Below are 57,671 nucleotides of genomic sequence, written 5' to 3'. Positions count from 1 at the left end.
TGATGAAGTAACAGAAGCTCAAGCTAACAGCGTGAAATTAAGCGATCAGTTAGTGAGCCTGAGCGATAAGCTTTTAGAAAAGGCGGTGGATAGGGGGCGCAATACCGATCACTTAAAAGATCTTAGCGATTTGCATGAAAAAATCAAACATTTGCGCTTGATTTTAGAGCCTAAGCCTAAGGATAAAGAAAATAACCCTAACTTAAAAGATCATCAAGGCTCTGAAACGATTGAAATCGGCGAAGCGGTTAAAAAGGCTTTAGGCGAGCCGGTATTCCCCCAAGACGCGCTAGACGCCGCTTTGCAAATTGACAAACAGCTGGATTCCTTCAAGCAAGACAATTTGATTGATGTTAAGCCCTTAAAAGATGTTTTAGCCCAGCTAGAAGCCGAATTGAGAAAAGCCATTAATTTCCAAAAACAATGGCTCAATTCTACCAAGCCTAATTGATAGGGTTTAAAAAAAGAACTTCACGCTAACCACAAGGTTGCTCCTGTCTTGTGTGTTCGCTTTAAAGGCTTTATTAAAAGGGCTAGTGAGATCATTAACCTTATAGCCAGTGTGCATGCTCACCGCATAGTATTGTAAATTCACATCAACGCTAGCAAAAGAACCCCATTTATAACCCAAGTGCAAGTTAATGGATCTTTCGCTCGCTCTAGTGGCATAAGTGTATCTGCCTAAAATACCCCATAAAAACCCTCTATACACGCCCCCACCAAAGACATATCCGCTAACAGAGTCTGCGGTAACAGCGTTACTAAAAACCAAACCATAAATGCTGTTACTTCTTATGTCAAAAGGGATCGGGTTACCATACCAGCCAATCCTTGCGTTAGCGTTGCCAAAATTTTGGTAATAACCAAAGCCAAAGTTAAACTCGTTGTAGTCAAAGCGTTGGTGGATTAAAAGCGATGCACCCCATTCGCCAATCTTAGAGTTACGCCAATACACATCGTATAAATCTTTAGCATAAACGGGGAAAATCACATTGATAAGGGTTTGAGATCGCAACCCTAAACCCCTAAATTTCGGGTTGCTATCAATATGGATTTTAATCCCGGGCGCTTCGTAAGTTTTAGGTGAAAAATAAAAAAAGGGCGTGGCTTGAACATGTTTGCTAGAAAAATAGAGTTGCACCGCATGGATGCCATCATTAATATCTTTTCTGTCGTCTTCAGTAACAATAGGAGAATACCAATCTCGTATCCATTGCCCCGCAGCTAAAGCCCTCCCAAAAGAGCTGAACCATTTTAACGCTATTTTAGAGTTGATTTTATAATCCAGTTCAAAACCCTGTGTATAACCGCTCATAAAATCCATGTTAGAAAGGTAACGCCCTAATTTGATGTGGAATTTATCGCCATAAGAATAAAACAAATAGGAATTATACAGCACATAATTACGGGTGTGAGCGTCAGATTCTATGCGGGAGTCTTTCCAAGGAGCGTCGCCTAAATACCCCCACCAACGCCCTATGAAGAAAAAAAGCTCTGAGCCATAGACTTGATGCGTGGCTTGGTCTATGAGCGTTTTGGTAGAATCGTAAGCGAGCGCTCCTAAAATCCCCCCAACGCCTATTTTTAAGCTGTGTTTTTCAATGTTTTTAGGGAGCAGATTGGAATCCACTTGAAGCTTGATCGTGGCGGTTACAAAAGTGGCTGTAGGGAAAATCCCTTCTTTGGAATTGAGTTTGGAATGGTTAAACCCCACCTTAGAAAAAGATTCCGCTACCCCACTAAACTTATAATCAAAAGCTAATAAAGGGCTTTGATTGTAAAGAATGGAAACAAACAATAGAGGTAATTTTTGAAATTTTAACACCGAATAACCTTTGTTTAATTTTCCCTCGTATCATAATCCAATTTTATTAAAAACCTATTAAAAATGAAAGTATTCAAATAATTATCTAAATATTATTCTTTTTTTGTCCCGCTTTCATTTTTTATCGGCTCAAAAGAATACCCTAAAGCCTGATAAATTTGATTGTGGTAACGGACTTGATTGTCTTCCAAACTCTCTTGAAAAGACTTTTTAAAATGCGGATCTAGCGTGTTTAAAAACACCTCTAGCCCAATTGCACTGGAATAATTCACCCAATCATGCCTTAAATCGCTCTCCAATAAGGAAGCGTATTCTATAAGCGTTTCATCGCTATTTTGTAAGGCATTGACAATGAATAAATTCTTTCTGTCTTTAGGCTGGGTGAGTAAGAGTAAAGAGGGGTTGAAATTGATTTGTGTGGAAAGGATTTTAAAGGGCTTGTATTCTAAAAGCCCTATTTGAGAAAGAATCAGGCCGCTTTTAGTGGTAGGGGTGTTTAAAATCAAAATAGAATTTTTAAAAAACGCATCATGTTTTCTAAAATTTTTTGAAAAACTCGTGGCTTGCTTGTAAGAAATATTTTCTTGGTGTTTGACTTCAATATTTAAAGACTCCGTGATTTGCCTCAAGCGTTCGCCTATCAGGCCATCATCATCGTATTCAATCACGGGCGAATTATGACCGATAAAAGAAATGAGCATGCCTAATTGCTCTTTATAGTCAATCCCCCCAAAATACAAGCGCTCGTTTAAAGAAGGCTCGGTATGATTTGCTAATTGCGTTTTATTTACCGTAGGCACATAAGTAGGGGTATTGATAGTCGTGTTTTGGAGCAAATTTTCCACGCCCTCTTTAGTCAATAAAGCGATGATAAAAGGGAATTTTTCTTTTTCAATTTCTTTATAAGTTTGCTCTAATTTTTCAGGGCTTTCTTCATCGCTGTCAAAGACTTGGATATTGAAATCGTTGTTTCTAGTGTTCAAATACGCTAAAAGGGTGTTCATCACCGAAATGGCATAACGCCCCACGACTTTTTTAGGCAGTAAAATCGCTAATTCAATCTTAGGCTCATAGCTTTCTTTAGCTGGGGTTTGAGAAGCGATGGATACGGGGTTGAGTTTGTTTAAGATGTCCTTGTAATAAGTTTTAAGGCTCTCATCTTGGTTGTTGTTATCGTATTGAGACACAAAAGAAAAGATTTGATTTTGCAGCATCAAGTCTTTCAAACATTCCAAAGAGCAAGGCTCTGTCTTAATGATTTGTTGGTACGCTGGAGGCAAAGGGGAAAACAGATAGCTTTTAGCGTTCAAGCTTATCGCGCAAAAAGTGGAGACAATCAGCGCAAAGCGTTTGAAAAATCTTTTTCTTAAGGCGTATGGCATTTTTTAATATCTTTTAAACTGAATTTCCTAAAATTTTATTATAGAATATTTAACCCTAAAAGGAGACTGATTTTACCCCTACAAAACTTGAGAGGATTTTTCTAAAACATGCGAGAGTAAACACGCTTGGACACTCAAACTCTATAAAGTCCCCATTACATGGATACAGAGCGAGAAACAAACCCCCCCAACTTTAATTCCTTCAACCATTAAAGGATTGCATCATTGAATGGTGCATGCTTTCATGTTTTTGATTATCCCCTAGCGCCAATTATAGATATAAGGCCTTAAGCTAATGCAATAATCTCTAGTGCTTAATATATCCTTACGCATATCCCCTAATTGCCCAGACAACACTTCTTGCACTTTTCTTAAATTGTTAATCTCAGTGTTTTGCGTGCTGATGATTTTTTTTAAATCCCTTATCTCTTCAATCAAATCCGCATTACTGATCGCTTTATTGGCTTGTTCTGGATCTGCGCTTAAAAAAGCCAACGCTACACACCAACTCACAACGATTTTTTTCATCACCACTCTCCTTTTTTATCCTCTCCCAACACTCAGTCATAGCCAAAAGGGATCACCCCTTTTAATGAAAACAAAACTAGAGCCTGAAATTCTCCATTAAGTTAAAGTTCATGTAGCGATAGATCTTGTCTTTTTGGCTCTCTAGCTTTTCGCTCACTAAATTCATGTATTCTTCTTTAGTGGGGATTCTCCCTAGTAAAGCGCACGCCGCCCCAAGCTCCGCGCTGCCTAAATACACTTTAGCCCCTCTGCCCATGCGATTATCAAAATTGCGCGTGGAAGTGGAAAAGACGACCGCATTATCCCTAACCCTCGCTTGATTGCCCATGCACAAGCTACAGCCTGGGACTTCAGTCCTTGCCCCGGCAGCCCCAAAAATCGCATAATAGCCCTCATTAATCAGCTCTTGTTCGTCCATTTTACTGGGTGGCACTACCCAAAGGCGTGCTTGACTGGGAGGAGCGTTTTTAACGATTTCACCAAAGGCTCTGAAATGCCCGATATTCGTCATGCAAGAGCCAATAAACACTTCATCAATAGCGTGGGGTCTTTTGCCGGTCGTATCCGCTAAAACTTCGCTCAAAGTAGCGACATCATCAGGGTCATTAGGGCAAGCCAAAATAGGCTCCGTGATTTCTGCCACATCAATTTCAATGACAGCGGCGTATTGGGCGTTACTATCTGGCTCTAACAATACCGGCTTATCCACCCAAGCTTGCATCGCATCTCTGCGCTTTTTCAAAGTCTCTTTGTCTTCATAACCGCTCGCAATCATCTCATCAATGAGCTTGATATTGGATTTCAAGTATTCAATCATCGGTTCTTTATTCAAACGCACCACGCAAGCGGCCGCACTCCTTTCTGCGCTCGCATCGCTTAATTCAAAAGCCTGCTCCATTTTAATATCAGGCAAGCCTTCAATTTCTAAAATACGCCCATTAAAGACATTGATTTTACCCTTTTTCTCCACCGTGAGTAACCCTTTTTTAATGGCATAATAAGGGATCGCATTCACTAAATCCCTTAAGGTGATCCCAGGATTCATTTCCCCTTTAAAACGCACCAACACGGATTCTGGCATGTTCAATGGCATCGTTCCTGTAACCGCTGCAAAAGCGACTAATCCACTCCCTGCCGGGAAACTAATGCCTAAAGGGAAACGAGTGTGGCTATCCCCCCCTGTGCCCAAAGTGTCAGGCAATCCCATGCGATTCAGCCATGTATGGATCACGCCATCGCCCGGATGCAACGCCACACCGCCTCTTTGAGTGATGAAGCCAGGCAAGGTTGCATGCAAACTCACATCGCTAGGTTTTGGGTAAGCGGCGGTATGGCAAAAACTCTGCAACACAAAAGGCGCATCAAATTTCAAACTCGCTAATTCTTTAACCTCATCTCTAGTCATTGCCCCTGTGGTGTCTTGACTGCCCACGGTGGTAACCTTTGGCTCACAATAAGCGCCAGGTAAGATCCCTTTTACCCCACAAGCATGGCCTACAATTTTTTGGGCTAAAGTGTAGCCTTTAGCGTCGCTTTTAGGAGCGGATGGTTTTTTGAACGCTTCAGATTCGCCTAGCCCTAAGAATTTACGCGCCTTATTAGTCAAACCCCTACCGATGATTAAAGGGATACGCCCAAAAGCCCTAACTTCATCTAACAAAGTTTCAGGCTCTAGTTTAAAGGTGCTAACCACCTTATCGTTTAGCGTGATTTCGCCTTTATAAGGATAGATTTTAATCAAATCGCCCTCTTTTAAATCCTTAACATCAGCCACAATAGGTAACGCCCCACTATCTTCACAAGTCGCAAAGAAAATCGGAGCGATCACCCCTCCAATCACAATGCCCCCACTCCTTTTATTAGGCACAAAAGGAATGTCCTTACCAAAATGCCACATGATAGAGTTTGTCGCGCTTTTTCTAGAGCTTCCTGTGCCAACCACATCGCCCACATACGCCACAAGAACGCCTTTAGTTTTAATGGCTTCAATGCGTTGTTCGTAATTTTCAATCCGGTTTTTTAGCATGGCTTTGGCGTGTAAAGGAATATCGCTTCGCGTGAAAGCATCGCTCGCTGGGCTTAAGTCATCGGTATTGGTTTCGCCATCAATCTTAAACACGCACGCTTCAATGCATTCATTCAAAGGCTCTTTATTCAAAAACCATTCGGCGTTCGCCCAAGACTCTAGCACTTCTTTAGCCAGAGCGTTAGTTTTGCTCATTGTAGCGATTTTATCAAACGATCCATAGACTAAAAGGGTGGTTTTTAAAGCTTTCGCGCTCTCTTTAGCGATGCTTTTGTCTTGGCTTTCTAAGCCCACAATCAAAGGCTCTACATTATACCCCCCAAGCATCGTGCCTAAAAGAGTGGTCGCTTCTAAAGCGCTAATGTGCGCGCATTCTAGTTTTTTTTGAGACAATTGGGCTAAAAATTCCGCTTTGACTTTCGCCCCCTCATCAACCCCAGGGCTTACCCTGTGAATGAGTAATTCTTTAGCGAAAGAGGCGTTTGTGGGATCTTTCATCAAAATCTCAACGACGGCTTGAACTTGTTTAGCGTTTAAAGGGAGTGGCGGAATACCCTCACTTTCTCTTTCTAAAACGCTTTTTTTGTAATCTTCTAAAAAATCTTTCATCATTTCTCCTTTATTAAATAGCATTATTTGCTAATGCCCTAGTCATTTGCCCCATGATAACAAAACTCTTTTTACTTTTAGTTAAGTTGTAAGAAACTTTAGCTACCATGCGATGCAAAAAAGGATTTTAAGTGCGTTTTGGTAAAATTGATTATTTAAACATGCTCCCTTTTGATGTGTTTATCAAATCCTACCCCACCCCTTGTTATTTCAAACAATTCTTACGGCTTAAAAAAACCTACCCCTCCAAACTTAATGAGAGTTTTTTATTCAGGCGCATTGATGCGGGGTTTATTTCTTCTATTGCTGGCTATTCATTCGCTCTTTGTTCTTATTCTTTAGGCATTGTTGCTTATAAGGAGGTTTTAAGCGTGCTGGTTGTGGATGCAAAAAACGCTTTTGATAAAGAAAGTGCTTCTTCAAACGCTCTCTCTAAAGTGTTAGGGTTAAAGGGCGAAGTTTTAATCGGCAATAAAGCGCTGCAATTTTACTATTCCAACCCTAAAAAAGATTTTATAGATTTAGCCGCTCTGTGGTATGAAAAAAAACGCTTGCCGTTTGTTTTTGGGCGTTTGTGTTATTATCAAAACAAGGATTTTTACAAGCGTTTGTCTTTAGCTTTCAAACACAAAAAAACAAAAATCCCTTACTACATCCTTAAAGAAGCCGCTTTAAAAACCAACTTGAAACGCCAAGACATTCTAAACTACTTGCAAAAAATTTACTACACTTTAGGCAAAAAAGAGCAATTAGGCCTTAAAGCGTTCTATCGTGAATTGTTATTCAAACGCATCCAAAAACCCAAGCGTTTTTAGCGATTCGCTGAGAATGTAGGCTTAAAATTTAGAAAGGGTGTTTTTAAGCAAGATTAGGTTACAATCAAAAGTTTTATTAATGGATTAAGAAGGGATCATGCAAGCAAAGATAAAAAACAAGCGGGTTTTGGTGAAATTTTCTGGGGAAGCGTTAGCTGGGGACAACCAGTTTGGGATTGACATCCATGTATTAGATCACATCGCTAAAGAGATCAGAAGTTTAGTGGAAAACGATATTGAAGTGGGTATTGTGATTGGTGGAGGCAATATCATTAGGGGGGTTAGCGCGGCTCAAGGGGGGATTATCAGGCGCACCAGTGGGGATTATATGGGCATGTTAGCCACCGTGATTAATGCGGTAGCCATGCAAGAAGCTTTAGAGCATATCGGCTTAGACACAAGGGTGCAGAGCGCGATTGAAATCAAAGAAATTTGTGAAAGTTACATTTACAGAAAAGCGATTAGGCATTTAGAAAAGGGTAGGGTGGTGATTTTTGGCGCAGGCACGGGAAACCCGTTTTTCACTACGGATACGGCTGCCACTTTAAGAGCGATTGAAATCGGATCGGATCTAATCATTAAAGCGACTAAAGTGGATGGCATTTATGACAAAGACCCTAACAAATTCAAAGACGCTAAAAAATTGGACACTTTAAGCTATAACGATGCATTGATAGGGGATATTGAAGTGATGGACGATACCGCTATTTCTTTAGCTAAAGACAATAAGCTCCCCATTGTGGTGTGTAACATGTTCAAAAAAGGGAATTTGTTGCAAGTGATTAAGCACCAACAAGGCGTGTTTTCTATGGTAAAATAAGCCCTTTAAAATTGGATAGAACTCAAAATAAAAGGATTAGTTTGAAAAAAGAGAGAACAGAGAGTTTAGTCGCTCAAGCCTTAAAAAATATTGGGAACGACCGCTACATGCTAGATAATTTAGTTTTCGCTCGTGTGAAGCAATTAAACGCCGGAGCCAAAACTTTAGTGAATATGGACCCTAAACGCCATAAATTAGTGGATATTGCCATTAGAGAAATCGCTGAAGGGAAAATTGATATAGACAGGATAGATGAACGAAATTGATAAATCCGTTGATATCGGATTCTTACGGATTCTGGATGTTATCAAAAAAGTTACGACCCCAAAGGGTGGCATTGAAATCTTAAGGACTTTAATTGATTTCACGCCCAAGATTGAAAACGCCCTAAATTTAGCGACCAAGAGCCATAAGGGGCAATACAGAAAAAGCGGCGAGCCTTATATCGTCCATCCTATTTGCGTGGCGAGCGTGGTGGCGTTTTGTGGGGGCGATGAAGCGATGGTGTGCGCTGCGCTTTTGCATGATGTGGTAGAAGACACGCCTTGTGAGATTGAAACGATTGAGCGAGAATTCGGGCAAGATGTGGCTAATTTAGTGGATGCGCTCACTAAAATCACTGAAATCAGGAAAGAAGAATTAGGCGTGAGCTCTCAAGATCCCAGAATGGTGGTTTCAGCGCTCACTTTTAGAAAGATCCTAATCAGTGCGATACAAGATCCAAGAGCCTTAGTGGTAAAAATTAGCGACAGGTTGCACAACATGCTCACCTTAGACGCCTTGCCTCATGACAAGCAAGTGCGTATTTCTAAAGAAACTCTAGCGGTGTATGCCCCCATAGCGAGCCGATTGGGCATGTCTTCAATCAAAAATGAATTAGAAGACAAAAGCTTTTATTATATTTATCCAGAAGAGTATAAAAATATCAAGGAATATTTGCACAAAAACAAGCAGTCTTTACTCTTAAAACTCAACGCTTTTGCGAGCAAGTTAGAAAAAAAGCTTTTTGACAGCGGGTTTAGCCATTCGGATTTTAAACTCGTTACAAGGGTGAAGCGCCCTTATTCTATCCATCTTAAGATGCAACGGAAAGGTGCGGTCAATATTGATGAAATTTTGGACTTGTTGGCCATTAGGATTTTATTGAAAAACCCGATTGATTGCTATAAAGTTTTAGGGATCATCCATTTGAATTTCAAGCCCATTGTTTCTCGTTTTAAAGATTACATCGCTTTGCCCAAAGAAAATGGCTATAAGACGATACACACGACGATTTTTGATGAATCTTCTGTTTATGAAGTGCAGATCCGCACCTTTGATATGCACATGGGGGCGGAGTATGGTAATTCAGCCCACTGGAAGTATAAAGCCGGGGGCGTGGATCATGAAGAACATCATGAGGGCATGCGGTGGTTGCAAAATTTTAAATACCATGACAGCGATCTAAAAAACGACCCTAAGGAATTTTACGAACTCGCTAAGAACGATTTGTATCGTGAAGATATTGTCGTTTTTTCGCCCCATGGGGACACTTACACTTTACCGGTGGGCGCGATCGCTTTAGATTTCGCTTACATGGTGCATAGCGATTTGGGCGATAAAGCCACGGACGCTTATATCAATAGTAAAAAAGCCTTACTCAATCAAGAATTAAGGAGTGGGGATGTGGTTAAAATCATTAAAGGCGATAAAGTAATACCTCGTTTCATTTGGATGGATCAGCTTAAAACTTCTAAGGCTAAAAATCATTTGCGCATCCAAAGAAGAAACCGCTTGAAAGAAATTGACACTAAGAGCATGATCAATATCTTAGCGACTTTTTTTGGGCGCTCTGTTTTTGAAGATGCGGATTTGAAAGATTATAAAAACTTTGAAGAAAAATTAACAGATTGTGGGGTGGAGACCACCTTAACAGAAGCGATGAAAAGCTTTGAAAATTTAGCCAAGCTCACTGAAGAGATTGAAAATAAGGTGTTTTCTTTAAAAGAAGACGCGATTTTAGAATACCAGGAGATGAGTTTATGGACTCGAGGTTTGAGGTATTTGGGTTTTAAAACCAATGTTTTGAATTTTTTAACCCCCAACCGGCAATGGCAGTGTAAGGAATTGGAGCATTTTAGCGTTTGTTCAAGTAACGCTTTAGAAATCAAACAGGTGTTGTTGAATGATTGTTGTTATCCTAAATACGGCGATGAAATCATTGCGATTGTAACGGATTTAAAAGATCCAAAGGCGGTTGCACACCATAAATTTTGCAAAAAAGCGATAGCGGAAGTGGATGCTAAAGCGCCTATGGTTTATATAGAATGGCACAAGCGGGATCGAACGATTTATAAAATGATGTTTTATTTAGGCGAAAAAAAGTCGGTTTTAGCGGGTTTATTGACTTTTTTAAACAGGAATGAATGCAATATTGTGGGCGTGTCTTATTTGGGCTATAAAGACAAATATTCTAGCCATTGCGAAGTGAGTTTTGAAATAGCCACGGATAAGGCGGATTGGATCAGAGCCTTAATCAATCGCAAATATCAGGATAGGATTGTAGAATTATCCAGTCTGGATGACGCTTATGAGTCATAATAAGCCCTAATTAAGGAATAAACATGGAACAAAAAGTCAGTATCGCCTTAAAAGAGATCAAAAGAGGCGCTAATGAAATCATTGGATTAGAATACATTGAAAAGTTGGTTAGAAAATATTATGAAACCAATGAACGCTTTATCGTTAAAGCCGGGTTTGATCCTACCGCTCCCGATTTGCATTTAGGGCATACGGTATTGATCCAAAAATTAGCTTTATTGCAGCAATATGGGGCTAGAGTTAAGTTTTTGATTGGGGATTTTACCGCTATGATAGGCGATCCCACAGGTAAAAATGAAACGAGGAAGCCCTTAAACCGGGAGCAAGTCTTAGAAAACGCTAAAACTTATGAAGAGCAAATCTATAAAATTTTAGATCAAAAACACACCGAAGTGTGCTTTAATTCCGCTTGGTTGGATACTTTAGGTGCAAAGGGCATGATAGAATTGTGCGCGAAGTTTTCAGTCGCTAGAATGCTAGAAAGGGACGATTTTGCTAAACGCTATAAAGAAAACCGCCCCATTAGCATCGTGGAATTTTTATACCCTTTATTGCAAGGCTATGATTCAGTAGCGATGGATGCGGATATTGAGCTTGGGGGCAACGATCAAAAGTTTAATTTGTTGGTGGGGCGTTTTTTGCAACGAGCTTATGGCTTGAATAAAGAGCAGTCTGTCATCACCATGCCTTTATTAGAGGGGCTTGATGGGGTGCAAAAAATGAGTAAAAGCTTGGGGAATTATGTGGGGATCACTGAAGAGCCTAATGCGATGTTTGGGAAGATCATGAGCGTGAGCGATGATCTCATGTGGCGCTACTACATTCTTTTGAGCGCTAAGACTTTAGAAGAAATTGAAGACTTAAAACATGGTATTTTAAACCAAACCCTGCACCCTAAAGCCGTTAAAGAGGATCTCGCTAGTGAAATCGTGGCTCGTTATTACGACAATGATCAAGCATTCAAGGCTAAAGAGCAATTTTCTAAAGTGTTTAGTGCAAACCTTTTGCCTGAAATTTTATCAGAGAGCGATTTTGATGAAGGGGTGGGGATTTTAGATGTTTTAAAACAGATTGGCTTTTGCCCATCCACTTCACAAGCCAGGCGCGATATTCAAGGGGGAGGGGTAAAGATTAATCAAGAAGTGGTAAAAGATGAGAGTTATCGTTTTGTTAAAGGAAATTATGTTATACAGCTTGGTAAGAAAAGATTTATGAAATTAAATATTAACTAATATTAAGGAAAGAGCTATGGTATCAACACTCAAACCGCTAAAAATCGGTAAGCACACCATAAAATTCCCTATCTTTCAAGGGGGCATGGGTGTGGGGATTAGCTGGGATGAACTAGCTGGAAATGTTGCCAAAGAAGGGGCTTTAGGAGTGATTTCAGCCGTAGGGACTGGTTATTATAAAAACATGCGTTTTGTAGAAAGGATTGTGGCTAAAAAACCCTTTGAAGCGTTGAATTTTTACTCCAAAAAAGCGTTGAATGAGATTTTTGCAAACGCTAGGAAGATTTGTGGGAACAACCCTTTGGGGGCGAATATTTTATACGCTATCAATGACTATGGCCGTGTTTTAAGGGATTCTTGTGAAGCGGGGGCGAACATTATTATTACAGGGGCTGGTTTGCCCACTAACATGCCTGAATTCGCTAAGGATTTTAGCGATGTGGCGCTCATCCCTATCATTTCTTCAGCGAAGGCTTTAAAAATCCTTTGTAAAAGATGGAGCGATCGCTATAAAAGAATCCCGGACGCATTCATTGTAGAGGGGCCTTTGAGTGGGGGGCATCAGGGCTTTAAATACGAAGATTGTTTCAAAGAAGAATTCCAATTAGAAAACTTAGTGCCTAAAGTCGTGGAAGCTTCTAAAGAATGGGGGAATATCCCTATCATCGCTGCGGGGGGGATTTGGGATAGGAAAGATATAGACACCATGTTAAGCCTTGGAGCGAGTGGGGTGCAAATGGCGACTCGTTTTTTAGGCACGAAAGAATGCGACGCTAAAGCGTATGCCGATCTTTTGCCCACGCTCAAAAAAGAAGATATTTTACTCATCAAATCGCCTGTAGGCTATCCGGCTAGGGCTATTAATACGGGGGTGATCAAACGCATTGAAGAGGGTAACGCGCCTAAAATCGCATGCGTGAGCAATTGTGTAGCGCCTTGTAACAGGGGTGAAGAGGCTAAAAAGGTGGGCTATTGTATCGCTGATGGTTTGGGGCGCAGTTATTTAGGGAACAGAGAAGAGGGGCTTTATTTTACCGGGGCTAATGGCTATAGAGTGGATAAGATTATCAGCGTGCATGAATTGATCAAAGAGCTTACAGAGGGTTAATTTGTAGTGCTTGTGAGGTTAGGGGTTGTTGCATGTCTTTTTTGGTTGCATTTTGCTTATGCTACAACCCTTAAAATTACTAACATTGTGCCTTTTGGATCTAGCAGCGTTAAAATGGTATTCAATCAAGAAATTAAAAAATTCAAAGAAGTTCCGCTCAAAAATTTTAAGAGTTATTTGGAATTAGAAGCGATTCTAACCATTCCTAAAAAGCATTACCAATTCTCCAAGCAATCTTTTATCACGATCGCACAATTCAGCCCTAAATTAGCACGAGTGGTTATCGGCTATGCTCCTAAAATGACTTATGAAGTCAAAATCCTTAAAGACAAGCTCTATGTTTCTATCGTGGAGAAAAAGCCCTTAATCAGGCATCAAATGACGCCCAAACCACCCAAACACCATGCACTCAAACACACAACGCCAAAACCCACCCCTAAGCCCATTAAAAAAGAGGCTAAAAAGTCTAAAGAGACCAAAGAAAAAACGCCAATTAAGCATGCACATTCAAAACATGTGCACTCTCCATTGAACGAAATGAGTGCTAAAAAAGAAATTCCTAAAAAAGAAGCGGAAAATGAGAGTAAGAACCCAATTTTTATAGCAGAAAAAAATGACGCTTTCATCAAAACCAAGCGCAAAAAACACAAAAAGATCGTTTTAGACGCTGGGCATGGGGGGAAAGATTGCGGGGCGATGAGCGCGAATTTGGTGTGTGAAAAGGACATTGTTTTAGAAGTGGTGAAGTTTTTACACAAAGAGCTTAAAAAAAGAGGCTATAGCGTTTTATTGACAAGGGATAAGGATATTTATATTGATTTAGTGGCTCGCACGGAATTAGCCAATAAAAAAAGCGCGGATTTATTCATCTCAGTGCATGCCAATTCCATCCCCAAGCGCTCCACTTCTAACGCTCATGGCATAGAGACTTATTTTTTATCCACCGCAAGGAGTGAAAGGGCTAGGAAAGTGGCTGAGCAAGAAAATAAAGACGATGTGAATTTGATGGATTATTTTTCTAAAAGTTTGCTTTTAAATTCATTGAACACGCAGCGATTGATTGTCTCTAACAAACTAGCGATTGATGTGCAATACGGCATGCTCCAAAGTGTCCGCAAAAATTACCCTGATGTGGTGGATGGGGGTGTTAGGGAGGGGCCTTTTTGGGTGTTAGCCGGGGCTTTAATGCCTTCAATTTTAATAGAAATTGGTTATAATTCCCATGCGATAGAATCTAAACGCATCCAAAGCAAACCGTATCAAAAGATCTTGGCTAAGGGCATTGCTGATGGCATTGATAGTTTCTTCAGCAAGAATGATTAGGCAATGAAATGATTAGGTTGTAGATGAATTTTTATCAAAAAATATACACGCATAAAGTCGTTTTTTCTTCATTGTTTTTTTTGTTGTTTCTGTTCAATGTGGAAACTTTGTTGTTTTCGCATTTTAGCGATGATTTTTCCCAATTGTTTTTTTTATTTGAAAACCATGTTTATGATTTCATTGTCAAATTAGATTACTTAGGGCTAATAGGCGTTTCTTTGATTTATTTGCTTGTGCTTATTCTAAAGCCTTTCACTCTCACGCGCCAAAAATGCGCTTGCGTAGGGATCTTATGCCTTTCTTTCTACGCTTGGAATTTTCCTGTTAAAAATTCTTCAATAGTGCTTTATCTTTTCTATTTTGCGCTGTTAGCGACTTTATTGTGGCGTTTTTTAGGGGCTAGCATGAAGCAATCTTTCTTGCCCTCTATGGATATTTGCATCGTGTGGGTTTTTGCTTCTTCTTTACAGAGTTTTAGATTTTTAAGCGTGTCTGATTGCGTGGATTTTTCCCTTTTTACACTCGCTCTTGTTTTATTGATACTGGTTTTAATCTATCACAAACGCCTTTTTGGGCTGTATGAATACGCTAACACGCTTATTTTGATCGTGGGGCTTAGCGTGGTGGTGCTGTGTTCTAGCATGTTCATTCAAACTAAAGAATATTATGGCATGCGGTTGGGTTTTTACTTTTTAGGCTTGTTGGGGTGGCTTTTAGAATACATCCATAACACTTTAAGGCGTTTGGAGCATAAGATTTAAAGGCTTGGCTCTCATTCAATAGGGATTGTTAAAGCTTTTTGATTGATGTCTTTGATTGAGTATCCTTGATTGAGTGTCTTTTTGGGGCTTAAAAGCGGTTTTACAAAAATCTTAAAGAGGTTTGATGATCTTTTGTTTTTGGCGTTCTTGCTCTAATTTAGCCACTTGAGCGAAGACAATCGCTACCGCTTCAAACAATTCTTCTGGTATGGTAGCGTTTAATTTCACATCTCTATAAAGCTCTCTAGCGAGCGTTTTATTTTCTATAATTTCTATATCATGCTCTCTAGCGATTCCCTTAATCCTAATGGCTAAATAATCCGTGCCTTTAGCCACCACCACAGGCACAGGGTGTTCTTCATCAAATTTGAGAGCGACGGCATAATGGGTAGGGTTAGTTACCACAACATTAGCTTTAGGGATTTCTTGCATCATTTTATTTGTGGCGTTTTTTACCATCATCTGGCGGATTTTGGCTTTGATTTCTGGGTTTCCTTCTTGCTGTTTGTATTCGTCCTTAACTTCTTGTTTAGTCATTTTTAAAGAGTTAGTGTATTGGCGGCGCTTGATCACTAAATCCACAAAAGCCAAGACAAAAAATAAAAACAAAAGCGAAGAAATGAGTAATAACGCCTTGCTTTTAAACCACAACAACTGGCCTTGTAAATTCAAAAGAGCCGCATGGTTTAATTCCCCTAAAAATAAGGAAAAGATGAAAAACCCCAGAAAAAAAGCTAAAAAAACTTTTAAAGTGATCAAACTCCCATCAAGGAGCTTTTTTAAAGAAAAAAGGTTTTTGACGCCATTGATAGGGTTGATTTTAGAAAATTTAGGCTCAATGACTTTAGGGGCAAAGAGCCAACCAAATTGCAAGACATTGGATAAAAACGCCACCACCATTAAAATGATTAAAAGGGGTAAAAGCAATAAAAAAGTGTCTTTAGCCAGCTGGTTAAACAGCTCTTGAACGCTTTCTTTACTAAAATCTAGGGAAAAATCTTTCAATACATGGCGATACATTTCGCTAAAGCCATCCACCCACCATATAAAAAAAATAAAAATACTCATCAGCCCAGCCAATAACCCTAAAACCCCCACCACTTCCATGCTCTTAGGCACATTGCCTTCTTCTCTGGCTTTTTGGATTTTTTTCGCGCTAGGGAGTTCGGTTTTTTCTTCTTCAGCCATTTGATCCCTCTTTTAAAATTTGAACGGCTAATTCATAGTCTTTTAGGGTGTTGAGGTTTAAAAACTCTTCTTCTTTATCAAAATGGATAGCGGTTGAAGAGGCATTTTTCACAAGATCGCTCAAGCGATAATTTTGCGTTTTAAGAGCGTAATTAAGGGCGTTAAGGGTGCTTTTGTGCCACAAAGAAATCAAATAATGCTCTTTTGTAGGGCTTTTAGCATAGACTACGCTAAAGTTTTTAATTTCACAAAGAACCTTGATGCTTTCAAAGGACACTAAAGGCGCATCTATGGCGATAAAAAAAATATAAGGGGTTTGCAGCGTTAAAAAAGCGTTATGAATGCCAAAAAGGGGTGAGAAAAGACCGCTCTCTCTTTCTAAAAGATAGGGAGCGTTTAACTCGTAAGATTTTTTCGCGCTGATAATGACTTGTTTGAAAAGTTTTAAAAGGCGCGAGTATTGGTATTCTAAAAGGCTAGAATACGATTTTAAAGGCATGAGAGCCTTATTGATTTGAACGCCATTAATGATGAAACGAGAGCTTTTGCCTCCAGCTAATAAAACGCAAGGAATGTTATCAATGATAGGGTTTTTCAAAAGATCTATCCATTTTGATGTTGTTAAGTCATTGTTTTATTATGTTACACTAAAAGCTTAAATAAAGGGCATAAGGGATAAAGGGAGTGTTAGTAGATAATTTTAATAGGGTTATTGATTATATTAGAGTTTCTGTAACCAAACAATGTAATTTCAGGTGTCAGTATTGCATGCCTGCTACGCCATTAAATTTTTTTGATGATGAAGAATTATTGCCTTTGGATAATGTTTTAGAATTTCTTAAAATCGCCATTGATGAGGGCGTTAAAAAAATTAGAATCACGGGTGGGGAGCCATTGTTACGCAAGGGTTTAGACGAGTTTATCGCTAAGCTACACGCTTACAATAAGGAAGTGGCGTTAGTTTTAAGCACTAATGGTTTTTTACTCAAAAAAATGGTTAAGGATTTAAAAAATGCCGGGTTATCACGGGTGAATGTTTCATTAGATTCTTTAAAAAGCGATAGGGTTTTAAAAATCTCTCAAAAAGACGCTCTTAAAAACACGCTAGAAGGGATTGAAGAGTCCTTGAAGGTGGGTTTAAAACTCAAATTAAACACGGTTGTGATGAAAGGCGTTAATGATGATGAAATCTTAGAGCTTTTAGAATACGCAAAAAACAGAAGCATACAAATCCGCTACATTGAATTTATGGAAAATACGCATGCTAAGGATTTGGTTAAAGGCTTGAAAGAGGAAGAAATTTTAGATTTGATCGCTCAAAAATATAAGATTATGGGCATGGAAAAACCTAAAAAAGGGTCTTCTAAAATCTACACGCTAGAAAATGGCTATCAATTTGGCATTATCGCTCCGCATAGCGATGATTTTTGCCAATCTTGCAATCGTATCCGCTTGGCTTCTGATGGCAAGATTTGCCCATGTTTATACTATCAAGACGCCATAGACGCTAAAGAAGCGATCATAAATAAAGATACAAAAATGATGAAAAGGCTTTTAAAGCAATCTATCATCAATAAACCAGAAAAAAACATGTGGAATGATAAAAACAGCAAAACTCCCACAAGGGCGTTTTACTACACAGGGGGGTAGGGGAAAATATTTATTATTTTAAATCTTTTTATAAAAATAAGGCGGTTTGTTTAGGATTTTTGGTTATAGTGGCTAGATCAAACAACAAGGAGGTCTTTATGGAAAAATTCCTAGCGTTTTTTATTCCCGGCTTTTTTAGTTTCCGGTCTTTCTGGGGGGGGGGGTTACTTATGAGCTTACCCTAAACCTTTTAAAATCCCCAAAATCTCTCGCTTTTTTTAAATCTCACCTATTAACACCGCTAAAGAGAGGGTAATTCATGTTAGAAAACATGCAAGATATTCCGTTACAAAGCTCTCATGAAGCAGGGATGCATGCTTTAGAGCTTGAATTCTTGAATTTTCTTGTTTCATTAAAGAGTATCTATGAATGTCAAAAAAAAAAGAAAAGACTACAAAGAAGCGTTCAAGTGCACCATTAAGACTACTTTAAAGAATGGGGTGCATAGTTATGGTATTGCATTTGGGGGCTCGTTGTTAGGGGATATGATACAAAATAACCCTAACAAATTCATCCAAAGCGTTGGTAATAGTTCAGTGCCTACGATGATTGTAGGGGGTAGTGTGGTAAATTGCAAGGTTTTAATTGATTATTTTCGTGGAAAGCGTAGAGAGATTGATAGGGTGGAGTGTTTGGAGAAACTTGGGAGAGAAAACATTACTTTTTTAAGCGGTATAGCTATGGGGAGCATTGGTCAATTAGCGATCCCCATTCCTGTGGTTGGGGCGTTGATTGGGGGCTTTGTGGGTGCAGCGTTGAGCGAAACTTGTTTTAACGCTTTTCTAAAGGCTCGTGAAGAGGCTAAATTGGCACGCCAAAGGCGTATTGAGATTGAAAAAGAATGCCGTGAGATCATCAAGCTGCTAGAGGCGTATCAAAATCAATTTAAGGAGGTGTTTAAGCAATATTTTCATGGGAATGTAAAATTCTTTAATGAGAATTTTAATAATCTTGAGAGGGCGCTTTATGCAGGCGATGCGGATTTGGCCATAGGAGTCAATGATAATATTCAAGAAAGACTAGGTCAAAAGCCCTTGTTTAATAATACCCAAGAATTTTGGGAATTAATTACCAGTAATAAAGACATAAGAATGTAAAGGAGAAAACATGGAAAAAAATGATAGATATGAAATTGTAACCAATGTGATAGAGTCATTGGAAAATGGTGGTTCTTTCAATCAAAGAGATCGTGAGAAATTCATGCAAGCCGCTAGAACGCTTGGGATTGAAGACAGCGTTATTGAATAAATGATTGATATTTATCAAACGCTTCATTTTGCTTATCTCCATGAAGATCTGATTGGTGCAAGCGATTTGCCAAGAGAACAAAAGAAAGCCGTGTTATCTGAGCTTCAAAAAAGCATTGATGAAAATCTAAAAGCTTTAGAAAATATCAAAAATAACATTTAAGGAGAAAACATGCCATTACCATTCATTTTAGGAGGATTAGCCCTAGCGGCAGCAGGATATGGGTTTAAAAAAAGTATTGATACTGCTGATGAAATTAATATAGTTATCAAAAAAGCCAACGATTTAAAAGAGGAAGCAAAAAGAAAAGTTGATAATGTGCAGTCTAGTCGCAATCAAGCTTTAGTGAGATTGGGTAAGAAAAAACTCCATGTCCAAAGTTATAGCATGTCAAGTTTTGTGAAAGAGTTCAATCAATTGAAAGGTCGTGAGTTTGTCGTCAAAGTTGCCGACATGCAAGATCTCTCAAATGCACAAAATTTATTTAGCCAACTTAATACCAATGGTATGACTGATGAGAGTATTATAGAGAAAATGCTTATAGGCTATGGTAGCTTAGGGGCTTCTAGTTTTACTGCTGGTGCTGTGTTGGGTGGAGGGCTCGCTGCGAGTGGTCTTGCAGGTATGGCAGTGCTTGGAGGGCTTGTTGCCGGGCCTACACTCGCTATTTTTGGGGCTATTAGCACTGATGAAATGGAAAAAAAGCGAGACGATGCCAAGGCTTATTACTCTCAAGTTGAAGTAGCTGTCAAAAAAGCGGATGTGGTGATTGATGATCTTAGATCCGTTGAGAAAATGGCAGATCTTTTCACCAGGCAGATCACAAAGTTTGACGCACTGTTTTTCTCGCTTTCTCAAGAGGCCATCGCCACGATGAAAAAGCATCACTACGATACCTCTCGTTACAATCAAAAAGAAAAAGATCAACTCAGCGTTACCGTTTCAACCCTTATGACTTTGAGCACTTTTTTGAAAGTGCCTATCATGGACGAACACCAAAAGCTCACTGAAAAAGCAAAAAACGCACTCATTCTCATGCGAGATCAGACGGATAGCTTAGAAAATGGGAATTATAGCTTGCGTGGTATCAGATTTAGGCAAGCACGGCTTGAAGATCTAAAAGACGATAAGACTTCTTAGGACTATAGAGCTTTAAAAGAGGAAAAAAGGGCGTGAAATAGAGGGTATAAAGAAGCGAACATGGAAGAATCAAAAAAGCAAGCAACTCCTAATCGTTTCCCTTGCACCTCTTGTGGGCTTTGCTGTAAAAATATCGCTGGGATTATTGAGCTTATTGGGTTTGATGTTGGCAATGGGGTGTGCAAGTTTTTGGATTTGGAAACGAATCTGTGCAAGATTTATGAATCACACCCGTTAATTTGCAGGGTTGATGAAGCGCACAAAAAGCTTTATTCTTATATCCCGCTGAAGGAATTTTATGCCAAAAATGCAGAGATTTGTAACGCCTTGCAAGAAGCAAACCATATGGATATAAGTTTTAGGGTTATTCTTGCGAAATAACATAGTTTTTAGAAATTTAGCTAACGATCGCTATGGCTCGCAAAAATGTCTGATTACAGTCAAAAAGAATGAGTTGGGTTATATTTTAAAATTAGTTAAAAATGAGAGAATAAAGCTAAATTAACCATTTTACCCCCCCAATTTTGAGCCAAAAATTAAGCGAATTACCCCTTATGAAAATGCTAAAAAGCGTTTTTTATAATCTAATAAAAGAGCTTGAAAAAAACAAGCGGTAGATTTTAAAAAAGCGGTCTTTTGGGGTTAGTGGGGTTAGGGGTTTTTAGTTTATTGTTCCACAAACACCGCATCAACCAAGTCTTCTATGAAGCGTTCTTCATCAAAAGTGATCAAATCGTCTTCTTTTTCGCCCATTCCTAAATAAAGAATGGGTAATTTCAACTCATACAGCACGCTTAAAATCGCCCCGCCTTTAGAAGTGCCATCAAGCTTAGTCATGATCACGCCGTCTAACGCCAGAGTCTCATGGAAAATCTTCGCTTGCGTTAGCCCAGAACTCCCTTGCGTGCCGTCTAAAATAAGGAATTTATAAAAGGGGGCGTCTTTTAAAACTTTAGAGCAGGTGCGCGCGATTTTAGAAAGCTCGTTTTTGAGATTGGTTTGGTTGTGCAACCTCCCGGCGGTGTCTATAAAAACTTCATCTATATTTTTAGCGATCGCGCTTTCTATGGTGTTATAAGCTAGAGAGCTTGGATCGCTCCCTTCTTTAGCGCTAATGACTTGAACGTTAAGCTTTTCGCCCCATAATTGGAGCTGTTTGACTGCGGCCGCTCTAAAGGTATCGCCGGCTCCAAGAAGCGTTTTTTTATGCTGTTTTAAAGAGAGTTTGGCTAATTTAGCGATCGTTGTGGTTTTACCCGCCCCATTAACCCCCACGATGAGATGCACTAAGGGTTTTGTGGTGATAGTTTTTAGGCGGGTTTTATCATAATAGCTTTCCCCACGCACAAAACGCAACAAAGCGACTTCTAATTGCTTGGGCGTAACTAAATCGCCTAAATGCTTTAACAAGCTCTCTATCAAATCGTATTGGATGTCAAAGCCAATCAAAATTTCTTCTAATTCCTCTTTAGGGATATTTTCACGCTTTTTTTCTTTCTCTTCGCCCTTAATCTTATTGACAATTTTTTTGAAAAAATTAAACATAATTTTTAATCCTTTAGGTTAGAAATATCAAATTGGAGCATTTCTATTGGCACGATCCCCTGATACATTTTGATCAATTGGTGCTTGTGGTATAAGAGCATGTTAAAAGAATGGTTTAAAGCGTCATACTTTAAATGATCAAAAAGAGCGGTATCTTTAGGGTTTAAAATCATCAAATCAGCTTGAGAATGCACGCTAAAATCTTTGATTGCATCGCTTGAATAGGGTTGATTGAGTAAAATAAGCACCCTCAAACGATCTTTAAAAGTTTTTTTTAAGATGTTAAAGGTGGGGGCGTAATCTTTTAAAAAATCATCTAAAGCGCTTAAAATTAATAGGGTAGGGGCGTTAGAATCCGGGCTGATGTTTAGGGAATCTAAATCGCCCATAATCGTGTATTCTTGGTTATTCAAATCCATAGCGGTGTAGGTTTTAGGGCTATCTTGTTGGGTGGTATTGTTTTGAGAATCTTGAGGTTTTTGGGAATTTTTACAAGCGCTAAAACCCAACAAAACGATAAAAACCAGCACGATAAAACGCAAAAAATAAGCCTTAATTCTCATTATAAACACATCCTTAAGAATAATAAAATGGTAACTAATAACCTAAAATTATACTATAATGTAAGTCTAAAATTTAAGGATTATAACCATTAAAACGATTTTTAGAGATTTTTGTAAAGAACGCTTGAAAAGGGCTAAACCAACCAAAGATAAAGCAGTCAGGGATAAATTGGCTTGCAAGCTTTTGTTTTGGAAACTCAAAGATTATCAAAATATTTTATTGTATAGCCCGTTAGGGCATGAGCTTGACATTAGGCCTTTGATTTTGAAGTTAAGACAAAAAAATAAGCGCGTGTGGTTGCCTAAAAGCATCAAAAAAGGCGCTAATTCTTCCAAAGAGGTTTTCAGTATCGCGCCCTTTAGGTTGCCCTTAAGGCGTTTGGGGTGGTTTGATGAGCCGAGTTTATCGCGCTGTTATAAGCGAGAATTAGATTGCATTGTCGTGCCGATTTTAGGAATGGATACAAGCTTTAGGCGCGTGGGTTTTGGGCTAGGCATGTATGATAGGAGTTTGTCCCAATTATTCAAAAAGCAACTAAAACGCCCCTTAATCGTGTTTGTGAGTAGGGAATTAGCGATCGCTAATGGTATTCTTACAGACGCCTATGACATTGAAGCAAATCTTTACATGAATGCTCGTATCGTTATGAAGAATGATAAAAGGAAACATTATGAGCAGCGGGTTAATTTACATTTCATTAGAAGTCTTGGTAGCGTGTTTGATTACCGCTCTAACCATGTATTATGTGATGAAAAAGATCTATTACGCTAGAGGGCAAGCCGTTTTAAAAAGCGCTTCAGCTAAAGCCAAATTGATGGAGTTTCAAGCGAAATCTTTTGTGGAAGCTGAAGAGATGCGCATGAAAAGCCAAGAATGCAAATTGCAACAGCAATATGAAAACAAAAATTTGCAACTCCAAACCCATTTTGACAAAAAAGAAGCGCATTTGAAGCATTTAGAAGCGCAGCACAAAGAATTTGTAAGAGATGAAAAACGCTATTTAGAAAAGGAAAAAAAAGAGCTTGAAAAAGAACGCCAAATTTTAGAACAAGAAAAAGAAAATTTTAAAAAACAGCGCGCTATTTACAAAGAAGCTCAAGCCAAAGCGCTAGACGCGATGCTCAATTACATGGCTTACACTAAAGATGAAATTAAAAACATGATTTTAGAGCAATTAGAAGAAGAATTAGAAGCCCAAAAAAGTGCGTTAATCAGGCGTTATGAAAAAGAAGCCAAAGAAGAGGGCAAGAAAAAATCGTATGCCATTTTAGCGGAAGCGACAGCCCGTTTTGCGGGTAATTACGCGACAGAGAATTTAACAACTCGTATCGCTTTGCCTTGCTCAGATTATATCGGTCGTGTGATAGGCAAAGACGGGAAAAACATTGAAGCGTTTAAAAAGATTAGTGGGGTGGATATAGAATTTAGCGAAGATAGTAGCGAATTGTGCTTGTCCAGTTTCAATCTTTATCGGCGTGAAGTGGCGAGCGAGACGATTAAAATTTTAATAGAAGACGGCCGTATCCAGCCTAATAGGATTGAAGAGGTTTATCACAGAGTCGCACGCAACATGGAAAAAGAACTGCTTTCTGAAGGGGAGAGCGTGGTGTTAGAATTAGAGCTTGGGGTTATGGAAGATGAGCTTAAAATTTTAATAGGCAAAATGCGTTACCGCTCCAGTTTTGGGCAAAACGCTTTACAGCATTCTAAAGAAGTCGCTCTTTTAGCCGGCTTGATTGCAGAACAGCTTGGGGGGGATAAAAAGCTCGCCAGAAGAGCCGGTATTTTGCATGATATTGGTAAAGCGCTCACCCAAGAGCTTGGGAGAGACCATGTGAATTTAGGCGTTGAGGTGTGCAAGCGCCATAAAGAAGACCCGGTTGTGATCAATGCGATTTATGCCCACCATGGGCATGAAGAGATTTTGAGCGTGGAGTGCGCGAGCGTGTGCGCGGCTGATGCGCTTTCAGCAGGGCGTCCTGGGGCTAGAAGAAAGAGCGATGAAGAATACGCTAAACGCATGCAAGCTTTAGAAGAGATCGCGCTAGAATTTGATGGGGTGGAAAAGGCGTATGCGATGGAGAGTGGGCGAGAATTAAGAGTGATTGTCAAATCCAACCAAGTTAGGGACAATCAAGTGCCTATTATTGCCAGAAAGATCGCTAAAAAGATAGAAGAGAGCGCTCAGTATGTGGGCGAAGTGGGCGTGCAAGTGGTGCGAGAAAATCGTTTCAAAACGACCGCTACGCTCAAGCAATGATTAAGCCTTTTTCCCGCACCTTTTCCATATGCCTTTAGAAAAAACTTTATAATAGATGAATGAGCGCAAAAAAGTTTCTGATGCGATCACTACAAAAATAAATTCCACTTTAAAATGATGAATTAAAAGCAAGTAAATGGGCATGATCCTTAACCCCCATAAGCTTAGGGTGTTAATGTATAGTGAGACTTTAGAAATGCCAGCCCCTCTAAAAACTCCATCTAGCACAAAATACCCGATTAAGGGGGCTTGAGAGAGGCCCACAGCGATCAAATAAGATCGCGCCACTTCCAAGACTTCTTCATCTTGAGAAAAAAGGCTCGCGAATTCTTTAGCGAATAAGACTAAAACAATCCCTAAAACCCCCATTAAACCCATAGAGATTTTTAAAATCAAATGCGCGTATTCTGTGGCGATTTTTGGCTTGTTCGCCCCTAAATTTTGCCCTGTTAAAACCATCGCTGCGATCATAAACCCAAATCCGGGCATGAACGAAAAGGTTTCAACCCTAATGCCTATTTGCATGCCCGCTAACACTTTATCCCCATAGCTCGCTACAAATTTGGATAAGAGGATTAAAGAAAACAAGCTCAATAAGCGCTCAAACCCGGCCGGCCAACCCACTCTAAACATGGTTTTTAAAAAAGAAAAATGAAAGGTTATTTTGAATTTTAAAGGGATTTTTTTGATTTGTATCCAAAGACTAAGCGCGAGTAATTCCCAATAAGAGACAACCACATTCGCTAAAGCAGAGCCTACAATCCCCATTTCTTTAAAACCAAAATCCCCAAAAATCAAGGCTTGATTCAAAAAAATGCATGCGATGACCATGATGATTTTAACAATAAAGGGGGTTAGGGTGTCTGAAAAGCTAGCGAGCGCTGAAACTAAAACATTTTTTAAAAAAATACTCGGTAGCGCGATAACTAAGACTTCTAAATAATCTTGCGTCAATTGGCGTGAAGGATCTTGTAATTGCATCCAATTTAAAAAAGGCTCAATCAAAAAATAAGAAACAAACAGCACGCCCAAACAAATCACAAACGCCCCTATAAAAATACTGGAAAAAGCGTGATTGATTTGAGTAAAATCCCTAGCCCCCACGAGCCTAGACAGAATGGCGTTAGTGCCGGTGTATAAAATCGTATTGATGCCATAAAAAAGCATCAAAAATTGCAAGCCCACCCCTAAAGCCACGATGTGATGGTGCGAAATCTTGCCCATAAAAAAAACCGAGAGCGCGACCACCAGCACATCTAAAAAAGCATTGATTCCAGAGGGTAAGGCTAAAGAAAAGATTTTCTTAACTTGATAGATTAGCCTAATAGTAACGCTCCAAGAACTCCAAAAACAATCAAAGGGAGGTTATAGACTAAAAAAGTCGGCACGCATGTGTCATAGATATGATTGTGTTGGTTGTCTGCGTTAAGCCCGCAAGTAGGCCCCATGGTACTATCGCTAGCCGGTGAGCCTGCATCGCCTAAGGCTGCGGCTATGCCGATGAGTAAAATCGTAGATTCTATGCTGAATCCTAATTTCGCGCATAAAGGGACATAAAACACAGCGATGATAGGAATCGTGCCAAAAGAAGTCCCTATCCCCATAGTGACAAAAAGCCCTACAACAAGCATTAAAAAAGCCCCTAAAAGCTTCCCTTGGACTACGCTTGTGATCGCATTCACTAAGCCCTCTATCGCATGCACTTTTTGCAACACTTCCCCAAACCCGCTAGCCACTAACATCACAAAAGCGATAAACGCCATCATTTTCACGCTATCATCCATTAAAGAGTCTGTTTCTTTAAACTTAATGCCACGGCCTAGTAAGATAATCGCTAACGCTAAAAAGGCGGCTAAAGGCATAGAATCGGTGGCTAATTGGATCACAAACGCCACGATAATCCCTATAAAAGTCAAATAGTCATGGTAGTTTAATTGAAGCGAAGCGTAATCTTCTATATTAAAAGATTTTTCTTTGTAGCGCCTGGGTTTTTTGTATAGCGTTAATACCGCTAAAAATAGCCCAACAACCATCGCTAACCCCGCTATCCACATCACTCCTGTGATTTGCGCTATGGTGGTGCTAATGCCATTAGCTTTTAATTGCTCTAAAATGGTGGTTTGAAAAATCAAGCCAAACCCTACAGGAAGCACCAAGTAGGGGGCTTGCAAGCCAAATGTTAAAGCGCAAGCGACCGCTCTTCTATCCAATTCTAGCCGGTTCATTAAATGCAAAAGAGGGGGGATTAAAATAGGGATAAAAGCGATATGCACCGGCACTAAATTTTGCGAAAAGCATGCGATGAAAGCGATCAAAAAGCAAAAAGTGGATCGCTTGTAATCCATTAAGCCTATCAGCTTACTCAAAGCGACTTTAATGAGGTTGCTTTTAGCGATCGCTACCGCCAAAGCCCCTAAAAGGATGTAGCTTAAAGCGATGTTTAAATTGCCTTTCATGCCGTCTATCATCACATTAAAACTCTCCGTGATCCCAAGCCCTCCCATAAGTCCTGCTATGAGAGTCGCGCTAATCATAGAAAGCATGACATTGAGCCTTAAAAGGCTAAGAATGCACATGCAAATGATAGCCACAAAGGCAGGATTGCTCCATACAGAGCTATTTTCTAGCATTTTTGCTCCTTGTTAAAATGAAAATACCGCACAAAAATGATAGAATTTTTGCGCTTGTTTAGCGCAAAAAATTACACCTACCATGTTTAATCCTTTCTAACCTTAAATTTTAAATTGATTGACTGATTAAATATAGCGTTTCAACAAATCGTTATAAAAATCAATGCGTCTGTCTCTTAAAAACGGCCACATTCGGCGCACTTCTTCGGTGCGTTCTAAATCAATTTCTGCATACAAAATTTCTTCTTTATCGCTCGCTTTAGCCAAAAATTCGCCTAAAGCCCCCACCACAAAACTAGAGCCAAAAAAAGTGATACCCCCCTTAATCGCCCCACTAGGATCTAATTCTACGCCCACTCTGTTAGTCGCAATCAAAGGCAAGCCATTAGCGATCGCATGCCCTCTTTGGATGGTCTCCCATGCGTTTTGCTGGCGCTTTTTTTCTTCGTTAGAATCTTCTTCTAAAAACCCTATTGCGCTAGGATAGATTAAAATTTCTGCCCCTTTTAAAGCCATGATCCTTGCTGCTTCAGGATACCACTGATCCCAGCACACCATAAGCCCTAATTTCCCCACGCTTGTAACAATAGGCTCAAAGCCCAAATCCCCCGGCGTGAAATAAAATTTCTCATAAAACCCCGGATCATCAGGAATGTGCATTTTGCGATACACTCCAGCGATTGAGCCATCTTTTTCAAACACAACCGCGCTGTTGTGATACAACCCTTTAGCGCGCTTTTCAAATAAAGAAGCGATAAGCACCACTTGAAATTTTTGAGCTAAAGCGCTAAAAAAAGCCTTATCTTCTTCAAAATACTCGCCTAAATCAAAAAATTTAGGGTTTTCGCTCTGGCAAAAATAACTATAAGGGTTCAATTCTTGCAACACCACTAAATTGGTTTTAGGGTGTTTTTTTAGCGCTTGTTCAAGCAGGTTGGCTGTATGCTCTATAGTCTTTTTTCTAGAGCCGCAATAAGCATGCTGGAGAACGCCTGCATAAATCATTTTTCACTCTTCTTCATAATCAGAGTTATAGTCTTCATAATCGTCATCATCATAGACATTCTTATAATCATTATACTCTTCATCTTCTTCTTCAAAGCCCTCTAATTCTTCTTCTTCAAAATCTTCCAATTCGTCTTCGTAATCTTTCATTCCACTTCCTTTCATTAGTAATATTTTATTTGATAATGTCTTGCACGACTTCACTCGCTATTTGCAAACCAAAACTCGCCGTAACCGCATTAAAACTCCCAAGCTCTATGCAATGCGGGACTTCAGGGCTAAAAACCACTTTAAAATCCCCCTTAAAACGGCGCTTTTTTAAAAAATCCCTAAATTTACGCCCGAATTTATCGCCATAGCTTTCCCACACGCTCCCCACTTGGATGTGTTTAGGGTTCAAGCGTTTCGCACTCCCCATAGAGCTGATAAACTTCCCATAAGCGAAATTTTGACACTTTATCGCTAAGCTTGTTTTAATGGGCAAATCGTCCATGCAATCTAAAATGTAATCATAATCTCTAAAATTAAATGAATTTAAAAACGCTTCATCTACATGCAAATTCAAAGCTTGAATGCCCTTATAGAGATCTTGCAACACCAACACTTTAGATTCTCCTATCCTTTCTGATCCAATCTGGCGGTTTTGATTGGTAACATCAAACACATCTTTATCAATGATAGTGATTTGCCCTATCCCCACACGATACAAAGCGTCTAGCGCAAAGCCCCCAACGCCCCCCACGCCACAGATTAAAACCCTTTGTCGGCGGATTTTTTCAAAATCGTTTTTAAACAACCACCTTATGCGCGTGAATCTATCTATGGGTTCAGACAACCTTTAGCCTTCAATAAAAATAGTGCTTTTATTGTATCGTAGTTTAAAAAATCTAAGACAAAAATTTTTGAATCTTCTTAGCCTTATGCATTTGTAATTGCAGTTCTTCTTTTTCTTTTTCTAATAGTTCAATGCTTTGGGCTATCATTTCCTTAAGGCTTAAAAGCGCATCTAAATCCAAGCTTTTTATTTGCTCTAAAGAAAGGCGCTCTATCAATGAAAAGGCGAGTTTGGAATCCTTTTTAACAAGAGCGATTTTAAAGGAATCTAATAACACATCAGGCGAGTTCATCTGAATGGATTTCCCTCCAAGCTTCTAACAACCCTCTAGCCACATTCAACACCAAATCAATCTTACTCGCATCATTTTCCACATTGGCTTGCGTTAAAACTTTGATTTGATGGGTGTATAAGCCTGTAAGATACACGGCGACTTCCCCCCCTTTTTCATAGTCCAAAATATTCAACAATTCCGTGAAAATATCCGTAACCCTATTAATATAATAAATCTTTTTTTCAATGTCTTCATTCTCAATACAGCGTTTGGCTTGCGAAGAAAATCTTAAAATCCCTTCATAAAGCATTTCAATGAGTTTTGCCGGGGATTCCACACTCACTCGGTTATGCTGGTAGGCTTGATAAGCGTTAGCGTATTGCATGGGTTTAATCCTTTATCCTTTAAAATTGATGACTCTCTGTTTTTTTTAATTCTTTTTAGCCGCTGCTTGATCGATCATCATTTGCACGGAATTGAATTTTTGATTGGCTTTAGAGATTTGACTATCATAAGCCGCAAAGCGCTCCGCCATGATGTTGTAGCGGGTTTTTAAAAGCTCTTGAGCGTTTTCTTTGTCTTTGGTCAGGCTTTTAGCGTCTCTGTCTAGGGAATCTTCATAAATCTTTAATTTAGCGTTCCCTCCGTCTATGAGATTGGCGATGACTTGATTGAATTTAGAAAAAATGCCCTCTTGGTGGATTTCTCTGCCCCCCATATCCTTGCTATCGCTCCCATAGAAAAAATCTTGAGTCGCTTTAGGATTGGAATTTAAGGCGCTACTCAATTTAGCCTCATCTAAACTCATCACGCCCTTATCGTCCAAACTAAGTCCGTATTTCATCAAGCTTTCTACCCCATTATCCGTATGTACGCTATAAGAAAACACATTGTTAAGAGAAGATCGAATCGCGCGAATATCGCCCACGCCGTTAAAAATCCCAGCGATTTTAGTGTCAGCGTCATAGCGCGTGTCTTCATCTAGTTTAGGGATAAGCTCATTATAGGCTTTGACAAATTCTTTAAGGCTGTCTATAATGGTTTGATTGTCTCTGCTCACGCTGATAATGGCAGGCTTATTAGGCTCTGTGGTTTGCTCTAAAGTGATATTAACCCCGCTGATCACATCATTGACCTCATTAGTGGGGCGTGTGATGCTCACCCCATTATAAGTGAATTCTGAATCGCTCGCTTTTTGTAAATTCTTAGACATAAAAAGCGTGTCTTGTGAAGCTTCATAAGATTGCACCATGCCAGCGTTCAAACCCAAATCCTTCAAACTGGCCTTGCCTAAAGCGTCCTCGCCCTTAATGGTGAGCATTCCGGTTTTAGAATTGATCACAAGCTTGCCTTCGGCGTTTTTAAACGCACTCAAGCCTTCTTTGGAATTGATCGCTTGAATGATAGCGTCTGTGTTTTCTTCGCTGGTGTTGCTCTCTTTGGTTAAGGCTTTTAAATCCAGTTTTTGACCATTCAAGCTAATTACCCCTTCTAATTTACCCTCTTTTATCGTGCGAGAGCTTTTTAACAAATCGCTTTCTTGGGTGGCGGTTTGCAAAAACCCAAGCTCTTTAGCCTTGTTCCCTTTAATTTCAATGTTTCCCCCACGCCTGTCATTAATGATTAAAGATTCCCCCCCATGAAGAGTGTCTATGGAAATATCCCCATTAGCGATCAAATCTTTAAAATTAGGGTCATTTTCTAAAGCCTGCTCCATCGCTTTTTGGATTGCGGTGTTTTTTTGTTTGATAGAAGCGCTTTCAGGGAGCTCTAGCATGATAGGGACCTCATGCATGTTCCCATCAGCCCCCTTTAAATTCAAACTCACTTCACTCTTTCCGCTTCCATCAACCCCCAAAGAAAGGGCGTTTTTGTTAGTGAGCGTGGATTGGAGGTGTGAGCCAAAATAGATGCGGTTGTCTTCGCCGGTGTTTTTGGTATTCACCATTAATTGGTAGGGGTCATTCCCTCCTGTTTTCATCACAATGCCCATCACTTCGCCGTTGGTAGCGTCCGTGATGCTTTGAGCCACATCGCCTAAAGTCATTCCTGCTTTAATATCAACGGCGTAGTCTTTGTTTTGCGTGTAAAATTTGAGCGTGGTATCCACTTGGCTAAAAATATCATCTCTTGAAGAAAATTTCGCCCCTAATTCGTTAATATCGCCTTGCGCTAAATTTTGCACATCCACTTTAATGTCTTGAATAGGCACGCCAGCCCCCACGCTCGCACTCAACGCATCGCCTGTAACATTGCTTTTTCGGCTGATATAAGTGGAATAATCTGAAAGCGTTTTAACCGGACCTTTTAGAGCTGAAAGGAGCGTTTTAATTTCTACAAGGGCTTTTTGTTTTTCAACATTTTGCTCCATTTTCTTGTCTAAGGGGGCGATTAAAGCTTTTTCATCAGCGTCCTTAAGCTTGTCAATCACATCGTAATTCAAAACCTTACTGCCAAGCCCTAATGAGCTTAATGAACCTATTGCCATGTTTTACCTCTAATGTTTAGCCTCTCTTATCAAAGATAATGCCTATCACATCGCGCATTCTTTGCATAAGCTCCACGGCTTCTTTAGAGGGTATTTCTCTTATCACCTTATCCCCATTAGCGTCTTTGACTGAAACCACTAACCCTTTGATCGTATCGTTATAACTAAAATTAATATCCGTGCCAATGCGTTTCATTTCTTCATTCAGACGCTCGCTCAATAATTCTAGCTTGGGTTTGTATTGATCAGGGTCTATCGTTGTCTTAGATTCATCAACAGTGTTTATAGTGTTTGCGCGACTGATCTCTTTTGTGGGGGTTGTTTGAACGCTTGTGTGAGATGTGGGAATCCCAATCCCTTGAACTTCATTGACCATAAAAACCTCCAAATTTTTCCATGCCTACAAGTATAATGATTTCTTTGTTTGCATAAGCTCTTTAGCCAATATCGGCAATAAAAATGATTTGTTTAATTGCGCGCGATGAGTTCTAAGGGGTTGATGTGTTTTTCTTTCATGGTTACTTCAAAGCCCAAGCGCTGCTCAATGCGCCCTAAAACATAGCCTTTTTGGATCCGCATGCCGCTTTTAATGGTGGGGGCGATTTTATCCAATTGAGAATAAATCGTGCGGATGCCGTTTTTATGCTCAATGATAACGACTTTTTTAAGCATGTTGATTTCTTTAGCGAACACGATTTTCCCGTCTAAAACATTACGCACCAAAGCGTTCGGGGTTTTTGACACTAGCGTGATAGACTCGCTAAAAATTTTTAAATTATAAACCGGATCAATATAGGGACCAAATTTTTGCACCACTTCATAATCATTCAAGGGAGCGATCGTTTTTGGCCCGTTATAGCTCGTGGTGTTGATGTTTTGATAAGAGCTAGCCACTTGTTTGACTTCTAAGGCTTGAGAAGATTTTTTCAAACTGACTTTTTCTTCATTTTCTCTATTTTGTTTGATGATATTCAAGCGTTTTAAAAGGGCGTTTAAATTCTGGCGCTCTTTTTCTAAAAGGGTTAGCCGTTGGTTATAGATCGCATAGTCTTTTTGCATGCTCAAAATGAGCTTATTTTGTTCGGTTTGCAAGGATTTTAAGGTTGCTTCACGATTTTTTTGCTCATCTATGACAGAGGAGATTTTTTGAATGCTGTTTTTGACTTTTAAAGCTTGCGTATTGAGATCTTTTTCTTCTTGGCTCAATTGCGACATTTTAGACAGGGTGCTTTGGTGCAAGTTTTCAAACGCTACTTGTAAAATCACATCATTAGAAGAGGCTAAATTCTGCCCCTTTAGGGCTTGTGAGAAAAGAAAATCCTCTAAAAGCGTATCAAACACCCTCTTTTGTAAAAATGATCGTTGTTTTTGCAAATAATCTAAAGACTTGCGGTAGTTGGTTAGGACTTTTTCTTGTGCCAAACTTTCGTTACGATTTTTTTCAAGACTCTTTTTTAAGGCAACCATTTGGCGCTCAATTTCCGCTTTTTGAAGCTCTTTAGAGCGGATCGCTTCGCCCAAAGAACTCAAACGGCTGTTTAGTTGGTTTTTTTCTTCATGGGTTTTTTTCAAAAGGGTTTCTTTGTGTTGGATATCTTTAGCAATATCGCTCACTTTTTGCGTGTTAGCCAATAGTAAGGTGGCTAATAAAAATATTCCTAATTTATACACGTCTAGTCCTCCAAGCTACAAGTAAAACAGAAACAAATGAGACCACAAGGCTAAAAAGCAGTCCCCATAAAAAATGGTTTAAAACAAACGCACCTCCTATAATACCCAAAGTATCCATCGTTTTTTCAAAACCTTTTTGCGAAGTGATATAAAGCATGAGCATGGGGGCTAAAAAACTAGCGATTAGAGAATCCATTAAAGCTATTTTATACAAAAACCCGTTTTTAAAAGACACCGAAGCCCCTAATAAATCCATAATCTCCAACCTCTCATGGTATTGATAGATCCAGATGCGGACTTGCTTAAACATCAATAAAACCGATAAAACAAAGACCACTAACGCAAAGATATAGACCGCTGCTTTAATAAAACTCAAGAGATCATACACTTGCATGTAAGTTTTGGCAAAGACTTCAACTTTTTGAACGCCAGGGATTTTGAGCAATTTTTCTTTAATGTTTTCTAAACGCTCTTGAGTGGGGAATGTGGAAAGTTGTAAAGAATAAAAAAAGGGTAAATTTTTTTTTAATTCCTTAAGCCCGTCTGTGCCTAAAGTTTTTTGAAGAGGTTCTAAAGAATAATTAGGATCAATTTCTTTTAACGCTATAATTTCGCTAAAATTTTGACGCAACAATTCCAAGCTTAATTTTTGCGTGCTGGCTAACACGACTGAATAATCTTCAATCAATTTTTTTTCTTTCTGTTCGATCGCTTGATTGATAAATAACACACACTCCAAGCTAAACAATAACGCTACTAGGGGAATGATAAAGGCTAAATGCTTTTTAAGAGTATTCATAAACTTCCCCATCTTCTATGTAAAATTTCCGGTGATAAGCGCTAAAATTTTTAGGGAATTTGTGCGTAACCACCACGATCGTAGCGTTTAATTGCGTGTTCATGCCCCTTAACAGACTCCAGATTTTATCGCTAGAATAATCGTCTAAATTCCCCGTAGGTTCATCGGCTAAAATGAGTTCAGGGCAGTTCGCCATAGCCCTAGCCATAGCCACTCGCTGTTGTTCGCCCCCACTGAGCTCTTTAGGGTAGCGGTTAGCCTTATGGCGTAAATCAATATGCCCTAAAAGTTTTTCTAGCTGCAAGTGGCATTCTTCTTTTTTAACGCCACAAATCACCATAGGCAGTTTGATGTTTTGCTCAATCGTGTAATCTTGGATCAATTTATAATCTTGGAAAACCACGCCAATATTTTTACGCAAATCTAAAATCGTTGATTTTGAAGCGTTATTCATGTTGATATTACAAACTTCTAATTTACCGCTAAAAAGTTTTAAATCCCCATAGAACGAACGCAAAAGCGTGCTTTTACCGCTCCCGCTAGGCCCTGAAATGAACACAAAATCCTTCCGTTTGATGCGCAAATTAGCATGCTTGATGACCGGTTCGTTTTGCTGGTATTGTAAGCATAGATTATTCGCTGCGATGATCACACTCATCCAATTCCTTTTGGCTTAGGATATTTTGAAGTAAAAGATGCGCTTTGTGGTTGTTTAAGGTTTTTAAGGGGCTTTTATTGAGGTAAAAAATCTGATTTTCTGCCAATAAAACAAATAAACGCACAGGCCAATCAAAATCCCCCATACTCAATTCCACTAAAAAATCCCCCTTATTCTCATAAATATTACAAACATGCACAAAATACCCCTCTTGGATGATTTTTGGGGTTTTTAAAATCGTTCCAACGCTCTTTTTACTCATTGTTATTGTATCAAAAGAAAAATCAAATGCATGGTTATCAAAAGGGGTTTCATCCAATTCTAAAGAATAAATTCTTAAATCATAAATATCTTTTTTGAGTTTATTCCAACGCGCTTCATACTTGCTGATAACCGGGATTTGAGCGTTTTTTTTGATTTCTACCTCGCATTGAAAGTTTTTTAGGGCTAATTTTAGGCTGTCTTCAAAATAAAGGCCATCATCGGTTCGTAATTCCAAAAACCCTCTAGGCTTTAAAACCCTTAAAGCTTCGTTTAAAAACTTTTCGCTTAGCACCCGGCGGTGTTTTTTCTCATTCCATGGCACAGGGAAATGCACAAAAATTTTCTCGCACCTGTGATTTGGCATGCTTTCTAAAACCAAACGGCCATCGCCTTGTAAGATATGCAGATTCTTTAGATCCAACAATTCAATTTGCTTTAACGCTTGCGCGATAGAGGGGGTGTGAATCTCTATCCCTAAGCATGTTTTAGTGGGGTTTTTTTTGGCTAATTCTATCAAATGCCTCCCGCTCCCAAAACCAATTTCTATTAAAATAGGGGCTTGATTGTTTTGGATAAAATCTTCAAAAGCCTCTAAATCAAGGGCTTTTTTTTGGCTCGCATGTTTAGAATTTTCTTGCAAATTATGCGAAATGACTTCAAAAGATTGCGAATAAATCCTTAAAGCTTGTTTTAAAATCTCTCGTTTTAAAGGCGTGGCTTTTTCGCTTTTGATCAAAAAATCACCCGCTCGCCGGATTTTTTGCAATAAAAAAATGCGATCCTTGAAACTCGCATACACACAGCTTTTAGTGGGGTGTTTTAAGCTTAAAAATTCCTTATGAAAACAAAAATTCCCCCTTATTAAGGGGTATTCTAAAGGCTTGGAGTCTAGCTTGGCTAAAAAATGGGGCATTAAAACCCTTTTAGCGCTCTAAAAACAAACGCACTTCTTTGCTTGGGTGCGACTCTAAACCATCTTTATCCACGCTCACCACTTGATAGCGGTAAGCCACGCCCACTTTCATGTCCTTATCCACGAATTGGTTTTTGGTGATATTCCCAAAGCGCAAAGGGGTTTTAGAATTGGCTTCAAAACGATACACCGCATAAGTGGCTATTTTAGCGCTTGGGTTATTTTCCCATTGGATGAAAGCTGAAGAGTCTTGAATAGTCCCTTTAGTGATGATAGGGGCTTCGGGTCTGTCAGCGGTCTCACCCATGGCAGGCTCTTTGGGTAATGCCCCTTCAAGATGCGTTTTATCAAGGGCGACGACTTTGTAATAGCGCATGAGGTTGTCTTTTTCTATCTTATCCACATAGGAAGTGTTAGTGGTTTGAGCGATGAATTTGTATTTATCGTTGCGGTTATTGGAAGCGTAAATGCGATAAGCTATCACATCTTCTTCTGGGGATTTATCCCAACTCAATTCAATGTGTCGTGTGAGGTTTTGGCTCACTCTAATATTAGTGATTTCTTTGGGTAAGTCTTTGGTTTTCCCCTCCACTATGACGCTAGGCCTGGATTTATCCCCCATGAAATTTTCAGCGACGACTTGGTAGCGGTATTTTTGCCCATCTTCTAAATCTTTATCAAAAAACTCCACAAACAAGCGGTTTTTTACAGCCCCTACATTTAAAAATTTGCCGTCTTTATTCTGCCTTTGAATGATGTATTTAGAAACGCTGGGATTTGGGTGCGGGCTCCAAAAGACTTTCACGCTTTTAGGGTATTCAAGGCTTGCGAACACGCTTTCTACGGGATTGATAAAAGAGGTTTTTACTAAAATGGGGTCTGAAAGGTTAGAGATTTTATCGCCCTTGTAAGTAGCGAGTTGGTAAGTGTAAGAACTCTCTGTTTCTAGCCCCTCATCATAATAGTGGGTCGCATAAGGGTTTTTAATCGTGGCGATTCTTTTAAGTTTGGAGTCTTTTTTCAAACGATACAAAATAAACCCATCAATGTCATAAGTATCAGCGATTTTAGGCCATTCAAAGCCCACTGAACTCACATCGTTAATCGTTTTAATGGAATGGACTACCGGAAGCTTAGTGTCTATATTTTCTTGATTATTAAGGGCTGAAAAAGTATGATTCCTGGTAGAAGAACACCCTATAAAAACCGCTAATACCACACTACTTTGCAATAAAAGCGTGAAGTATTTTTTCTTCATCCAAGACCTCATCTAAATTCTCCTTGTCAAAAACTTTTTTAAGGTATTCTAACATATCCTTTAATAGGGGAACTTTAAAGCGCAGTTTTTGCTCGCTTCTGGGGTGTTTGAACTCTATCAAATAGGCATGCAGCATGATTCTTATTTCTTCTTTAGGAAGCACTTCATTAAGCCCGTAAAGATTATCGCCGATGATGTGTCTGTTCAAATATTCTAAATGCGCTCTGATCTGGTGTGTGCGCCCAGTGAATAGTTTAGCCCCTATCAAATCCATGCCATTTTGAGAAGTCAGCAAGCTAGTAAATTCGCTTTTAGAATAGCGGCTTTTTTCTTTTTTAGCCGCTTTGAGCGCTATCATTTTTAAGCGGTTATTGGGGTTTCTTGTCAAATAGCATTCCACGCTCATTTTTTCTTCTTTTAAGGGCATTGAAAGCAAGGCGATATAATAGCGCCCCATCATTTTAGTTTTGAGTTGCTCGCTCAAATGAACATGGGTAAAATTGTTTTTAGCGATGACAATCCCTCCGCTCGTGTCCTTATCCAAACGATGCACAATCCCGTAGCGCTCTTTTGAGCCAAGATTGGAAAGCTCGTAATTTTGAGATTTTAACCAATCCACTAAAGTAGGCTCTTTCACGCTTGGGGCTTTATGGACGACTAGATTAGGGGGCTTGTTCAACACCAACAAATCTTCATCTTCAAAAATGACTTCTATTTCTAAATCAAGCTCTTTTTTTAAGGGTTTGGGCGCGATTTTGGGCGTTAAAAGCGTGATTTCATCGCCCTCTTTTAAAGCTAGCCCCCCTTTTTTGACCTCCTTTTTTTGACAAAACACTAGCCCTTCTTTAATCAAATTCAATACTTGGTTTTTAGAAATTTGCAATTCTTTGGCTAAAAATTCATCAATGCGTTTGTAATGGGTAGGGGCGATGAAAACTTTTTGCATTCAAACTCTTTTTTGCATTTTTAAAAACCATTATTCTACTCAAAACCTTAAAAAAATCCTATTTCATTATTTTAATACGCTATAATCGGTGAACCAGCATTTTGTGGCTCAAATCATTTTAAAAAAAGGGGTTCTAATGGAACATAACGGGCATGATAAACTGAACGGCGTTTTGCGTGGCTTTTTAGGCGACTCATTCACGCTTGATGGGAAAGAGGGAGGATTGAACATGAGCAAGATGCTTGAACACATCAAAAAGGAAAAACCAAAGATGAATGTTTTGCTCATGGGGGGTACTGGGGTGGGTAAAAGCTCGCTCATTAACGCTCTCTTTGGTAAAGAAATCGCTAAAGCAGGCGTAGGAAAGCCAATCACTCAGCATCTTGAAAAATACATTGATGAACAAAAGGGCTTGATTTTGTGGGACACTAAAGGCATTGAAGATAAAGATTACCACGACACCATGCAAAGCATTAAAAAAGAAATGGAAGATTCTTTTAAAACGCTTAGCAAAAAAGAAGCCATTGATGTGGCGTATTTGTGCGTTAAAGAAACTTCTAGTAGGGTTCAAGAGAGAGAGAGCTATTAAGCTTCGCTAAAGATTGGAATATCCCAACGATTGTCGTTTTCACACACACTCAAGCCGAAGCCGGCGATGCGTTTGTCCAAGAAACTAAAGAGATCATAGACGAAGAATGGGGGTTTAAAGGTTTTGTCAAAGCTTATGTGAGAGTCAATTCCGTTGCCTTTTCATTTAGGGGGTTGAAAGTTCCTGTTGAAGGTTTAGAAGAATTGGTAGATGAAACGAAAAAATGCCTTTCAGACGCTATCAAAAATAAGAAAAGGCATTTCTTGAGTATTCAAAAAGCTAATATCCAAAAAAGAAAACAAGCTATGATAGCTAAAAGTAAAAAAATTATTCATGTTGCATCAGGAGCTGCAGGAACGGCTGGGCTTATCCCCATACCCTTTAGCGATGCGTTCGCTATCGCGCCCATTCAAGCGGGGATGATCTATAAAATGAATGACGCTTTTGGAATGGATTTGGATAAATCTGTGGGTGCGAGTTTGGTCGCAGGATTGTTAAGCGTAACCGCTGTCGCGCAAGTGGGGAGAACGCTCGTTAATGGTTTCCTTAAATTCATTCCTGTTGTGGGGAGTGTTGCAGGGGCGCAACCGCTGCTGTTATCACAGAAGGTATTGGGTTTGCGTATTTAAAAGTGCTAGAAAAGTGCTTTAATGATGAGACGGGTGAAGTCAATTTGCCTGGTGAAGTTGGCATGATCACTTCTCTCTTTAAGGAGAATTATCTCAACTTGGATACAATCAAAAAATTAACACAATAAGATTAGGGGTTATGAAAAACGCATGGCATCAGACAAAAGGATTTGGATGCATTTTGATCTTTTGCCTTTTGTGTTTATCATCCCCTTGTTGGTGGTTTCTTTTGTATTGATTTTTGAGAGCAGCGCGGTTTTGAGCTTGAAGCAAGGGGTTTATTATGCGATAGGGTTTCTTCTCTTTTGGATCGTGTTTTTTATCCCTTTCAGGAAGCTCGATCGGTGGCTTTTTGTGTTTTATTGGGCATGCGTGATTTTATTAGCGTTAGTGGATTTTATGGGGTCTAGCAAGCTTGGGGCGCAGCGATGGCTAGTCATTCCTTTCACTTCTATCACTTTACAGCCCAGCGAACCTGTGAAAATCGCTATCCTTTTATTGTTGGCGCATTTGATTAAAATCAACCCGCCTCCTTTTAAGGGCTATGATTGGGGCATGTTTTTAAAGCTTAGTTTTTACATTTGCTTACCGGCGGCATTGATTTTGAAACAGCCTGATTTAGGCACAGCCCTTATTGTGCTGATCATGGGTTTTGGGATTTTATTGATCGTGGGCTTAAGGACTAGGGTGTGGCTCTCTCTTTTAATCGCTTTAATAGTGGCTTCGCCTATCGCTTATCATTTTTTGCACGATTACCAAAAAAAGCGCATCGCAGACTTCCTTTCTGAAAAGCCTAATTACCATGTCATGCAATCCATTATCGCCATAGGATCGGGCGGGTTTTTAGGCAAATCTAAAGAAGCCTGCACCCAAACCAAATTCAAATTCTTGCCTATCGCAACGAGCGATTTTATCTTCGCCTACTTCGTGGAGCGTTTCGGGTTTTTAGGGGCTATGTTGCTTTTTGCGATTTATATAGGCTTGAGTTTGCATTTATTTTTTTATCTGTTTGAGAGCAACAGCGATTGGTTTTTAAAGATTGTAGCCCTTGGGATTTCTATTTTAATCTTTGTTTATTCCAGCGTGAATATCGCCATGACTTTAGGGTTAGCCCCTGTGGTGGGGATTCCCTTACCCTTATTCAGCTATGGGGGGAGCAGTTTTATCACTTTTATGATCCTGTTTGCAATCCTAGAAAACCTGCTTGCTTTTCGCTATATTTTTGGATACAATAGCAAACCATCTTTTGGGAATTTTGGATTCTTAGCTCAGCTGGTCAGAGCGCTCGGCTCATAACCGATTGGTCGTAGGTTCAAGTCCTACAGAATCCACCACTCCCGCTTTTCTTTTTTAAGTGAAAAGCGATTGGACGCTTTCGTTATGATAAATCCTTCTGATCACTTCTGCAAATAAGGGTGCTACGCTTAAAGTGGTGATTTTATCGCATTTTTGAACTAAAGGGATAGAGTTAGTTACCACCACTTCATCTAACGCGCTTTCTTTAATGCGCTTGATCGCATTCCCGCTCAAAACCGCATGCGTGCCTAACGCCATGACAGAAGTTGCCCCTTGTTCTTTTAAAGCCAAAGCGGCCTTACAGATCGTGCCTGCGGTATCAATCATATCATCCACTAAAATCACATCGCACTCCTTGGCTGAGCCGATAATATTCATCACTTCGCTTTCATTAGCTTTTTCACGGCGCTTATCCACGATGATCAAATCCAACCCCATTTGATTAGCGAAATACCTGGCTCTTGTAACCCCACCCACATCAGGGCTAGCGATCACAGGGTTTTTTAACGCTTTAGAGCGGATATAGTCTCTAAAAACGATAGATCCGTATAAATTATCCACCGGCACATCAAAAAAGCCTTGGATTTGCCCGGCATGCAAATCCATCGTAATGATCCTTTCAATCCCCACTTCTTCCATTAAATTAGCGACCATTTTAGCCGTAATAGGCACTCTTGGAGCCGCTTTTCTGTCCTGTCTAGCATAGCCAAAATACGGCAACACCGCTGTGATAGAATTGGCCGAACTGCGCCTTAAAGCATCTACCATGACTAACAATTCCATTAAATTGTCATTGACAGGCACGCAAGTGGGCTGGATGATAAAAATATCCTTACCGCGCACCGATTCGCTGATTTGGATATTGATTTCGCCATCGCTGAATTTCCCGATCACCGCTTTGGATAAGGGAACGCCTAAATGCCTTGACACTTCTTTGCCAAATGCAGGGTGAGCGCTCCCTGAAAAAATCTTAAAACCACGCATCTTTGTCTTAAAACCACGAGCCTTCATCGCTGACACTCCCTAAAATGAATTAAAAATAATTGTAACACACCCAAATTAAAAGCGTTTGTTTTCAATGAAGCTCCTTTTCTAATAAGTTTTTTAACGCAAGATAGGTTTCATTAAGATCCATCCCGCACACCCTGGTTTGAGCGATAACGCTCATAAAATTGCTATCGCCTAAAAACCTAGGCACTAAATGCATGTGCAAATGCTCAGGGATTCCTGCTCCGGCGTTTCTGTGCAAATTCAAACCTAAATTAATCCCTTGAGCGCCATAAGTATACAACGCTTTTAACACTTTAGGTGCTAAAGCATTCATGTTCAGCCAAATGTTAAGATCTAAAAGTTCAACGCTCGCTTGATGCGCATGAGGAACGATCAACAAATGCCCCGGGTTATAAGGGTAGGCGTTCATCACCACAAAGAGATCGCTATTTCTATAAAGCACTCTGTTTTCTGGATCTTTTGTAGGGTTTTGAGAAATTTCACAAAAGACACAACTCTTATTTTTCTCTTTCAAATAACTTTCGCGCCAAGGAGCGTATAAATGTTGCATGTTCATTTCCTAAATGTAATTAGGGGCGTCATTAGCGAATAAAATCAAATCGCCTTGAATCGTGGTGGCTTGTAAGATATTTTCCAATTGCGCCTTATCCTTGAGTAAGATTTTTTTGGGGGTTTTTAATTTGGAAGCAATCGTTTTGGAATTCAACTCCCCTGTGATGATAGCGACATCAAAAACCCCGTCTATTTTTTGCGCTAAAACCTCATTACTTTCTGTATTGCTTTCCACTAATCCCGGTGTTACAATGACCTTACGCCCCTCATGCAAGCTCGCTAAACGAATGCCCTCTAACATGCCCTTTAAATTCCCGTTAAAGCTATCGTCTATGATGATTTTTTGATTCACTTCCAACAGTTGCAAACGATGGGCAATAGGGTTGAGTTCTAAAACAAGCCGTTTGATCCTTTCTGTCTCTAATCCTAAATGCTTAGCGATTAAAATGGCTGAAGCGATATTATAAGCGCTAAACTCCCCTAGAACCTTTGTTTCAAATCTTTCCCAAACGCTATCTAAAAGCATTTCAAAAGAAGTGCCTTTTAAAGTGGATTGGATGTTTTTAACCAGGCTAGAAACATCTATTAAAGGGCTATCTTTAGGGGCATAGGGTTTGATTTTTTCCACAGAGTAACAAAAGGCTTTTTCTAAGCGCTTGGAATCCAATAATTCCGCTTTAGTCTCGCAAATATTTTCTAAAGTTTTAAAATATTCTAAATGCTGTTCGCCCACTTCTGCGATCACGGCAAGGTGCGGTTCAATAAGGCGGGTGATTTCTTTAATATCGCCCTTGTTCCTTGCCCCGGCTTCAGCAATATAGATTTCACTCCTATCGTCTAAATTCTGGTTAATATCGTTCGCAAGCCCTAAAAGGGTATTGACGCTTTTGGGGCTTGCATGCGCGTTGAATGTGGTTTGTAAGATTTGAAGCAAGAAATTTTTGGTGCTAGTTTTCCCAAAGCTTCCGGTAATGGCGATGACTTTTAAATGTTTTAAAGAGGCGATTTTGTCTTTAGCGGTTTGCAAATACTGCTTGGATAGGACTTTTTCAAAGATTAAAGAAGCGCTTAAAACGAATATAAATAAACACCAATAGCCAAGCGCGAGTGAAATCCCATTCAAAGGGACTAATTCTGTGTTTAAGATTTCATGCAAGATTAAAAAGAGTAACAAGAAGATAAAAAAGCGCTTTACCCTTGGCGTGAAAACTAAAGGCTTGTCGTTGCGTTTGGCCCAGATAATGAGTATGGGCATTTGAATCACGCCGCAAAAGAAATCAAAAACAAACGGCATTTTGAAAGCATACGATAGGATAAACACCCCTAAAGGCAATAAAAAATAAATCCCATGCCAACGCATTTTGTGGTGCTTGGTTAAGATCCTAAACACGCTGTAATGATACCATTGCAATAAAGTCATTATATAATAGCCAAGCCCTATTATAAAGAGCCAACGAAACGCTAAATTCAGCCAACTAAGACTTTGCATGATAATGATTCTCCACTAGTTTTTCAATCTCTTTTGCTTGGTTTAAAAAAAAGAAATGATCCCCTTCTAAAACGAATAATTCGCTCTTTTTCAATAAGGTTTGCATTTTTTGAGCGGAGCTTAAGGGGGTTGCTTTATCATCTTTACCCCAAAATAATAAAACTTCCTTCTCGCATCGTTTGAAATGATCGCTAAAGTCTTCGCTAACCACTTTTTTAAAGGTTTCATACATCACTTGATTAAGCCCCATAGCGTCCTTACTCCTCAAAAACCCTAAATTCAAGCCTAATTTTTTAAAGATTTTAGCTAAAAGGATTTTACAACGCACTTTTAAGGGTTTTGGTTCTAAGATCCCCGCACTGCTCAATAAAACCATCCGTTCGTTTTCACACAAGATCGCTACTTTCCCTCCAAAGCTATGCCCAAAAACGACATGCGCTTTTTTACCCACGCTTTTTAAGAATAAATTGATGATATTAGCATAATCTTTAGTTTCTAAGACTTTTTCATCGTTAGGGCTTTGATTGAAGCCGGGCAAATCCACATACAAATGGTTATAATTTAAAAAACAGCTTTGAAACGCTTGTTGCATGATTTCTTTAGAACTCCCCCAGCCATGCAAAAACAAGGCGTTTAAGGGGCTATGGTTATCTATAAAAGTGTAGGAAATGTCAAAAACGCTATCCAAATAAGCGATACTGCGTTTGGCCATTCATTTATTCTTTTGGATTTGCAACAAATAAGAGTTTTTAACTTGGATTTTAGGGGTTTTGGGTAACGATTGCGCTAAATTTTCTAGTGTTGTATTAAAATCATCAAACAAATAATTCGCCAAACTGCCAGGAATGGGGTTGATCTCATTAAGATACACTTCATTTTCTATGACAAAAAAATCGCATCGGATGATCGCGCCATCAAACAAATCGTTATAGAGTTTTTTAAAATTTTCTTTTAATTGTTCTTCTAGGGCGTTAGAAAGATTCGCTTTAGGGGCTTTAGTGCGTGAAAAATCCAAATATTTTTGTTTGAAATCTAAAAATTCCTGTTTGTTAGGCTCTTCCACATAGGAAAAATAAAAATCCTTTTTGATCTTGCAACCGGCTAAATTGTATTCTTTCACGCCCTGAATGAAAGGCTCTATTAAGACTTCTTTAGAATATTCAAACGCGCCGTCTAAAGCGTAAATCAATTCTTTTTTTTCTTTCACAACATTCACCCCTAAAGAGCTCCCGGCGTTACTGGGCTTGATGATGAAAGGGAAATTAAACCCAATCAAATCCAAGGCGTTAGCGCGGTTTTTTTCATTCAAAAGAACATAATCTAAAGTCTTCACCCCTAAATCTTTAGCATAAAGCTTGGTTAAATATTTGTTATAACTCAGCACGCTCGCTTCAATCCTAGGGCCTATGAAAGCGATACGATAAAATTCTAACAAGCTCGCTAATTTCCCGTCTTCGCCATCTCCCCCATGCACAAGATTGATTACTAGTGGCAATTCTATTATCTTAGCGCCTAAAAACGAGTTCTTAAGCAAGCCCTTTTGCGTGAGGATTAGGGGAGGTAATTTTTTTTCTTTGATTTGAGCGAAGTATTTTGAATGCATGTTGGATTCTTCAATCAAGTAAAAATGATGGTTTTCATCTAAAAAAATAAAATATTTAATCCTATCTTTTAACACTCCTTTAAGCGCGATCGCGCTCACAATGCTGATTTCATGCTCAAAACTCGCCCCACCAAATAAAACGCAAAACTCCACGATCAAACTCCCTGAAAACGATTGCAATAAAGTCTATCTATTTTACCTAAAAAAAGGCTTTTGAATTTTCTTAAAATTAAAGTTTAATGTTGAAAAATCCCAAAATACTGATGACTAATAACGCGCTCAAGCCGGCTAAAACGCCCGCTAAAGCGTCATCAGCCACCACCCCTAAACCCCCTTTAACTTCTTTGTCTATCTTGCCAATGAGTGAGGGCTTAGTAATATCATAGATCCTAAAAAAGATAAAACTTAAAACCACACCCGCTAACGATAAGCCGCTAATCGCCATCGCAAGCCACATGCCCACTAATTCGTCTATCACAATGTAAGAGCTGTCATGCCTCTTAGTCTCTTCTTCTTCCTTATCTATTTGAGCGATAGCGATAAGTCCAACAAAAACCGCCCCTAAAAACAAAGTGTTAGCCGAAAAAATTAAAATAGGTAAGCCTAATAACAACGCTACTAAACTCCCTATCGTTCCAGGAGCTTTTTTAGAATACCCGCTAAAAAAAAGGGTTAGAAAACACGCACGCCAACCAAATTTATTCAATTATTGCCTTAAATTCTTTTTAAATCATGGTATTTTAGCATTTTATTTGCATTAAAAAGCGATTTTCTTAAACAATAAGGCTTAATTTTAAGCGCGTTTTAGTATGATAACTTTTAAATTCTCTCAAAAATTAAAGGTTAATTTTAATGTTGCTTTTCACTCCAGGCCCTGTAGCCATTAATGAAGAGATGCGCTCAAGCTTTTCTCAGCAAATGCCCCACCACCGCACCAAAGATTTTGAAAAGATTTTCCAAAGCGTGCGAGAAAATTTAAAAAAAATGACAGGTTTAGAAGAAGTTTTGCTTTTAAGCAGTAGCGGGACAGGGGCTATGGAAGCGAGTGTGATTTCCTTATGTCAAAAAGAGTTGCTTTTTGTTAATGCGGGTAAGTTTGGCGAAAGGTTTGGCAAGATCGCTAAAGCCCATTTTATCAAAGCCCATGAATTAGTCTATGAATGGGACACACCGGCTCAAGTGGATGAAATATTAAACGCGCTTAAAGCCAACCCTAATATTGATGCGTTTTGCATTCAAGCATGCGAGTCTAGTGGGGGGTTAAGACACCCTGTAGAAAAAATCGCTCAAGCGATCAAAGAAACTAACCCGAATGTTTTTGTGATAGTAGATGCGATCACCGCTTTAGGGGTTGAGCCTTTAGAAATAACGCATGTTGATGCGCTCATTGGAGGGAGTCAAAAAGCGTTCATGCTGCCTCCTGCGATGAGCCTAGTCGCATTGAGCCAAAAGGCAATTGAATGCATAGAAGAACGCAATGTGGGGTTTTATTTCAATTTGAAGAGCGAATTAAAAAACCAAAGGAATAACACCACAAGCTACACCGCTCCTATTTTACACACTTTAGGGCTGCAACGCTATTTTGAATTGGTGCAAAATTTAGGGGGCTTTGAAGCGCTCTATCAAGAGACTAAAAGAGTCGCTTTAGCCACTCAAAAAGCCGTTTTAGCGCTCGGTTTGAAGATTTTCCCTAAAAGCTCGAGCTTGAGCATGACAACGATTGTTAGCGAGCATGCCAAAGAATTGCGAAATCTTTTAAAAGAAAAATACCAGGTGCAATTTGCGGGCGGTCAAGAGCCTTATAAAGACGCACTCATTCGCATCAACCACATGGGGATCATTCCTGTTTATAAAAGCGCTTACGCCTTAAACGCCCTAGAATTAGCCCTAAACGATTTGGATTTAAGGGAATTTGACGGCGCGGCGAACGCAACTTTTTTGAAGCAATATTACGAAATTTAAGGATCACAATGCATTATTCTTATGAAACCTTTTTGAAAGACAGCCTGGAATTAGTAAAACAAGTGGAGTGCCTTTGCGGAGTTCCAGAAGCCCTTGTGTGCGTGATGCGAGGGGGCATGACTTTGACGCATTTTTTGAGTTTGCACTGGGATTTAAGGGAAGTTTATGGCATCAATGCGATTTCTTATGACACCACCCACCGACAAAACGCCCTAAAAATTGAAAATATCCCCACGATCAAAGATCATTTAAAAACCATTTTAGTGGTAGATGAAATCGTAGATAGTGGTAATTCTTTGGAAGCGGTGCTTAAAGTGTTGCAAGACAAACACCCTGATAAAAAATTTTATAGCGCGAGTTTGTTCCAAAAAACAAGCGCGAAATACAAAGCTGATGCGTTTTTGAAAGACGCTCCTGAATGGATTGATTTCTTTTGGGAAGTGGATTTGAAAAACTTAAAAAGCCATTAACATGCAAGTTAAAGAAAACAAACAACTCTGCCTGATTTCATTAGGTTGCTCTAAAAACTTGGTGGATTCAGAGGTGATGTTAGGCAAGCTTTATAACTACACGCTCACTAATGACGCTAAAAAAGCCGATGTGATCCTTATCAACACTTGTGGGTTTATTGAAAGCGCCAAACAAGAGAGTATCCAAACCATTCTCAACGCCGCTAAAGACAAAAAAGAGGGGGCGATTTTGATTGCGAGCGGGTGCTTGAGCGAGCGCTATAAAGATGAAATCAAAGAGTTGATCCCTGAAGTGGATATTTTTACCGGCGTGGGGGATTATGACAAAATTGATATTTTGATCGCTAAAAAACAAAACCAATTCAGCGAGCAAGTGTTTTTAAGCGAGCATTATAACGTGCGCATCATCACGGGATCAAGCGTGCATGCTTATGTTAAAATTTCTGAGGGTTGTAACCAAAAATGCTCTTTTTGCGCTATCCCTAGCTTTAAGGGGAAATTGCAAAGTAGGGAATTAGACTCCATTTTAAAAGAAGTGGAGGATCTAGCCCTTAAAGGCTATAAAGATATGACTTTTATCGCTCAAGACTCTAGCTCATTTTTATACGATAAGGGGCAAAAAGACGGCTTGATCCAGCTCATTAAGGCGATTGACAAGCAGCAAGCCTTAAAGAGCGCGCGTATTTTATACCTCTACCCCTCTAGCACCACTTTAGATCTGATTGGTGCAATTGAAGACTCGCCTGTTTTTCAAAATTATTTTGACATGCCCATCCAGCACATCAGCGACTCCATGCTTAAAAAAATGCGGCGCAACTCCAGCCAAGCGCACCATTTAAAGCTTTTAAACGCCATGAAGCAGGTTAAAGAAAGCTTTATAAGAAGCACGATCATTGTAGGGCATCCGGAAGAAAATGAGGGCGAATTTGAAGAATTGAGCGCGTTTTTAGACGAGTTCCGGTTTGACAGATTGAATATTTTTGCTTTCAGCGCGGAAGAAAACACGCATGCCTATTCTTTAGAAAAAGTGCCTAAAAAAATCATTAACGCCCGCATTAAAGCCTTGAATAAAATCGCTTTAAAACACCAAAACCATTCTTTTAAGGCTTTGTTGAATAAGCCCATTAAGGCGTTAGTGGAACATAAAGAGGGCGTGTATTTTTACAAAGCTAGGGATCTCAGGTGGGTGCCTGAAGTGGATGGGGAAATTTTAATCAATGACAGTGCCTTAACCACCCCTTTACAACCCGGGTATTACACGATTATGCCTAGCACCTTTAAAGACAATATCTTACTCGCTAAGGTTTTAAGCCCTTTTTAAAAGTTAGCCATAAGGCGAAATTTTAATCAATGACAGTGCCTTAACCACCCCTTTACAACCCGGGTATTACACGATTATGCCTAGCACCTTTAAAGACAATATCTTACTCGCTAAGGTTTTAAGCCCTTTTTAAAAGCTAGCCATAAGGCTAAAAGCGCGTCTAGAGCGTGGCTAGAGAGTAGGGGTTTGCGTTTTTTTTTTTTTTGTTAAAATGCGCAAGAAAAATCCGCTTGAGGCATGCAAAAATGAAAAACATTTATCTTGGCGTGAAAAAGAGCATTAAAGATCTTCAAAATATCTTCAAAAACGCTGATGACAAAGATGAAAAACTGAAGCAATTCAACCAAGAAGCGTTGGAGGTGTTTCAAAAATTAGAGCGTGAAAGTTTAAAAGAGCTTGAAAGTTTAAAAAATAATGAAGAGTGGGAAAATTTTACCATTGCTTTTTATGGGGAAACCGGTGCGGGGAAATCAACCCTTATTGTAATGTTTGAGGATGTTTTTTAAAGAACAAAGTAAAGTGGATCAACAAGAACGATTCAGGCAACTCTATTCAAATGATGTGAAAAATGATAGAGACAGCGGGCATGCTCTTTTGGAGCTAGAAAAATTCCAAGATGGAGCGATCATAGGCGATGGGAGGAGCGATTTCACTTTAAAAACACGATCTTATTCTTTCCAATACAACCATCAAAACTTTACTTTGCTGGATGTGCCAGGGATAGAAGGCAATGAAAAAAAAGTGATCGATCAGATTTCTAACGCAACGCAAAAAGCCCATGCTATTTTTTATGTTACCAAAACGCCTAATCCTCCGCAAAAAGGAGAAGAAGGGAAAAGGGGAACGATTGAAAAAATCCAAAGACAACTCGGTTCGCAAACAGAGGTATGGACGATTTTCAACAAACCGATTAACAACCCAAGAGCTTTCAAAGATGGGCTTATTGATGAAAACGAAAAAGAAAGCTTAAAAATTTTAAATAAAAAGATGAAAAATATTTTAGGCAAACACTACAAGGGCTATAAAGCAGTGAGCGCCCAAATGGCTTTTTATGGCCTTGCGCAAGCTTTGATCCCAGGGACTGATTTTGATAAAAAGAAACAAAAATTTTTAAAAGATTTTAAAGCAGGAGAATTATTGTATCAATCCCATTTCAAACCATTAGCAAAATTTATAGCCGAAGAGCTTCTTGAAAATTCGCGTGCCAAAATCATTCAATCAAACTGCAATAAAGCCTTAAAAGTGGTAGAACAATTACAAAATACGATAAAAACCACGATTGAAAAACGGATCGATCCAATGATTAAAGAAGCACAAGAACACCTACAAGAAGCTCGCTTTAATTTGGATCGTTCTACAGAAAAATTTATATTAAATTTAACCAATTCAGCGTTCTGCAAAATCGATCAATTCAAATCTGACTTGAGAGAAAAAATGTATGCGCATATTAACAAAAATATTGAAGATAATGAATGTGAAAGAATTTTTAAAAATGAACTCATTCAAGGAATTGAAATATTGTGTGGAAACATAAAACGGCGGTTTAAAGAATGTGAGGAACGATTTGATGGAGAGATAAAAGAAGATATTGAACGATTTAAAGAAAGGGTTAAAGATTCTTTAAAAATGTTGGAACGCATCAGTATTGATAGTGGTAATTTTGATTTTAATACTGATTTTAATATTGATAACGGCATTGATGGATTCGCATTATGGGCTTCAATAGGAGGTTTGGTTTTGCTTGGAATAGTTAATATTTGGAATCCTATAGGTTGGGTTGAACTAGGTATAGCGGGTCTTGTAGCATTAGTGGGGGCAGTTAAAACAATGTGGAATGTTTTTAATCCAGATTATAAAAAATCCCAACAAAAAAAAGAAGTGGATAAGAATTTACATCAAATTTGTGAAAAAATTGCAGAGGATGTGAAAAGCCGACTTGAAAGTTATAAAAAAGGCGCATTGGGAATGATTGAAGAACTCAACGCCGGTTTTAACAAACTTGTTGATCATTACGAACGCATGAAAAGACAATTGGAAGAAGCCCATGAAAAATTAGGATACATCTCTCATAACATCAAAACAAGGAATGTGCAATGAATGAAACGCTAGAACAATTTAAAAGAAATCAAAAGAGGAATCAAGAAATTCTTAAAAAATTACTTGATTTTGTCCATACTGGGGAAGAATACGGAATCAAGGTTGAAGAGTCTCTCAAAGACAAAATCCATAATGCGATTAAAAATGTTGCCGGTCAAAAACTTAAAGTGGCTTTAGTGGGAGGTTTTTCTTGCGGGAAAACATCCATAGCGGCAGCTTGGATCGAGCGGTTGGATAAAGAGAGCATGAAGATAGACCACAAAGAATCCAGCGATGAAGTTAAAATCTATAACATAGATGATGAAATTGAGCTGGTTGACACCCCGGGATTGTTCGGGTTTAAAGTAAAAGAACACGATAGCGGCAAAATAGAACGCTATAAAGATATTACGAAAAAATATATCAGCGAAGCCCACCTCATTTTATACGCGCTCAACCCGTCAAACCCTATCAAAGAAAGCCATAAGGACGATTTGAACTGGTTGTTCAGGACGCTCAATCTTTTATCCAGGACAATATTTATAAAAGATTTAAAATCAAAAAAGAAAACGTTCAAAACCGACTGAATGATCTCATTTCTTTAAGCGAAAAAGAAAAAGAGGGTTTGATTATTGTCGCTGTTGCGGCAAACCCTTATGATTTGGGGGTGGAACACTAGCTAAAGCATAAAGAAGAATTCCAAAAGCTCTCACACATCAAAGCCTTGCAAGACGCGACTCAAAAAAAGATTAAAGAAAATGGCGGGAAATTAACCATCATAGAAGAAGCCAAAAAAAGCGTCATTCAAGATGTGGTCTATAGGCAAATGCCGCTTGCAAAAAAAGAGCAACAAGAGATTAATAGAGAAATGGAATATTTGAATAAAACGCTTGAAAAAAGGCGGAAGGAAATTCAAGATTTAAATAAAGAAATTTCTCAAGTCCGCATTCATTTAAGAGAATTTATGATAAGGTATTTTAGCGATCTCAGCCGTCAAATTTCTGGCACCAGCCTAGAAACCTTTAATGATTTTGTTACAAGAGAAATAGGCGATGGATATATCAATATGGAAACAAGAGTCAAAAATGAATTTGAAAGACAAACGCAAGGGATTTCAAATGAAATTGCTAAAATTGGGACGACTTTTAATGCCGATATGAGTTCTTTTGAAAAACATGCCGGGACATTTGGAAGGATTGGAATCAAACTTTTAGAACAAAGCGGTTTTATCAATGCAACTAACATTAAACTGGCTAGAGACGCGCTAGTGGCTGCGGGAAAATTTGTGGGCATAGATTTGGCTTTAAAATTCAAACCTTGGGGTGCTGTCAAATTGGCAAGTAATTTGAACAAAGCTTTACCGCTTATCGGTCTTGCTTTTGAAGCATGGGATTCTTATAACAAATATCAAAAACAACAAGAATTTGAGAAAGCTAAAGAAAAAATGAAATCTAATTTTGACGGACAAAAACAAGAAATCTTGGATCTCATCAACGATGAAACCAGATTCAAACAAACATGTTTCCCAATGGCGTTGAAACTAGAAGAATGCATTCAAGAATGCGAAGAGAATGTTAAAAAAACGCAAGAGTGCGCTCAAGGACTTGAAAAGTGGATTCAAACTGGCGAAGATTTTATCAAGGGCGAAGATTTCATAGATGTTGAGCCTGAATAGGAATGAACTGAAATTGTGTTAAAATTTCAAAAACGCATCAAAAAGGCTTTTTGGCTGAGCTTGAAACGGACTAATCCAACAAGCGGTATTTTAAATCTTTTAATAAGGAAAGGCGATGTTTTCTAAAATTTGTGCATCTTTTAAGCTTGCCAACGCATTCAAAGGCTTTATATGCAAACGCATTTCAAGCCCTGGGCAAAGCACTCGCATTACCAAGATGGTTTTGGGTATCAAAGACGCTTTCAATGACGATAAAGATCCATTGAATAACGCTTGTGAAGCTTTGGATTTGGTAGTGAAGTTTAAAAAAGAGCACCCGCAAGATTTTAACGAATTGTTTGAAATTTTAAAAGATCTCATCCAAGAATACGAGCAAAATCCTGACGAGATCAAGCAAAACCTCAAAGAAATCCTAAAATAAGCTCAAGGCATGAACCACCTTTTAATCCTTTATAACCCTTACTATCAAAAAGATGTGATCCAACAACATTTAAGCGTTTTACAGGAAAAATCCCAAGTGGGCTTTGGTAAAATCCGATCAAAGCTCAACGATCAAGAAAAGCACGACTCTTTAGAAGAAATTTACAAAGCCACCAATGAAAAAAATTTTTTGCAGCTTTTTTTGACCGATTACGCTAATTTATTTGCCGCTAAGGTGATAAAGGTTTCTAAAGAGATTGATGAGAGTTTGATCCCTAGCTATTATAAAGAAAAAAATTTGGAAGTGGAAGACTTTTTTATTATCAGCGATTTAAGGGAATTAGTCAGGGAAGATTTTAGCCTTTTAAGGGATCAATTTTTAGCCAACTTCATCGCGCCAAATAACCACACTTACGCCATTTATGGGAATAATTATGTCTATCCTTTGCCGGTAAAGTTAAAAGAAGAGCGTTCTTATTTTTTAGGCGATGAAAAGCATTATCTGAGCGTGTATAAAAGCAAAGAATATTTAATCATGCAAGAAAATTTCATGCGTTTTGTTTTTGGCAAAAGGCTTTTTTACCTCTTACACCCTGATAGCATCAATAACATCATTCATGCCGAATTAGAGCTTTTACAAAGCGAAAACGATCTTTTGAATGATTTTACCAGCATCATCGTCAAATACTCCAAAACCTTAGAATACGAAATTTATCTTTTTGCTAAAAAAGTTCTTTTAAAGGCTTGCAAAAACGATCCCAGCCTTTATGATCTGACTTACAAAGTCCAGGGAAAATCTTTGATACTTGAAGATTTTTTCACTAAAAAGCCCAATTTTGGGATCGTTAAATTTTTACTCAGACACGAAAAAGTCCAATGCCATTTAGAAGAAAACTTAAAAAGATTCATCAATTATCCTTTTTCAAAAAGCCTAAGTCTCATTCAAAACATCCGCAATAAAGCCGTTCACACAAAAGCTCCAGGTTTGAATGAAGTGGAAAAACTCAGGAATGAAATTTTAGGCATAGAAGGCGCGAGCTTACTCAAAGGCGTTTTAACCCACAAGGAAACTTCATAAAAGCACCATCAATCCAGCATGCGTTTAGCACCGATTTGATAACGCGAGATTTTAAACCCTATTTAGAGCCTTTAAGAGAGGGTCAGAATTTATTGGGTTTTTCAGGTGGGTTGGATTCCACTTGCTTGTTCCATCTTTTAGTTGGAGAAAACATTGCTTTTGACATCGCTTTAGTAGATTATAACACGCAAAAACAACGCCTTGAAATCATCCAACACGCTCAAAAACTCGCCCAAACACACCATAAAAAATGCTATATCCATTACGCTCCAAAAATCGCGCGCAATTTTGAAATGCAAGCGAGAAAAGTTCGTTATGATTTTTTTGAAACCCTAACAAAAGAGCATTCTTACAAGCATTTGATTTTAGCGCACCACTTGAATGACAGGCTGGAATGGTTTTTGATGCAATTGAGCAAGGGAGCCGGATTAAACACGCTTTTAGGCTTTCAAGCCTATGAAAAAAGAAAATCTTATGCGATCGTTCGCCCCTTGCTCTACACCCCTAAAGACACCCTTAAAACGCTCGCTAAAGATCAAAAATTTTTTGAAGATGATTCTAATTCTTCTTTAAAATTCAAACGCAATTTTTTCAGGAAACATTACGCTAACGCCTTGATGCAAGATTATTCTAATGGCATTATCCAAAGTTTTAAATTTTTGGATCAAGAAAAAGAGCGGCTTTATCCTTTGATGCCCGTTTCACAAATGCATGGGATCACTTTTTTTCAATATTCGCAAAACGCGCTGTTTATGGTGGATAAAATCTTAAAGCAAAAGGGGTATGTGTTGAGCTTTTCTCAAAAAGAAGAAATCAAACGCCATTTTTTTAGCCTAGAAATCGCTCAAAAATTCATCATTGAAAGCGATAAAGAGTGTGTGTTTATCGCTCTTAAACCCCAAAAAACTTTAAGCATGCCAAAGGATTTTAAAGACAAGGCTAGGAGGTTGAATATCCCTAAACGCTTACGGCCTGTTTTATACGCAGAGTTTTTAAAACAACCAACGCATGATTTTTTAACCCGTTTTAAACAGAGTTTCATCAATCTATAAAAGAGCTTAATTTTAATCAAGCGATAAGTTTTTAAAGTGCTTTTTAACCTTGATTGTGTCAAAATACAGCAAAAACTTTGATATGAGAGCGGATGGACTTTAAAAATAAAAAATGGCTTTTTCTAGCCCCTCTAGCAGGCTATACGGATTTGCCTTTTAGGAGCGTGGTGAAAAAATTTGGCGTGGATGTTACCACAAGCGAAATGGTGAGCTCGCATTCGTTAGTGTATGCGTTTGATAAAACTTCTAAAATGTTGGAAAAATCCCCTTTAGAAGATCATTTCATGGTGCAAATTTCAGGCTCTAAAGAAAGCGTAGTCAAAGAAGCGGTTGAAAAAATCAACGCTTTAGAGCATGTGAGCGGGATTGATTTTAATTGCGGTTGTCCTACCCCTAAAGTGGCTAATCATGGTAACGGGAGTGGGCTATTGAAAGATTTAAACCACTTAGTGAAGCTTTTAAAAACAATTAGAGAAAACACCAATAAAAAAATCACAAGCGTGAAAGTGCGTTTAGGCTTTGAAAAGAAAATCCCTAAAGAAATCGCTCATGCCTTAAATGACACACCGGTGGATTATGTGGTGGTGCATGGGAGGACACGAAGCGACAAATACCAAAAAGACAAAATAGATTATGAAAGCATCGCTTTGATGAAAGGGATTTTAAAAAAGCCTGTGATAGCCAATGGCGAAATTGACAGCGTGAAAAAAGCCTTTGAAGTTTTGCAAATCACGCAAGCGGATGGGCTAATGATAGGGCGAGCGGCCTTAAGAGCCCCATGGATATTTTGGCAAATCAGAAACAACACCACAAAATTGCCCGCAGTCGTGAAAAAAGACCTGGTTTTAGAACATTTTGATAAAATGGTGGAGTTTTATGGGGATAGGGGGGTAGTGATGTTTAGGAAAAATTTGCATGCTTACGCTAAGGGCGAAATGCAAGCGAGCGCGTTTCGCAACTGCGTCAATACCCTTACAGAAATAAAGAGCATGCGAGAGAGCATAGAGGAATTTTTTAATCAAGAAATGTTGCAAGGTGAAGTGCCATTATGGGTAGAATTGAATCAAAAAAGCGTTTGAAAGCGCTTGTTTTTTTGGCCAGTTTGGGGGTATTATGGGGTAATGCTACTGAAAAAACGCCTTTTTTTAAAACGAAAAACCACATTTATTTGGGTTTTAGGCTAGGCACAGGGGCTAACACGCGCACAAGCATGTGGCAACAAGCCCATAAAGACAACCCCACTTGTCCTGGTAGCGTGTGTTATGGCGATAAATTAGAAGCCTATTATAAGGGGGGTAAAAATTTGTCTTATACCGGGCAAATAGGCGATGAAATAGCTATTGATAAATACCATATTTTAGGCTTAAGGGTGTGGGGGGATATAGAATACGCTAAAGCGCAATTAGGCCAAAAAGTGGGGGGGGATACCCTTTTATCCCAAGCGAATTACAACCCGAGCGCGATTAAAACCTACGATCCTGCTTCAAACACTCAAGGTTCTTTAAATTTGCAAAAAACCCCAAGCCCCCAAGACTTCCTTTTCAATAACGGGCATTTCATGGCGTTTGGTTTGAACGTGAATGTGTTTGTCAATCTCCCTATAGACACCCTTTTGAAACTCGCTTTAAAAACGGAAAAAATGCTGTTTTTTAAGATAGGCGTGTTTGGTGGGGGTGGGGTGGAATACGCAATCTTGTGGAGTTCTCAATATCAAAATCAAAACACGCAACAAGATGATAAATTTTTTGCAGCGGGTGGGGGGTTTTTTGTGAATTTTGGAGGTTCTTTGTATATAGGCAAACACAACCGCTTCAATGTGGGGCTAAAAATCCCTTATTACAGCCTGAGCGCGCAAAGTTGGAAAAACTTCGGAGCTAGCAATGTGTGGCAGCAACAAACGATCCGACAAAACTTCAGCGTTTTTAGGAATAAAGAAGTTTTTGTCAGCTACGCGTTTTTGTTTTAGTGTGGCTTTCGTTCTCATTAAATATTGCTTATAAAATTCAAAAAATGGTTTCATTATTACAAAAATTAACACTCCAAAGATAAATAGTTAAAAAACACCCAAAATCTTTTTTTTTTTTTTTGAAATCCAATAAATTT

The 57,671-nt window shown here is 39.0% G+C and carries 55 protein-coding genes, 1 tRNA gene and 3 pseudogenes (1 of these 59 running past the window's edge); 30 read left to right on the top strand and 29 right to left on the bottom strand.

The window, feature by feature from the left end:
* Window positions 1-451, top strand: the 3' portion of a protein-coding gene (locus EAL04_RS02700; RefSeq protein WP_001168785.1) for a hypothetical protein. 77 nt of this gene lie to the left of the window's left edge; 451 of the gene's 528 nt are visible here — the last part of the coding sequence; its start codon lies off the left edge, out of view; it ends in the stop codon at window positions 449-451.
* A 6-nt stretch (window positions 452-457) separates the two neighbouring features.
* Here EAL04_RS02700 and hofE read toward each other — a convergent pair whose 3' ends face one another.
* The 4 genes from hofE to acnB form a co-directional block, all read right to left on the bottom strand.
* Window positions 458-1,825 carry an outer membrane beta-barrel protein HofE gene (hofE, locus tag EAL04_RS02695; RefSeq protein WP_120973112.1) on the bottom strand — a complete coding sequence of 456 codons (1,368 nt, stop codon included), beginning with the start codon at window positions 1,823-1,825 and terminating at the stop codon, window positions 458-460.
* Window positions 1,826-1,917: 92 nt separating this feature from the next.
* Window positions 1,918-3,207, bottom strand: a complete 1,290-nt coding sequence (locus tag EAL04_RS02690) for an IS701 family transposase (RefSeq protein ID WP_120973110.1) — start codon at window positions 3,205-3,207, stop codon at window positions 1,918-1,920.
* 261 nt (window positions 3,208-3,468) lie between these two features.
* The gene (locus tag EAL04_RS02680; protein ID WP_162982466.1) at window positions 3,469-3,735 is read right to left on the bottom strand and encodes a hypothetical protein; all 267 of its coding nucleotides are present in this window, start codon (window positions 3,733-3,735) and stop codon (window positions 3,469-3,471) included.
* Window positions 3,736-3,811: 76 nt separating this feature from the next.
* Entirely contained in the window at window positions 3,812-6,370 is a 2,559-nt protein-coding gene (gene acnB, locus EAL04_RS02675) for a bifunctional aconitate hydratase 2/2-methylisocitrate dehydratase (RefSeq protein WP_162982465.1), read from the bottom strand.
* A 131-nt stretch (window positions 6,371-6,501) separates the two neighbouring features.
* On the opposite strand from acnB, the gene EAL04_RS02670 reads away from it, so the two are divergent.
* The 8 genes from EAL04_RS02670 (at window position 6,502) to EAL04_RS02635 (ending at window position 15,009) form a co-directional block, all read left to right on the top strand.
* On the top strand, window positions 6,502-7,185 hold the full coding sequence (locus EAL04_RS02670; RefSeq protein ID WP_120973105.1) for an MqnA/MqnD/SBP family protein: 684 nt from the start codon (window positions 6,502-6,504) through the stop codon (window positions 7,183-7,185).
* Window positions 7,186-7,282: 97 nt separating this feature from the next.
* Window positions 7,283-8,005: a UMP kinase gene (gene pyrH / locus EAL04_RS02665; protein WP_001148063.1), complete on the top strand. Its 723-nt coding sequence runs from the start codon at window positions 7,283-7,285 to the stop codon at window positions 8,003-8,005.
* A 41-nt stretch (window positions 8,006-8,046) separates the two neighbouring features.
* Entirely contained in the window at window positions 8,047-8,271 is a 225-nt protein-coding gene (locus tag EAL04_RS02660; RefSeq protein ID WP_000712202.1) for a DNA-directed RNA polymerase subunit omega, read from the top strand.
* Window positions 8,258-10,585 (top strand): RelA/SpoT family protein, encoded by a 2,328-nt coding sequence (locus EAL04_RS02655; RefSeq protein WP_120973103.1) that lies wholly within the window; start codon window positions 8,258-8,260, stop codon window positions 10,583-10,585. Before EAL04_RS02660 ends, EAL04_RS02655 begins: the two co-directional genes overlap by 14 nt.
* A gap of 23 nt (window positions 10,586-10,608) precedes the next feature.
* The gene (gene tyrS / locus EAL04_RS02650; RefSeq protein WP_120973101.1) at window positions 10,609-11,817 is read left to right on the top strand and encodes a tyrosine--tRNA ligase; all 1,209 of its coding nucleotides are present in this window, start codon (window positions 10,609-10,611) and stop codon (window positions 11,815-11,817) included.
* A gap of 16 nt (window positions 11,818-11,833) precedes the next feature.
* Entirely contained in the window at window positions 11,834-12,925 is a 1,092-nt protein-coding gene (gene fabX / locus EAL04_RS02645) for a decanoate oxidase/trans-2-decenoyl-[acyl-carrier protein] isomerase FabX (RefSeq protein ID WP_000255241.1), read from the top strand.
* 6 nt (window positions 12,926-12,931) lie between these two features.
* Window positions 12,932-14,248: an N-acetylmuramoyl-L-alanine amidase family protein gene (locus EAL04_RS02640; protein WP_120973099.1), complete on the top strand. Its 1,317-nt coding sequence runs from the start codon at window positions 12,932-12,934 to the stop codon at window positions 14,246-14,248.
* A gap of 23 nt (window positions 14,249-14,271) precedes the next feature.
* Complete coding sequence (locus EAL04_RS02635) at window positions 14,272-15,009, top strand: hypothetical protein (RefSeq protein ID WP_120973097.1); 738 nt, start codon at window positions 14,272-14,274, stop codon at window positions 15,007-15,009.
* A gap of 111 nt (window positions 15,010-15,120) precedes the next feature.
* On the opposite strand, the gene flhB is transcribed toward EAL04_RS02635, so the two are convergent.
* Together flhB and mobA are read right to left on the bottom strand one after the other, a co-directional pair.
* On the bottom strand, window positions 15,121-16,197 hold the full coding sequence (gene flhB / locus EAL04_RS02630; protein WP_120973095.1) for a flagellar biosynthesis protein FlhB: 1,077 nt from the start codon (window positions 16,195-16,197) through the stop codon (window positions 15,121-15,123).
* The gene (gene mobA / locus EAL04_RS02625; protein ID WP_120973093.1) at window positions 16,190-16,795 is read right to left on the bottom strand and encodes a molybdenum cofactor guanylyltransferase MobA; all 606 of its coding nucleotides are present in this window, start codon (window positions 16,793-16,795) and stop codon (window positions 16,190-16,192) included. The genes flhB and mobA overlap by 8 nt, the downstream gene beginning before the upstream one ends.
* An 86-nt stretch (window positions 16,796-16,881) precedes the next feature.
* Here mobA and moaA point away from each other — a divergent pair, with 86 nt between their 5' ends.
* The 5 genes and pseudogenes from moaA to EAL04_RS02595 all read left to right on the top strand — a co-directional run bounded on the left by moaA (window position 16,882) and on the right by EAL04_RS02595 (window position 20,616).
* Complete coding sequence (gene moaA, locus EAL04_RS02620; protein ID WP_120973091.1) at window positions 16,882-17,847, top strand: GTP 3',8-cyclase MoaA; 966 nt, start codon at window positions 16,882-16,884, stop codon at window positions 17,845-17,847.
* A 365-nt stretch (window positions 17,848-18,212) separates the two neighbouring features.
* Window positions 18,213-18,944 carry a hypothetical protein gene (locus EAL04_RS02610; RefSeq protein WP_240454666.1) on the top strand — a complete coding sequence of 244 codons (732 nt, stop codon included), beginning with the start codon at window positions 18,213-18,215 and terminating at the stop codon, window positions 18,942-18,944.
* Between the two features lie 10 nt (window positions 18,945-18,954).
* Window positions 18,955-19,257 (top strand): annotated as a pseudogene (locus tag EAL04_RS02605) (hypothetical protein).
* A gap of 9 nt (window positions 19,258-19,266) precedes the next feature.
* Entirely contained in the window at window positions 19,267-20,235 is a 969-nt protein-coding gene (locus tag EAL04_RS02600) for a ferredoxin reductase domain-containing protein (RefSeq protein ID WP_120973089.1), read from the top strand.
* Window positions 20,236-20,295: 60 nt separating this feature from the next.
* Window positions 20,296-20,616, top strand: a complete 321-nt coding sequence (locus tag EAL04_RS02595; RefSeq protein ID WP_120973087.1) for a YkgJ family cysteine cluster protein — start codon at window positions 20,296-20,298, stop codon at window positions 20,614-20,616.
* Window positions 20,617-20,901: 285 nt separating this feature from the next.
* Here EAL04_RS02595 and ftsY read toward each other — a convergent pair whose 3' ends face one another.
* Both ftsY and EAL04_RS02585 read right to left on the bottom strand, forming a co-directional pair.
* Complete coding sequence (gene ftsY, locus EAL04_RS02590) at window positions 20,902-21,780, bottom strand: signal recognition particle-docking protein FtsY (RefSeq protein ID WP_120973085.1); 879 nt, start codon at window positions 21,778-21,780, stop codon at window positions 20,902-20,904.
* Between the two features lie 5 nt (window positions 21,781-21,785).
* Complete coding sequence (locus EAL04_RS02585) at window positions 21,786-22,343, bottom strand: hypothetical protein (protein WP_120973082.1); 558 nt, start codon at window positions 22,341-22,343, stop codon at window positions 21,786-21,788.
* A 97-nt stretch (window positions 22,344-22,440) separates the two neighbouring features.
* On the opposite strand from EAL04_RS02585, the gene EAL04_RS02580 reads away from it, so the two are divergent.
* Together EAL04_RS02580 and rny are read left to right on the top strand one after the other, a co-directional pair.
* The gene (locus EAL04_RS02580; protein ID WP_120973080.1) at window positions 22,441-23,115 is read left to right on the top strand and encodes a 5-formyltetrahydrofolate cyclo-ligase; all 675 of its coding nucleotides are present in this window, start codon (window positions 22,441-22,443) and stop codon (window positions 23,113-23,115) included.
* Window positions 23,093-24,604, top strand: coding sequence for a ribonuclease Y (rny, locus tag EAL04_RS02575; RefSeq protein WP_240454677.1), 1,512 nt, complete (start codon window positions 23,093-23,095; stop codon window positions 24,602-24,604). Before EAL04_RS02580 ends, rny begins: the two co-directional genes overlap by 23 nt.
* Here the strand turns inward: rny and EAL04_RS02570 are convergent, their stop codons facing one another.
* From EAL04_RS02570 to EAL04_RS02500, 15 genes are all read right to left on the bottom strand, one after another.
* Window positions 24,605-25,921, bottom strand: a complete 1,317-nt coding sequence (locus tag EAL04_RS02570; RefSeq protein WP_276205513.1) for an MATE family efflux transporter — start codon at window positions 25,919-25,921, stop codon at window positions 24,605-24,607.
* Window positions 25,921-27,234 carry a Na+/H+ antiporter family protein gene (locus EAL04_RS02565; protein ID WP_120973074.1) on the bottom strand — a complete coding sequence of 438 codons (1,314 nt, stop codon included), beginning with the start codon at window positions 27,232-27,234 and terminating at the stop codon, window positions 25,921-25,923. Before EAL04_RS02565 ends, EAL04_RS02570 begins: the two co-directional genes overlap by 1 nt.
* 126 nt (window positions 27,235-27,360) lie before the next feature.
* Window positions 27,361-28,239, bottom strand: a complete 879-nt coding sequence (locus EAL04_RS02560) for a carbon-nitrogen hydrolase (RefSeq protein ID WP_000638536.1) — start codon at window positions 28,237-28,239, stop codon at window positions 27,361-27,363.
* Between the two features lie 3 nt (window positions 28,240-28,242).
* Window positions 28,243-28,389, bottom strand: coding sequence for a hypothetical protein (locus EAL04_RS02555; RefSeq protein ID WP_000656207.1), 147 nt, complete (start codon window positions 28,387-28,389; stop codon window positions 28,243-28,245).
* 25 nt (window positions 28,390-28,414) lie between these two features.
* Entirely contained in the window at window positions 28,415-29,074 is a 660-nt protein-coding gene (locus tag EAL04_RS02550) for a tRNA threonylcarbamoyladenosine dehydratase (protein WP_162981431.1), read from the bottom strand.
* Window positions 29,075-29,126: 52 nt separating this feature from the next.
* Window positions 29,127-29,366 (bottom strand): hypothetical protein, encoded by a 240-nt coding sequence (locus tag EAL04_RS02545; protein WP_120973072.1) that lies wholly within the window; start codon window positions 29,364-29,366, stop codon window positions 29,127-29,129.
* Entirely contained in the window at window positions 29,353-29,733 is a 381-nt protein-coding gene (gene fliS / locus EAL04_RS02540; protein ID WP_001199081.1) for a flagellar export chaperone FliS, read from the bottom strand. The genes EAL04_RS02545 and fliS overlap by 14 nt, the downstream gene beginning before the upstream one ends.
* 45 nt (window positions 29,734-29,778) lie before the next feature.
* Window positions 29,779-31,836: a flagellar filament capping protein FliD gene (gene fliD, locus EAL04_RS02535; protein ID WP_162982464.1), complete on the bottom strand. Its 2,058-nt coding sequence runs from the start codon at window positions 31,834-31,836 to the stop codon at window positions 29,779-29,781.
* Window positions 31,837-31,852: 16 nt separating this feature from the next.
* Window positions 31,853-32,212, bottom strand: a complete 360-nt coding sequence (locus tag EAL04_RS02530; protein WP_001918249.1) for a FlaG family protein — start codon at window positions 32,210-32,212, stop codon at window positions 31,853-31,855.
* Between the two features lie 92 nt (window positions 32,213-32,304).
* The gene (locus EAL04_RS02525) at window positions 32,305-33,507 is read right to left on the bottom strand and encodes a murein hydrolase activator EnvC family protein (protein WP_120973070.1); all 1,203 of its coding nucleotides are present in this window, start codon (window positions 33,505-33,507) and stop codon (window positions 32,305-32,307) included.
* The gene (locus EAL04_RS02520; RefSeq protein WP_120973068.1) at window positions 33,500-34,306 is read right to left on the bottom strand and encodes an FtsX-like permease family protein; all 807 of its coding nucleotides are present in this window, start codon (window positions 34,304-34,306) and stop codon (window positions 33,500-33,502) included. Before EAL04_RS02520 ends, EAL04_RS02525 begins: the two co-directional genes overlap by 8 nt.
* Window positions 34,293-34,964 carry an ABC transporter ATP-binding protein gene (locus EAL04_RS02515; RefSeq protein ID WP_000111070.1) on the bottom strand — a complete coding sequence of 224 codons (672 nt, stop codon included), beginning with the start codon at window positions 34,962-34,964 and terminating at the stop codon, window positions 34,293-34,295. Before EAL04_RS02515 ends, EAL04_RS02520 begins: the two co-directional genes overlap by 14 nt.
* Window positions 34,939-36,141 (bottom strand): tRNA (guanosine(46)-N7)-methyltransferase TrmB, encoded by a 1,203-nt coding sequence (trmB, locus tag EAL04_RS02510; protein ID WP_120973066.1) that lies wholly within the window; start codon window positions 36,139-36,141, stop codon window positions 34,939-34,941. Before trmB ends, EAL04_RS02515 begins: the two co-directional genes overlap by 26 nt.
* Before the next feature lie 10 nt (window positions 36,142-36,151).
* Window positions 36,152-37,399: a fibronectin type III domain-containing protein gene (locus EAL04_RS02505; protein ID WP_162982468.1), complete on the bottom strand. Its 1,248-nt coding sequence runs from the start codon at window positions 37,397-37,399 to the stop codon at window positions 36,152-36,154.
* Window positions 37,362-38,345, bottom strand: coding sequence for an RluA family pseudouridine synthase (locus tag EAL04_RS02500; RefSeq protein WP_120973062.1), 984 nt, complete (start codon window positions 38,343-38,345; stop codon window positions 37,362-37,364). The genes EAL04_RS02505 and EAL04_RS02500 overlap by 38 nt, the downstream gene beginning before the upstream one ends.
* A 136-nt stretch (window positions 38,346-38,481) precedes the next feature.
* On the opposite strand from EAL04_RS02500, the gene EAL04_RS08070 reads away from it, so the two are divergent.
* From EAL04_RS08070 to EAL04_RS02485, 4 genes are all read left to right on the top strand, one after another.
* Window positions 38,482-38,934 (top strand): GTPase, encoded by a 453-nt coding sequence (locus EAL04_RS08070; RefSeq protein WP_240454662.1) that lies wholly within the window; start codon window positions 38,482-38,484, stop codon window positions 38,932-38,934.
* Window positions 38,935-39,107: 173 nt separating this feature from the next.
* Window positions 39,108-39,563: a hypothetical protein gene (locus EAL04_RS08065; RefSeq protein WP_240454655.1), complete on the top strand. Its 456-nt coding sequence runs from the start codon at window positions 39,108-39,110 to the stop codon at window positions 39,561-39,563.
* A 150-nt stretch (window positions 39,564-39,713) separates the two neighbouring features.
* Window positions 39,714-40,859 carry an FtsW/RodA/SpoVE family cell cycle protein gene (locus EAL04_RS02490; RefSeq protein WP_120973206.1) on the top strand — a complete coding sequence of 382 codons (1,146 nt, stop codon included), beginning with the start codon at window positions 39,714-39,716 and terminating at the stop codon, window positions 40,857-40,859.
* Window positions 40,821-40,897, top strand: a tRNA-Ile gene (locus tag EAL04_RS02485). Before EAL04_RS02490 ends, EAL04_RS02485 begins: the two co-directional genes overlap by 39 nt.
* Before the next feature lie 16 nt (window positions 40,898-40,913).
* On the opposite strand, the gene EAL04_RS02480 is transcribed toward EAL04_RS02485, so the two are convergent.
* From EAL04_RS02480 to EAL04_RS02455, 6 genes are all read right to left on the bottom strand, one after another.
* Window positions 40,914-41,870, bottom strand: coding sequence for a ribose-phosphate pyrophosphokinase (locus EAL04_RS02480; RefSeq protein WP_120973060.1), 957 nt, complete (start codon window positions 41,868-41,870; stop codon window positions 40,914-40,916).
* Between the two features lie 64 nt (window positions 41,871-41,934).
* Window positions 41,935-42,420 (bottom strand): HIT family protein, encoded by a 486-nt coding sequence (locus EAL04_RS02475; RefSeq protein ID WP_120973058.1) that lies wholly within the window; start codon window positions 42,418-42,420, stop codon window positions 41,935-41,937.
* A gap of 9 nt (window positions 42,421-42,429) precedes the next feature.
* Window positions 42,430-43,911: a Mur ligase family protein gene (locus EAL04_RS02470; protein WP_120973056.1), complete on the bottom strand. Its 1,482-nt coding sequence runs from the start codon at window positions 43,909-43,911 to the stop codon at window positions 42,430-42,432.
* Window positions 43,898-44,623: a lipase EstV gene (estV, locus tag EAL04_RS02465; protein ID WP_120973054.1), complete on the bottom strand. Its 726-nt coding sequence runs from the start codon at window positions 44,621-44,623 to the stop codon at window positions 43,898-43,900. Before estV ends, EAL04_RS02470 begins: the two co-directional genes overlap by 14 nt.
* Entirely contained in the window at window positions 44,624-45,667 is a 1,044-nt protein-coding gene (locus EAL04_RS02460; protein ID WP_120973052.1) for a D-alanine--D-alanine ligase, read from the bottom strand.
* Between the two features lie 76 nt (window positions 45,668-45,743).
* The gene (locus EAL04_RS02455; RefSeq protein ID WP_120973050.1) at window positions 45,744-46,220 is read right to left on the bottom strand and encodes a phosphatidylglycerophosphatase A family protein; all 477 of its coding nucleotides are present in this window, start codon (window positions 46,218-46,220) and stop codon (window positions 45,744-45,746) included.
* A gap of 146 nt (window positions 46,221-46,366) precedes the next feature.
* On the opposite strand from EAL04_RS02455, the gene EAL04_RS02450 reads away from it, so the two are divergent.
* The 10 genes and pseudogenes from EAL04_RS02450 to EAL04_RS02405 all read left to right on the top strand — a co-directional run bounded on the left by EAL04_RS02450 (window position 46,367) and on the right by EAL04_RS02405 (window position 57,534).
* Window positions 46,367-47,476: a pyridoxal-phosphate-dependent aminotransferase family protein gene (locus EAL04_RS02450; RefSeq protein WP_120973048.1), complete on the top strand. Its 1,110-nt coding sequence runs from the start codon at window positions 46,367-46,369 to the stop codon at window positions 47,474-47,476.
* Window positions 47,477-47,484: 8 nt separating this feature from the next.
* Window positions 47,485-47,946 carry a phosphoribosyltransferase gene (locus EAL04_RS02445; protein ID WP_120973046.1) on the top strand — a complete coding sequence of 154 codons (462 nt, stop codon included), beginning with the start codon at window positions 47,485-47,487 and terminating at the stop codon, window positions 47,944-47,946.
* A gap of 1 nt (window position 47,947) precedes the next feature.
* Entirely contained in the window at window positions 47,948-49,267 is a 1,320-nt protein-coding gene (rimO, locus tag EAL04_RS02440; protein WP_120973044.1) for a 30S ribosomal protein S12 methylthiotransferase RimO, read from the top strand.
* A gap of 245 nt (window positions 49,268-49,512) precedes the next feature.
* Window positions 49,513-51,364 (top strand): annotated as a pseudogene (locus EAL04_RS02435) (GTPase).
* A pseudogene (locus EAL04_RS02430) lies at window positions 51,361-53,018 on the top strand (LeoA/HP0731 family dynamin-like GTPase). The pseudogenes EAL04_RS02435 and EAL04_RS02430 overlap by 4 nt, the downstream one beginning before the upstream one ends.
* Before the next feature lie 169 nt (window positions 53,019-53,187).
* A complete protein-coding gene (locus tag EAL04_RS02425; protein WP_223822635.1) occupies window positions 53,188-53,439 on the top strand; it encodes a hypothetical protein in 252 nt (83 codons plus the stop codon).
* Window positions 53,440-53,448: 9 nt separating this feature from the next.
* Window positions 53,449-54,516, top strand: a complete 1,068-nt coding sequence (locus EAL04_RS02420; protein ID WP_120973042.1) for an HP0729 family protein — start codon at window positions 53,449-53,451, stop codon at window positions 54,514-54,516.
* A 35-nt stretch (window positions 54,517-54,551) separates the two neighbouring features.
* Window positions 54,552-55,568 (top strand): tRNA lysidine(34) synthetase TilS, encoded by a 1,017-nt coding sequence (tilS, locus tag EAL04_RS02415; RefSeq protein ID WP_120973040.1) that lies wholly within the window; start codon window positions 54,552-54,554, stop codon window positions 55,566-55,568.
* A gap of 92 nt (window positions 55,569-55,660) precedes the next feature.
* The gene (locus EAL04_RS02410; RefSeq protein WP_120973038.1) at window positions 55,661-56,647 is read left to right on the top strand and encodes a tRNA dihydrouridine synthase; all 987 of its coding nucleotides are present in this window, start codon (window positions 55,661-55,663) and stop codon (window positions 56,645-56,647) included.
* Window positions 56,617-57,534: an outer membrane beta-barrel protein gene (locus tag EAL04_RS02405; RefSeq protein WP_120973035.1), complete on the top strand. Its 918-nt coding sequence runs from the start codon at window positions 56,617-56,619 to the stop codon at window positions 57,532-57,534. Before EAL04_RS02410 ends, EAL04_RS02405 begins: the two co-directional genes overlap by 31 nt.
* Window positions 57,535-57,671 lie beyond the last annotated feature (137 nt).

Origin of the sequence: Helicobacter pylori (assembly GCF_003638305.1) — a bacterium.
GTDB lineage: Bacteria > Campylobacterota > Campylobacteria > Campylobacterales > Helicobacteraceae > Helicobacter > Helicobacter pylori_DJ.
Note: the sequence above shows the minus strand (reverse complement) of the source record. Positions and strands in the feature narration are given on the sequence as shown.

Coding starts and splice junctions, on each gene's coding strand:
- EAL04_RS02690 (WP_120973110.1), bottom strand. CDS start 3,207: ATGCCATACGCCTTAAGAAAAAGATTTTTCAAACGCTTTGCGCTGATT.
- EAL04_RS02680 (WP_162982466.1), bottom strand. CDS start 3,735: ATGAAAAAAATCGTTGTGAGTTGGTGTGTAGCGTTGGCTTTTTTAAGC.
- acnB (WP_162982465.1), bottom strand. CDS start 6,370: ATGAAAGATTTTTTAGAAGATTACAAAAAAAGCGTTTTAGAAAGAGAA.
- pyrH (WP_001148063.1), top strand. CDS start 7,283: ATGCAAGCAAAGATAAAAAACAAGCGGGTTTTGGTGAAATTTTCTGGG.
- EAL04_RS02655 (WP_120973103.1), top strand. CDS start 8,258: ATGAACGAAATTGATAAATCCGTTGATATCGGATTCTTACGGATTCTG.
- tyrS (WP_120973101.1), top strand. CDS start 10,609: ATGGAACAAAAAGTCAGTATCGCCTTAAAAGAGATCAAAAGAGGCGCT.
- fabX (WP_000255241.1), top strand. CDS start 11,834: ATGGTATCAACACTCAAACCGCTAAAAATCGGTAAGCACACCATAAAA.
- EAL04_RS02635 (WP_120973097.1), top strand. CDS start 14,272: ATGAATTTTTATCAAAAAATATACACGCATAAAGTCGTTTTTTCTTCA.
- flhB (WP_120973095.1), bottom strand. CDS start 16,197: ATGGCTGAAGAAGAAAAAACCGAACTCCCTAGCGCGAAAAAAATCCAA.
- EAL04_RS02610 (WP_240454666.1), top strand. CDS start 18,213: ATGAATGTCAAAAAAAAAAGAAAAGACTACAAAGAAGCGTTCAAGTGC.
- EAL04_RS02600 (WP_120973089.1), top strand. CDS start 19,267: ATGCCATTACCATTCATTTTAGGAGGATTAGCCCTAGCGGCAGCAGGA.
- EAL04_RS02595 (WP_120973087.1), top strand. CDS start 20,296: ATGGAAGAATCAAAAAAGCAAGCAACTCCTAATCGTTTCCCTTGCACC.
- ftsY (WP_120973085.1), bottom strand. CDS start 21,780: ATGTTTAATTTTTTCAAAAAAATTGTCAATAAGATTAAGGGCGAAGAG.
- EAL04_RS02585 (WP_120973082.1), bottom strand. CDS start 22,343: ATGAGAATTAAGGCTTATTTTTTGCGTTTTATCGTGCTGGTTTTTATC.
- rny (WP_240454677.1), top strand. CDS start 23,093: ATGAAAAAGATCTATTACGCTAGAGGGCAAGCCGTTTTAAAAAGCGCT.
- EAL04_RS02565 (WP_120973074.1), bottom strand. CDS start 27,234: ATGCTAGAAAATAGCTCTGTATGGAGCAATCCTGCCTTTGTGGCTATC.
- EAL04_RS02560 (WP_000638536.1), bottom strand. CDS start 28,239: ATGATTTATGCAGGCGTTCTCCAGCATGCTTATTGCGGCTCTAGAAAA.
- EAL04_RS02555 (WP_000656207.1), bottom strand. CDS start 28,389: ATGAAAGATTACGAAGACGAATTGGAAGATTTTGAAGAAGAAGAATTA.
- EAL04_RS02545 (WP_120973072.1), bottom strand. CDS start 29,366: ATGAACTCGCCTGATGTGTTATTAGATTCCTTTAAAATCGCTCTTGTT.
- fliS (WP_001199081.1), bottom strand. CDS start 29,733: ATGCAATACGCTAACGCTTATCAAGCCTACCAGCATAACCGAGTGAGT.
- fliD (WP_162982464.1), bottom strand. CDS start 31,836: ATGGCAATAGGTTCATTAAGCTCATTAGGGCTTGGCAGTAAGGTTTTG.
- EAL04_RS02530 (WP_001918249.1), bottom strand. CDS start 32,212: ATGGTCAATGAAGTTCAAGGGATTGGGATTCCCACATCTCACACAAGC.
- EAL04_RS02520 (WP_120973068.1), bottom strand. CDS start 34,306: ATGAATACTCTTAAAAAGCATTTAGCCTTTATCATTCCCCTAGTAGCG.
- EAL04_RS02515 (WP_000111070.1), bottom strand. CDS start 34,964: ATGAGTGTGATCATCGCAGCGAATAATCTATGCTTACAATACCAGCAA.
- trmB (WP_120973066.1), bottom strand. CDS start 36,141: ATGCCCCATTTTTTAGCCAAGCTAGACTCCAAGCCTTTAGAATACCCC.
- EAL04_RS02505 (WP_162982468.1), bottom strand. CDS start 37,399: ATGAAGAAAAAATACTTCACGCTTTTATTGCAAAGTAGTGTGGTATTA.
- EAL04_RS02500 (WP_120973062.1), bottom strand. CDS start 38,345: ATGCAAAAAGTTTTCATCGCCCCTACCCATTACAAACGCATTGATGAA.
- EAL04_RS08070 (WP_240454662.1), top strand. CDS start 38,482: ATGGAACATAACGGGCATGATAAACTGAACGGCGTTTTGCGTGGCTTT.
- EAL04_RS02490 (WP_120973206.1), top strand. CDS start 39,714: ATGGCATCAGACAAAAGGATTTGGATGCATTTTGATCTTTTGCCTTTT.
- EAL04_RS02480 (WP_120973060.1), bottom strand. CDS start 41,870: ATGAAGGCTCGTGGTTTTAAGACAAAGATGCGTGGTTTTAAGATTTTT.
- EAL04_RS02475 (WP_120973058.1), bottom strand. CDS start 42,420: ATGCAACATTTATACGCTCCTTGGCGCGAAAGTTATTTGAAAGAGAAA.
- EAL04_RS02470 (WP_120973056.1), bottom strand. CDS start 43,911: ATGCAAAGTCTTAGTTGGCTGAATTTAGCGTTTCGTTGGCTCTTTATA.
- estV (WP_120973054.1), bottom strand. CDS start 44,623: ATGGCCAAACGCAGTATCGCTTATTTGGATAGCGTTTTTGACATTTCC.
- EAL04_RS02450 (WP_120973048.1), top strand. CDS start 46,367: ATGTTGCTTTTCACTCCAGGCCCTGTAGCCATTAATGAAGAGATGCGC.
- EAL04_RS02445 (WP_120973046.1), top strand. CDS start 47,485: ATGCATTATTCTTATGAAACCTTTTTGAAAGACAGCCTGGAATTAGTA.
- rimO (WP_120973044.1), top strand. CDS start 47,948: ATGCAAGTTAAAGAAAACAAACAACTCTGCCTGATTTCATTAGGTTGC.
- EAL04_RS02420 (WP_120973042.1), top strand. CDS start 53,449: ATGAACCACCTTTTAATCCTTTATAACCCTTACTATCAAAAAGATGTG.
- EAL04_RS02410 (WP_120973038.1), top strand. CDS start 55,661: ATGGACTTTAAAAATAAAAAATGGCTTTTTCTAGCCCCTCTAGCAGGC.
- EAL04_RS02405 (WP_120973035.1), top strand. CDS start 56,617: ATGGGTAGAATTGAATCAAAAAAGCGTTTGAAAGCGCTTGTTTTTTTG.